At 43.3% G+C, this 57,671-nt stretch carries 54 protein-coding genes and 3 pseudogenes (1 of these 57 cut by a window edge); 6 read left to right on the top strand and 51 right to left on the bottom strand.

From position 1 onward, the window contains the following. Window positions 1-161: 161 nt before the first annotated feature. From CHH58_RS02700 to smc, 15 genes are all read right to left on the bottom strand, one after another. Window positions 162-437 (bottom strand): EscU/YscU/HrcU family type III secretion system export apparatus switch protein, encoded by a 276-nt coding sequence (locus tag CHH58_RS02700; RefSeq protein WP_095230101.1) that lies wholly within the window; start codon window positions 435-437, stop codon window positions 162-164. Then, the gene (locus CHH58_RS02695; protein WP_095261986.1) at window positions 434-2,209 is read right to left on the bottom strand and encodes a hypothetical protein; all 1,776 of its coding nucleotides are present in this window, start codon (window positions 2,207-2,209) and stop codon (window positions 434-436) included. Before CHH58_RS02695 ends, CHH58_RS02700 begins: the two co-directional genes overlap by 4 nt. Before the next feature lie 15 nt (window positions 2,210-2,224). Next, window positions 2,225-3,001: a ribonuclease HII gene (locus CHH58_RS02690; RefSeq protein ID WP_170937502.1), complete on the bottom strand. Its 777-nt coding sequence runs from the start codon at window positions 2,999-3,001 to the stop codon at window positions 2,225-2,227. An 82-nt stretch (window positions 3,002-3,083) separates the two neighbouring features. Further along, window positions 3,084-3,935, bottom strand: a complete 852-nt coding sequence (gene ylqF / locus CHH58_RS02685) for a ribosome biogenesis GTPase YlqF (RefSeq protein WP_095261984.1) — start codon at window positions 3,933-3,935, stop codon at window positions 3,084-3,086. Between the two features lie 15 nt (window positions 3,936-3,950). Further along, window positions 3,951-4,508 (bottom strand): signal peptidase I, encoded by a 558-nt coding sequence (gene lepB, locus CHH58_RS02680; protein ID WP_038560136.1) that lies wholly within the window; start codon window positions 4,506-4,508, stop codon window positions 3,951-3,953. A gap of 85 nt (window positions 4,509-4,593) precedes the next feature. Then, window positions 4,594-4,938, bottom strand: a complete 345-nt coding sequence (gene rplS / locus CHH58_RS02675; protein ID WP_095230093.1) for a 50S ribosomal protein L19 — start codon at window positions 4,936-4,938, stop codon at window positions 4,594-4,596. Between the two features lie 130 nt (window positions 4,939-5,068). Beyond that, window positions 5,069-5,797 (bottom strand): tRNA (guanosine(37)-N1)-methyltransferase TrmD, encoded by a 729-nt coding sequence (gene trmD, locus CHH58_RS02670; RefSeq protein ID WP_095230091.1) that lies wholly within the window; start codon window positions 5,795-5,797, stop codon window positions 5,069-5,071. Further along, window positions 5,794-6,315 (bottom strand): ribosome maturation factor RimM, encoded by a 522-nt coding sequence (rimM, locus tag CHH58_RS02665; RefSeq protein ID WP_095234281.1) that lies wholly within the window; start codon window positions 6,313-6,315, stop codon window positions 5,794-5,796. The genes trmD and rimM overlap by 4 nt, the downstream gene beginning before the upstream one ends. Window positions 6,316-6,330: 15 nt before the next feature. Next, on the bottom strand, window positions 6,331-6,714 hold the full coding sequence (locus CHH58_RS02660; RefSeq protein ID WP_095230384.1) for a YlqD family protein: 384 nt from the start codon (window positions 6,712-6,714) through the stop codon (window positions 6,331-6,333). 71 nt (window positions 6,715-6,785) lie between these two features. Next, a complete protein-coding gene (locus tag CHH58_RS02655) occupies window positions 6,786-7,001 on the bottom strand; it encodes a KH domain-containing protein (protein WP_306452898.1) in 216 nt (71 codons plus the stop codon). 26 nt (window positions 7,002-7,027) lie between these two features. Further along, complete coding sequence (gene rpsP, locus CHH58_RS02650; RefSeq protein WP_095217635.1) at window positions 7,028-7,300, bottom strand: 30S ribosomal protein S16; 273 nt, start codon at window positions 7,298-7,300, stop codon at window positions 7,028-7,030. Between the two features lie 79 nt (window positions 7,301-7,379). Continuing rightward, complete coding sequence (ffh, locus tag CHH58_RS02645; RefSeq protein WP_095261983.1) at window positions 7,380-8,723, bottom strand: signal recognition particle protein; 1,344 nt, start codon at window positions 8,721-8,723, stop codon at window positions 7,380-7,382. Between the two features lie 12 nt (window positions 8,724-8,735). Continuing rightward, window positions 8,736-9,062 (bottom strand): putative DNA-binding protein, encoded by a 327-nt coding sequence (locus tag CHH58_RS02640; RefSeq protein WP_095230085.1) that lies wholly within the window; start codon window positions 9,060-9,062, stop codon window positions 8,736-8,738. Window positions 9,063-9,136: 74 nt separating this feature from the next. After that, the gene (gene ftsY, locus CHH58_RS02635; RefSeq protein ID WP_095230083.1) at window positions 9,137-10,147 is read right to left on the bottom strand and encodes a signal recognition particle-docking protein FtsY; all 1,011 of its coding nucleotides are present in this window, start codon (window positions 10,145-10,147) and stop codon (window positions 9,137-9,139) included. A gap of 15 nt (window positions 10,148-10,162) precedes the next feature. After that, window positions 10,163-13,729, bottom strand: a complete 3,567-nt coding sequence (gene smc, locus CHH58_RS02630; protein ID WP_095232613.1) for a chromosome segregation protein SMC — start codon at window positions 13,727-13,729, stop codon at window positions 10,163-10,165. Between the two features lie 135 nt (window positions 13,730-13,864). Here smc and CHH58_RS02625 point away from each other — a divergent pair, with 135 nt between their 5' ends. Next, window positions 13,865-14,086: a DUF1128 domain-containing protein gene (locus tag CHH58_RS02625; protein WP_038560108.1), complete on the top strand. Its 222-nt coding sequence runs from the start codon at window positions 13,865-13,867 to the stop codon at window positions 14,084-14,086. 37 nt (window positions 14,087-14,123) lie between these two features. Here CHH58_RS02625 and rnc read toward each other — a convergent pair whose 3' ends face one another. From rnc to CHH58_RS02570, 11 genes are all read right to left on the bottom strand, one after another. Beyond that, window positions 14,124-14,807 carry a ribonuclease III gene (gene rnc / locus CHH58_RS02620; protein WP_095230079.1) on the bottom strand — a complete coding sequence of 228 codons (684 nt, stop codon included), beginning with the start codon at window positions 14,805-14,807 and terminating at the stop codon, window positions 14,124-14,126. A gap of 92 nt (window positions 14,808-14,899) precedes the next feature. After that, window positions 14,900-15,133 carry an acyl carrier protein gene (acpP, locus tag CHH58_RS02615; RefSeq protein ID WP_038560102.1) on the bottom strand — a complete coding sequence of 78 codons (234 nt, stop codon included), beginning with the start codon at window positions 15,131-15,133 and terminating at the stop codon, window positions 14,900-14,902. Between the two features lie 67 nt (window positions 15,134-15,200). Then, entirely contained in the window at window positions 15,201-15,941 is a 741-nt protein-coding gene (gene fabG, locus CHH58_RS02610; protein ID WP_095230077.1) for a 3-oxoacyl-[acyl-carrier-protein] reductase, read from the bottom strand. After that, window positions 15,942-16,892, bottom strand: coding sequence for an ACP S-malonyltransferase (gene fabD, locus CHH58_RS02605; RefSeq protein ID WP_095230075.1), 951 nt, complete (start codon window positions 16,890-16,892; stop codon window positions 15,942-15,944). Beyond that, on the bottom strand, window positions 16,889-17,902 hold the full coding sequence (gene plsX, locus CHH58_RS02600; protein ID WP_095230073.1) for a phosphate acyltransferase PlsX: 1,014 nt from the start codon (window positions 17,900-17,902) through the stop codon (window positions 16,889-16,891). Before plsX ends, fabD begins: the two co-directional genes overlap by 4 nt. Before the next feature lie 3 nt (window positions 17,903-17,905). Beyond that, on the bottom strand, window positions 17,906-18,475 hold the full coding sequence (gene fapR, locus CHH58_RS02595; protein WP_095217627.1) for a transcription factor FapR: 570 nt from the start codon (window positions 18,473-18,475) through the stop codon (window positions 17,906-17,908). 75 nt (window positions 18,476-18,550) lie between these two features. Next, a complete protein-coding gene (gene recG / locus CHH58_RS02590) occupies window positions 18,551-20,587 on the bottom strand; it encodes an ATP-dependent DNA helicase RecG (protein WP_249275016.1) in 2,037 nt (678 codons plus the stop codon). 5 nt (window positions 20,588-20,592) lie between these two features. After that, window positions 20,593-21,477 carry an L-serine ammonia-lyase, iron-sulfur-dependent, subunit alpha gene (gene sdaAA / locus CHH58_RS02585; protein ID WP_095230069.1) on the bottom strand — a complete coding sequence of 295 codons (885 nt, stop codon included), beginning with the start codon at window positions 21,475-21,477 and terminating at the stop codon, window positions 20,593-20,595. Between the two features lie 15 nt (window positions 21,478-21,492). After that, window positions 21,493-22,155: an L-serine ammonia-lyase, iron-sulfur-dependent subunit beta gene (sdaAB, locus tag CHH58_RS02580; RefSeq protein WP_095230067.1), complete on the bottom strand. Its 663-nt coding sequence runs from the start codon at window positions 22,153-22,155 to the stop codon at window positions 21,493-21,495. A gap of 96 nt (window positions 22,156-22,251) precedes the next feature. Further along, complete coding sequence (locus CHH58_RS02575; protein WP_095230065.1) at window positions 22,252-23,898, bottom strand: DAK2 domain-containing protein; 1,647 nt, start codon at window positions 23,896-23,898, stop codon at window positions 22,252-22,254. Between the two features lie 30 nt (window positions 23,899-23,928). Further along, complete coding sequence (locus CHH58_RS02570; protein ID WP_095230063.1) at window positions 23,929-24,291, bottom strand: Asp23/Gls24 family envelope stress response protein; 363 nt, start codon at window positions 24,289-24,291, stop codon at window positions 23,929-23,931. A 219-nt stretch (window positions 24,292-24,510) separates the two neighbouring features. Here CHH58_RS02570 and rpmB point away from each other — a divergent pair, with 219 nt between their 5' ends. Next, the gene (rpmB, locus tag CHH58_RS02565; protein WP_038560076.1) at window positions 24,511-24,699 is read left to right on the top strand and encodes a 50S ribosomal protein L28; all 189 of its coding nucleotides are present in this window, start codon (window positions 24,511-24,513) and stop codon (window positions 24,697-24,699) included. An 83-nt stretch (window positions 24,700-24,782) separates the two neighbouring features. On the opposite strand, the gene spoVM is transcribed toward rpmB, so the two are convergent. From spoVM to CHH58_RS02490, 15 genes are all read right to left on the bottom strand, one after another. Continuing rightward, window positions 24,783-24,863, bottom strand: a complete 81-nt coding sequence (gene spoVM, locus CHH58_RS02560; RefSeq protein WP_077309667.1) for a stage V sporulation protein SpoVM — start codon at window positions 24,861-24,863, stop codon at window positions 24,783-24,785. A 46-nt stretch (window positions 24,864-24,909) separates the two neighbouring features. After that, window positions 24,910-25,554: a thiamine diphosphokinase gene (locus CHH58_RS02555; RefSeq protein WP_095230060.1), complete on the bottom strand. Its 645-nt coding sequence runs from the start codon at window positions 25,552-25,554 to the stop codon at window positions 24,910-24,912. Window positions 25,555-25,557: 3 nt separating this feature from the next. After that, a complete protein-coding gene (gene rpe / locus CHH58_RS02550; protein WP_095230382.1) occupies window positions 25,558-26,211 on the bottom strand; it encodes a ribulose-phosphate 3-epimerase in 654 nt (217 codons plus the stop codon). 2 nt (window positions 26,212-26,213) lie between these two features. After that, entirely contained in the window at window positions 26,214-27,098 is an 885-nt protein-coding gene (rsgA, locus tag CHH58_RS02545; RefSeq protein ID WP_095230059.1) for a ribosome small subunit-dependent GTPase A, read from the bottom strand. Next, window positions 27,099-29,102 (bottom strand): Stk1 family PASTA domain-containing Ser/Thr kinase, encoded by a 2,004-nt coding sequence (gene pknB, locus CHH58_RS02540; protein WP_095261982.1) that lies wholly within the window; start codon window positions 29,100-29,102, stop codon window positions 27,099-27,101. Window position 29,103: 1 nt separating this feature from the next. Beyond that, window positions 29,104-29,859, bottom strand: a complete 756-nt coding sequence (locus CHH58_RS02535) for a Stp1/IreP family PP2C-type Ser/Thr phosphatase (RefSeq protein WP_095232611.1) — start codon at window positions 29,857-29,859, stop codon at window positions 29,104-29,106. Window positions 29,860-29,919: 60 nt separating this feature from the next. Next, on the bottom strand, window positions 29,920-31,263 hold the full coding sequence (gene rsmB / locus CHH58_RS02530) for a 16S rRNA (cytosine(967)-C(5))-methyltransferase RsmB (RefSeq protein WP_095261123.1): 1,344 nt from the start codon (window positions 31,261-31,263) through the stop codon (window positions 29,920-29,922). Continuing rightward, window positions 31,250-32,200 (bottom strand): methionyl-tRNA formyltransferase, encoded by a 951-nt coding sequence (gene fmt, locus CHH58_RS02525; RefSeq protein WP_095261981.1) that lies wholly within the window; start codon window positions 32,198-32,200, stop codon window positions 31,250-31,252. The genes rsmB and fmt overlap by 14 nt, the downstream gene beginning before the upstream one ends. A 17-nt stretch (window positions 32,201-32,217) precedes the next feature. Further along, window positions 32,218-34,620, bottom strand: coding sequence for a primosomal protein N' (gene priA, locus CHH58_RS02520; RefSeq protein ID WP_095261980.1), 2,403 nt, complete (start codon window positions 34,618-34,620; stop codon window positions 32,218-32,220). Beyond that, entirely contained in the window at window positions 34,617-35,825 is a 1,209-nt protein-coding gene (gene coaBC / locus CHH58_RS02515; RefSeq protein WP_095232607.1) for a bifunctional phosphopantothenoylcysteine decarboxylase/phosphopantothenate--cysteine ligase CoaBC, read from the bottom strand. Before coaBC ends, priA begins: the two co-directional genes overlap by 4 nt. A gap of 99 nt (window positions 35,826-35,924) precedes the next feature. Next, window positions 35,925-36,122: a DNA-directed RNA polymerase subunit omega gene (gene rpoZ / locus CHH58_RS02510; protein WP_095230046.1), complete on the bottom strand. Its 198-nt coding sequence runs from the start codon at window positions 36,120-36,122 to the stop codon at window positions 35,925-35,927. Between the two features lies 1 nt (window position 36,123). Next, complete coding sequence (gene gmk / locus CHH58_RS02505) at window positions 36,124-36,738, bottom strand: guanylate kinase (RefSeq protein ID WP_095217612.1); 615 nt, start codon at window positions 36,736-36,738, stop codon at window positions 36,124-36,126. 14 nt (window positions 36,739-36,752) lie between these two features. Continuing rightward, window positions 36,753-37,013 (bottom strand): extracellular matrix/biofilm regulator RemA, encoded by a 261-nt coding sequence (gene remA, locus CHH58_RS02500; protein ID WP_038560050.1) that lies wholly within the window; start codon window positions 37,011-37,013, stop codon window positions 36,753-36,755. A gap of 177 nt (window positions 37,014-37,190) precedes the next feature. Next, entirely contained in the window at window positions 37,191-38,069 is an 879-nt protein-coding gene (locus tag CHH58_RS02495; protein WP_095232606.1) for a YicC/YloC family endoribonuclease, read from the bottom strand. A gap of 121 nt (window positions 38,070-38,190) precedes the next feature. Continuing rightward, window positions 38,191-40,833 (bottom strand): cation-translocating P-type ATPase, encoded by a 2,643-nt coding sequence (locus tag CHH58_RS02490; protein WP_095261979.1) that lies wholly within the window; start codon window positions 40,831-40,833, stop codon window positions 38,191-38,193. An 88-nt stretch (window positions 40,834-40,921) separates the two neighbouring features. On the opposite strand from CHH58_RS02490, the gene CHH58_RS02485 reads away from it, so the two are divergent. Beyond that, the gene (locus CHH58_RS02485; RefSeq protein ID WP_095261978.1) at window positions 40,922-42,628 is read left to right on the top strand and encodes an Rqc2 family fibronectin-binding protein; all 1,707 of its coding nucleotides are present in this window, start codon (window positions 40,922-40,924) and stop codon (window positions 42,626-42,628) included. A 32-nt stretch (window positions 42,629-42,660) separates the two neighbouring features. On the opposite strand, the gene CHH58_RS02480 is transcribed toward CHH58_RS02485, so the two are convergent. Beyond that, a complete protein-coding gene (locus CHH58_RS02480) occupies window positions 42,661-43,158 on the bottom strand; it encodes a GNAT family N-acetyltransferase (protein ID WP_095261977.1) in 498 nt (165 codons plus the stop codon). Between the two features lie 255 nt (window positions 43,159-43,413). Here CHH58_RS02480 and CHH58_RS18870 point away from each other — a divergent pair. Both CHH58_RS18870 and CHH58_RS02470 read left to right on the top strand, forming a co-directional pair. After that, window positions 43,414-43,729, top strand: a pseudogene (locus CHH58_RS18870) (DbpA RNA binding domain-containing protein); the annotation flags it as partial. A 556-nt stretch (window positions 43,730-44,285) separates the two neighbouring features. Continuing rightward, window positions 44,286-45,185, top strand: a complete 900-nt coding sequence (locus CHH58_RS02470; protein ID WP_249275015.1) for a CPBP family intramembrane glutamic endopeptidase — start codon at window positions 44,286-44,288, stop codon at window positions 45,183-45,185. A gap of 809 nt (window positions 45,186-45,994) precedes the next feature. Here CHH58_RS02470 and CHH58_RS02465 read toward each other — a convergent pair. The 3 genes from CHH58_RS02465 to CHH58_RS02455 all read right to left on the bottom strand — a co-directional run bounded on the left by CHH58_RS02465 (window position 45,995) and on the right by CHH58_RS02455 (window position 50,541). After that, on the bottom strand, window positions 45,995-46,663 hold the full coding sequence (locus tag CHH58_RS02465) for a DNA alkylation repair protein (protein WP_095261976.1): 669 nt from the start codon (window positions 46,661-46,663) through the stop codon (window positions 45,995-45,997). 276 nt (window positions 46,664-46,939) lie between these two features. Beyond that, entirely contained in the window at window positions 46,940-49,078 is a 2,139-nt protein-coding gene (locus CHH58_RS02460) for a DUF4832 domain-containing protein (protein WP_170937501.1), read from the bottom strand. Between the two features lie 560 nt (window positions 49,079-49,638). Beyond that, window positions 49,639-50,541, bottom strand: coding sequence for a LysR family transcriptional regulator (locus CHH58_RS02455; RefSeq protein WP_095261974.1), 903 nt, complete (start codon window positions 50,539-50,541; stop codon window positions 49,639-49,641). A 142-nt stretch (window positions 50,542-50,683) separates the two neighbouring features. Here CHH58_RS02455 and CHH58_RS02450 point away from each other — a divergent pair, with 142 nt between their 5' ends. Continuing rightward, window positions 50,684-51,706 (top strand): alpha/beta fold hydrolase, encoded by a 1,023-nt coding sequence (locus CHH58_RS02450; RefSeq protein ID WP_095261973.1) that lies wholly within the window; start codon window positions 50,684-50,686, stop codon window positions 51,704-51,706. A gap of 151 nt (window positions 51,707-51,857) precedes the next feature. On the opposite strand, the pseudogene CHH58_RS02445 reads toward CHH58_RS02450, so the two are convergent. The 6 genes and pseudogenes from CHH58_RS02445 to CHH58_RS18865 all read right to left on the bottom strand — a co-directional run. Continuing rightward, window positions 51,858-52,459 (bottom strand): annotated as a pseudogene (locus CHH58_RS02445) (recombinase family protein). Between the two features lie 306 nt (window positions 52,460-52,765). Further along, entirely contained in the window at window positions 52,766-53,584 is an 819-nt protein-coding gene (locus CHH58_RS02440; protein WP_170937500.1) for a metal ABC transporter permease, read from the bottom strand. After that, window positions 53,521-54,237, bottom strand: coding sequence for a metal ABC transporter ATP-binding protein (locus tag CHH58_RS02435; RefSeq protein WP_095261108.1), 717 nt, complete (start codon window positions 54,235-54,237; stop codon window positions 53,521-53,523). The genes CHH58_RS02440 and CHH58_RS02435 overlap by 64 nt, the downstream gene beginning before the upstream one ends. A 215-nt stretch (window positions 54,238-54,452) precedes the next feature. After that, on the bottom strand, window positions 54,453-55,982 hold the full coding sequence (locus CHH58_RS02430) for a metal ABC transporter solute-binding protein, Zn/Mn family (protein WP_249275014.1): 1,530 nt from the start codon (window positions 55,980-55,982) through the stop codon (window positions 54,453-54,455). 81 nt (window positions 55,983-56,063) lie between these two features. Next, a complete protein-coding gene (locus tag CHH58_RS02425) occupies window positions 56,064-57,032 on the bottom strand; it encodes a ZinT family metal-binding protein (RefSeq protein ID WP_095261107.1) in 969 nt (322 codons plus the stop codon). Between the two features lie 347 nt (window positions 57,033-57,379). Then, window positions 57,380-57,671, bottom strand: a pseudogene (locus CHH58_RS18865) (phage infection protein); its annotated part runs 242 nt beyond the window's last position; the annotation flags it as partial.

Here is a 57,671-nt window from a genome sequence, read left to right as displayed (position 1 = left end):
AAACGATTTCTTCTGCAAAAGTCTACCAAAAACTATGGAAAAGACAGAATCTACATAAAACTTATAAGGACGAATAAAGAAGAGGATGCCCTTTCGCTACAAATTTATGAAAATGCTTTCATAAGAGAATTTATGGAAAAAGCATCCCCTCAAAGAGACGCTTATTTTCCTGCTTGCTTGTCTGCCTGGTAAATGAATGCAAAGACCTCGGCAACTGCCTCATAGAGATCTGCAGGAATCATCTCATTTACTTTCAACTCCGTCAATAGACCTACTAAAGCAGGATCTTGCTGGACCGGCACACCATTATCCTGAGCACGTTTTATGATTGCCTCGGCAGTCAGGCCCTTACCGCTTGCCGCAAGGACCGGTGCCTGCTTTTTAGCAGCGTCATATTTCAAAGCCGCCGCTTGCCGAACGTATCTTTTCTCTGTCATATGCGATAGTCGACACCTTTCTGTTCGATATGTAGAGCATTCGAGCCTGTATCAATATGGCTTGCTTCTTTGGCATTTTTGCTGACCGTATATTTTACAGAAGAAAGATGATAGCCGCTTGTATCGAGTGCTGTTTTCAGCTTATGCTGAAGCGGACGCATGACTTGTTCTGCTTTTCCTTCTGCTGTATAAATATGCAGATTGACAGTCTTTTTCTGTACGTACATATCCACTACCATGTCATCAAGAAAAGGTAAATGCAAATAAAACAAAATACGGCAGTGATCAGAAGATAACTTTCCATCAGCTTCTTTTCTGCCTTCCAGCTCCATCATGATATCTTTATCAAATCCAAACGGTGCGCCGGGAAGCTGAAGCTGAATGTAAGCCATTTGTTTATCATCCTGAACCTGAAGCAGCTGGCTTCCGGTAATTTGCTGAAGAAGCTGAGAGGAAAGCTCTGCTCTTTCATTACCTTGTGCTGCGTGTTGCAGCAGCAAACCTTTTAAAGGCATATCTGCAGCATCGGCATCGTTTAAATCATGTTCATATGAAAATCCTGTTTGCCTAAAAATATCTTGCAGCAGATTTTTGAAAAAATCTCCATCTTTGCTTTGCTCATTCGTTTGTGTCACTTGGAGAAGCTGTAGTAATTCTGTACTCTTCGCTAGCAGCTGCTGGTTATCTACATTCCCTTTTGTCAGCTGGCTGTATATGTCTTGAGCCATTGGAGATGACTGAAAGGGCTCCAAAGCTGTACGCAGACCGGTGATTATTTCATGAGGCAATGTTTGATCCGGAAACATACTAAGCAGCTGCCGGACAGTCGACAGCGCTGTCTGGAGGCTCTCTTGTGCAGCGGGAGATTGCTTACCGACTAGTTGCATCTCGGACATGAAACTATCAAGTGCTTGAGTATACGGCATTATACCTGCTGATCTGTTAGACGAACTTCCAGCTTCTTTCATTAACTGCTGCGGAACACTTCTGCTTTCATCCATTTGCTTATCGTATGCCAGCCATTCTCCTTGCCAAGCAGCAAACGATGGCACCGCAGCAGGTAAAGATGGGCGGATAGCTTGATACATATCCTGTTTTCCTGATTTTGCCTCTTGGATAATCTGCTGTATAAGATGCTGTTCATGCACTGCTGGTCCAACAGGTGCCAATTTCCCGAGCATCTGTTGAAGTGGCGTTGCTTTATCACTCCCGACAGGTACAGTATTGGTGAGTTCACGAAGGGAAGCTGTCATATCTTGTGTCTGTCGAGCTGTGATAGCATGGAGAACACTTTCTGTTAAGGGCAGCTGCCGCTGAAGCATAAGCTGCAGCCCTTCTTTCGTAACTTCCACTGGCTGCAATTCTTTCTGCTGCAAAAGATTTAGTGCTTGTTTCAGCTGAGGCATCGTAAATGCAGTCTGCTGTTTCACCAAGCCTTCCACTAAGCTTCTATTCGTTTTATTCGGTTTCATACCAGCAAGCTCAATTAACTGAGAAACATCAGCTTGCTTCCCAGTAGTTTGGGGCAAAACCTGCAATAAAGGCCGCTCTCCGCCTTCTTTTACTTCAAACCAATAGGTGCCTCCTGCAGTCAGTGATGCCTGCAATTCTGCTATAACTTTCTTGGCGCCGATTTGCAGCAATGCTTTGTTATCAGGAAAAAACTTAGTAATCTTCCCGGTTACGACCTCCCCAGGCCTAAAGTTTCTTTCCTGTTGTGGCTGCTGAGCTTGCTTAATACCTTGAGAGCTTTGGATACTAAGGTGATGCATGATGTCACTTCCTTCTTAAACGCGGGAAAGATCCTTGACGGGAGCAAAGCTTAGTCGATGTAATGGGGTTATCCCTTGCTTACGCAATGCTTCCAAATGCTGCTTGGTCCCATAGCCCATATGATCTTTGAAGCCATAACCTGGATAGGCTGTATCCGCCTCTTTCATCATCCGATCTCTTGTCACTTTCGCAATGATACTTGCTGCTGCAATTGAGACACTGCGCTGATCTCCCTTGATCAAGGATTCATATGTACAAGTCAATTCTGAGAGAGGCATAGCATCTACCAGCACATGATCTGGCTGACATTCCAACTCATCGACAGCCTCCAGCATTGCTTGTTTGGCAGCTTGATAGATATTGATTTCATCAATTCTTTGGCTGGTTACGATACCTACTCCATAGGCAATACATGTATTGATAATTTGCTCATATAAAGCTTCCCTTTTCGCCTCGCTCAACTGTTTCGAATCATTTAAGCCTGCTATGTAGGCATCTCTTGGCAGAATCACTGCTGCTGCAACAACCGGACCTGCGAGCGGACCTCTGCCTGCTTCATCTATACCCGCGATATATTGCTTCCCTTTCGCGTAATAGGCGTTTTCAAAGCTGCACATATGATCGTATTGCTCGCGAAGCTCCTGTTCTTTTACTAGTTTCCTTTTATAGGCGTCCATTAGTTTCTGAACACCTGTACGATGATCCTCTTGCCAGGACGAAAGCATCTCCTCCGAATATGTGCCTTCCTGTAAATGAGCTCGTATCTGCTGGATCGTCAATACATCTTTCATAAACAATCTCCCTTTTCTCTGTTTATCGGTTATGTAGACAAAAAATAAAGACATACATAAAAGAAATATGTATGTCTGTTTCTTACACTGTTGGCTTTTCGAATGTCACATTCGTAATCCGCTTACTGCGAAGATCTCTAATAATGATCTCGTACGTTTTTTCATAATTAATTGCACCACCAGCTTCAAGTGCACCTCTGAATCGTCCGATATGGGTAAACATTTCGACTGTGTCCATGGAAATATCTTCTATCGCATATCTTTGTGCAACCTGCTTTGGATAATGCTCTTTCAGATAGTTAAGAATGAACGTCGCTACTTCCTCCATCGGCAAGATCTGATCTTTAATCGTACCAATGGCAGCAAGCACTAAACCAACCTGCGGATCTTCGAATTTCGGCCAAAGGATTCCTGGTGTATCCAGCAACTCGAAATCCTTCTTCACCTTGATCCACTGCTGCTGAGTGGTAACACCTGGACGGTCGCCTGTCTTTGCGATTTTCTTACTTGCAAGCCGATTGATGAGTGTCGACTTTCCGACATTCGGTATACCGATGATCATCGCACGACCAGGCGGCGGATTCTGCACGCCTCTGCGCTTCCATTTTTCACGTTTCGCAGCGTGCATATCATGTGCACGCTGGACAACACGCTGAATGTCGTTTTTCTCATCAGCGTTGACAGAAAGAGCCGGTGTACCTTGTTCCTCATAATACCGGATCCATGCATCTGTAACCGTTTTATCGGCCAAGTCTTTCTTCATAAGTACAACCATTTTCGGTTTGTTGCCAAGCACTTTGCGAAGCATCGGATTCTGAGATGCTTCTGGCGCCCTTGCATCCACCAGCTCGATGACAAAGTCTACGAGCTTTAGTTTTTCTTCTACTTCTCTTCTAGCTTTGGCCATATGGCCGGGAAACCATTGAATCGTCACGAGAATATGTTCCTCCTATTTTGTCAGGCCGATGCGATCCAGCGGCCAGAACGTTAGCTGTACTTTACCGACAATCTGATCTTCCGGTATTAAGCCGATGTATCTGCTATCGGTAGAATTTCTGCGATTATCCCCGAGTACGAGCACATAGCCCTCTGGAATCTCCTCGTAATTGCCCGGCAAATCTTCAAGAGTAAAATCATTCGTCAGGTTACCACCATCTGCAAGCGCCGCTTTCTCACTATCCAGATAAGGCTCATCCACTATTTCACCATTTATATACAATGTATCATCGATCATCTCGACATGATCTCCCGGCACACCAATCACCCGTTTAATGTAATCCTTCGATTCAGTAGCGTGGAAGACTATAATATCTTTCTGTTCAGGCTCACCGAACCGGTAGCTTATCTTATTCACAATCATAAAATCATTATCATGCAAGGTTGGCTGCATGGAAGGTCCGTCAACTACAATCGGAGCAAACAGGAACATCCGAACGACCACCGCAATGATGACAGCGATGATTAAAGCCTTCAGCCAATCTAGCCATTCATTTTTCTGTTTGGCCATCTATAAGCCCCCAATTGTCTACTATATCTATTTGGTCTATATAGCAAAAAAAGAGCTTGACGAAGCAAGCTCTCTTTTCTGGTACTTAGCGGATTTCTTTGATACGAGCAGCTTTTCCGCGAAGTTTACGTAGGTAATAAAGTTTCGCACGACGTACTTTACCACGACGGCTAACTTCGATTTTTTCTAAACGTGGGCTGTGTACTGGGAAAGTACGTTCTACACCAACGCCTGAAGAAATCTTACGTACTGTGAAAGTTTCTGAAATTCCACCGTTTTGGCGTTTAATAACGACACCTTCGAATAACTGGATACGCTCACGTGTTCCCTCTACTACTTTAACGTGAACTTTAACAGTATCTCCGGGACGGAAATCAGGATGATCAGCGCGAAGCTGTTCTTTTGTAATGTCATGAATTAATTCCTGCATTCTGTTCAACTCCTTCTCACCAATGCTCATTCTCGCAAAAATACGACAGCGGAACATTGTAATATGGCGCTTACCGTTGTAAGCACAGCATTTAATATACCATACTTGGCTTATGAATTCAAAGTATTATTCAATCTTTTTGCCACTTTTTCACTTGATCCCGTTCTTTGTCAGAAAGCTCTGCATCTGAGAGAAGATCAGGCCTTCTTGTAGCTGTTCGGTAAAGCGATTGTTCCCGGCGCCAAGCTTCTATTTTACCATGATCACCAGAGGTAAGAACTTCCGGCACCTGCATACCTCGGAAGTCGGCAGGACGCGTATAATGGGGGTGTTCCAGCAGTCCTGTCGAGAAAGAATCCTCAGGCGCAGAAGAAGCATTGCCCAAAACATCAGGCAGAAGACGGACAACACTGTCCATAACCGCCATCGCACCGATTTCTCCTCCGGTCAGCACATAGTCCCCGATAGAGATTTCATCTGTCACAATGTTTTCACGGATACGTTCATCGTATCCTTCATAATGACCGCAGATGAAAATCAGATGCTCCTCTTTCGCCAATTCTTCCGCTTTCTTCTGGTTATACGGTTCACCCTGCGGACACATGAGAATGACACGAGGTTTGGCAGAACCCTCAGTTACATGTTCTATTGCATCAAAGATTGGCTGCGGCGCCAATACCATACCTGCTCCGCCTCCATATGGATAGTCATCTACTTTCTTATGTTTGTTCGTCGTGAATTCCCGGAAATTCACTAGATTGGGCTGAAAGGCTCCGAGCTCTTGGGCTCTTTTCAGTATGGAATGCTGCAGCACACCTTCGAACATTTCCGGAAATAGTGTCAGAATGTCAATTTTCATAGATCCAGCAATCCTTCCATCGGTTCAATGACGATGCGTTTGCTTTCAATATCGATCTGTTTAACGACTTGTTCTATATAAGGCACTAGCAGGTCCTTCTGCTTCGTACGTTGCACAACCCAAACATCGTTTGCGCCAGGGGAAAGGATCTCTTTCACCTTGCCGAGCGCCTCTCCTTCAACTGTCTCAACTGTACAGCCGATAATCTCGTGGTAATAGAACTCATCCTCTTCTAAATCGCTGAGCTGATCTTCGCGAACTTTCAGGATACCACCCTTCAATTCTTCCACTTGATTAATCGTTGTATACCCTTGGAAAGTAAGCAAATCGAAAGTCTTATGCTTGCGGTGTGTGTTTACAATCAGCTTTTGTGGCTTACTATTTTCGTCCTGGAACCAATACAATTCTTCTCCCGGCTCAAAGCGTTCATCGAAATCCGTGATTCGCACGACCCGGACTTCTCCAGCTATCCCATGTGTATTGACGACTTTTCCTACATTATACATTTTTATATCCATAGTTTATCACCTTCATTATTCTATCCGGATGACAATGCCATCTTGGATGACGATTTTTTTCGATGCAAGCTCGTCCCATTTCATGCCTACTTCAACTTCAACAAGAGCTTCAACCTCTTGGATCATGATCTCACTGCCAATCGGCAGCACGTCCAGCTGCGTAAGCTGGAATGCGATCGTAGCCGCTTTTTCCTCTCGTTTCCGGATCTCTGCCTGGAAACGTTTGTGCACATCCTGTTTGGATACACCTTGTTTCTTTTCGAGTTTTCGTTTCTCGAACAACAGCTGTTGACACTCTTGGTCAAGTTGACGCGCTGTCTTTTGAAGACGTTCTCTGAGTGCTGTTTTGCTGGAGTCAGTGATCACTTCATCGACGCGCAAGCTTCGGATAATCTTCATCGGACACCTGGCTTTCTGCTGGAAAAGCATTTTTTTACATTGTAAAAAAGGGAAAGGTTTCCCTCTCCCTTTTACAATATGTCCAGATAAATGCGTTTTTCGTGATCAGCGGATGCAGCACGCAGCACTGCGCGAAAGGCACGAGCATTACGGCCGTGCTTGCCGATCACTTTGCCAATATCAGATTCATGCACCTGAAGCTGATAGATGACCTTATGCTGTTCTTCCCTTTGATGCACGACGATCTGCTCAGGAAAATCAACAAGCGGAGCAACCATCGCTTCAATGAGTGCTTTCAGAATCGATCAGCCCTTTACTTCTGGTTTTTTGAGTCGTGGAACTTTTTCAAGATTCCTTCGTTAGAGAAAAGGTTACGAACTGTGTCGCTCGGCTTAGCGCCTTTAGCCATCCAGTCCATCGCTTTTACTTCATCCAATTTAACCTCAGCTGGGTTAACTGTTGGGTTATATGTTCCGATTTGCTCGATAATACGTCCGTCACGAGGAGAACGAGAATCAGCAACTACGACACGATAGAAAGGGTTTCTTTTAGAACCCATACGTTTTAGACGAATTTTAACTGCCATGTTGTTGCACCTCCAAAATAATGTTTCTCACAAGATATGATTGTATCAGATTAAATAATCACTGTAAAGGGTTTTTACATTACATAAAAGGAAATTTCATTCCGCGTCCTTTTTTACCCTTTTGCATGTTCGTCATTTGCTTCATCATCTTCTTCATATCTTCGAATTGTTTCAGCAAACGATTGACTTCGGATACACTGCGGCCAGAGCCTTTTGCGATCCGTTTCTTGCGGCTGGCATTGATTAAAGACGGCTCCTGCCGTTCCTTGCGTGTCATCGATTGGATGATCGCTTCCACGTACACAAGCTGCTTCTCGTCCAGCTGGACGTTCTTCATGTTCTTCATCTTGCCTGCGCCAGGAAGCATATCAAGAAGGTCGCCAAGCGGCCCCATTTTCTTCACCTGGCTCATCTGCTCGAGGAAATCGTCAAAGGTGAAGCTCATACTGCGCATTTTCTCTTCCAAGTCACGCGCTTGCTTCTCATCGACGTTTTCTTGGGCTTTCTCGATCAAGGAAAGCACATCTCCCATGCCAAGGATACGGGAAGCCATTCGTTCCGGATGGAAGGCTTCCAGCTGGTCTGTGCGCTCTCCCATACCGACGAATTTAATAGGTTTCCCGGTTACAGCACGGATGGATAGTGCAGCCCCGCCTCGTGTATCACCGTCAAGTTTCGTTAATACAACACCAGAAATATCGAGCTGGCTATCAAAGCTCTCCGCTACATTTACGGCGTCTTGACCTGTCATTGCATCTACCACAAGGAAGATTTCTGCAGGTTTGACGTTCGTTTTGATTTGTGTCAGCTCATCCATCAGCTTCTCATCTACATGCAGACGGCCAGCCGTATCAATGATGACATAATCATGATGCTCTTCTTTCGCTTTCTTGATTGCCTCATTAGCAATATCGACTGGGTTTGCTTCTGTCCCCATCGAAAATACTGGCAGGCTAAGCTGCTTGCCAAGTGTCTCTAGCTGATCGATAGCAGCCGGTCGATATACGTCAGCTGCTACGAGCAACGGATTACGGTTATGCTTCTTGCGCAAAAGGTTTGCTAGCTTGCCAGTTGTTGTCGTTTTACCCGCACCTTGCAAACCAACCATCATAATGACAGTCGGCGGTCTGTCTGCGACAGAAATCTTGCTCTGCTCGCCGCCCATAAGCTGTGTCAGTTCTTCCTGAACAACCTTGATAACCTGCTGACCAGGTGTAAGACTCTCCATTACTTCCTGACCGATAGCCCGCTCTTTGATTTTGTTGATTAGCTGCTTCACAACTTTGAAGTTAACGTCTGCTTCCAAAAGCGCCAGTCGTACTTCACGTGTCATTTCTTTTACGTCTTGTTCTGTAACTTTACCGCGCCCGCGAATTTTCTGTATCGTACTCTGCAGTCGGTCGGCTAATCCTTCAAATGCCATGGAATCGACCTCCTAATCTAATTCTTTTATCTTTTGGATCAAGTCTTTTGCACCGGACTGGAGGCTTGCGTCCATTATTTCTTCCAGCTCATCCAGCAAAGTGCTCCTCTCCTTGAAGCGATCATAAAGATGCAGCTTTTTCTCATAGCTTTCTATCATCGCTTCGGTACGCCGGATATTATCATAGACTGCCTGACGAGAAACTTCAAACGTTTCCGCAATTTCACCTAATGACAAATCTTCCAGATAATACATTTCCATATAACTCCGCTGCTTCGGTGTAAGCAGTGCCTGATAAAAATCGAATAAATAGTTCATTCGAGTTGTTTTCTCTAACATGAACCGCACCCCTTGTTAAGTGAAATGCCTTTACAAAATTGTAGCCAACCTAGTGTGCAGCTGTCAAGAAACTGCTATTCCGCTTGTTCCTCATCCTGCATCAAATCAGCAAATAGACCATATACAAAGGCATTTGGATCAAATTCCTGCAAATCCTCCATTTGTTCGCCGAGACCAACAAACTTAACCGGAATTTTCATCTCGTTCCTGATCGCCAGGACAATACCACCTTTAGCTGTTCCATCCAGCTTGGATAAAATGATACCAGAAACATTAGCTGTTTCTTGGAATGTCTTCGCTTGCGCAAGAGCATTCTGCCCTGTTGTTGCATCCAATACGAGCAGCACTTCATGTGGCGCTCCTGGTACTTCACGTTCAATAACACGATGTACTTTGTTCAGTTCATTCATTAGATTTACTTTATTTTGCAAACGGCCGGCGGTATCACAAAGAAGTACATCTGCACCGCGGGCCTGTGCCGCTTTAATACCATCATAGATAACAGCTGCAGGATCACTGCCAGCGTTATGGCGAATCACTTCTACGCCAGTCCGCTCTCCCCATACTTGCAGCTGTTCGATCGCTCCAGCACGGAAAGTATCACCCGCAGCCATGACGACTTTCTTGCCTTCTTGCTTCAGCTTATACGCAAGCTTACCGATACTAGTTGTCTTTCCGACACCGTTAACGCCGACAAACAAGTAAATCGTAAGTCCATCGTCATTCATTTTTAGCTTCTGCGGCTGTTCATCTTCATCACCTTGGTATATTTCAACCAATTTTTCTGAGATGACATCCTTCAGCTGAATACTATCCTTGATGTTCTGACGTTTTGCTTCCATACGGAGCTCATCCACCAGATCCATCACTGTGTTCACACCTACATCGGAAGCTATAAGTACTTCTTCCAATTCCTCAAAGAAGTCCTCATCCACTTTTCGATAACGTGCCATCAGATTATTCATCCGATCAGAGAAGGAAGTACGGGTCTTTTTCAGACCTTCTTTGTACTTTTCAGGTGTTTGCTGATCTGTTTCGTTGCTTGTATTAGAGAATTTGTTTTTCAGTTTCTGAAAAAAGCTCATTTTGTTCTTCCTTTCTTATACCTTCACTAGTGTAGGCGCGTCTTCCAGACGGACAGAAACCAATCTAGAAACGCCGGATTCCTGCATCGTCACGCCATAAAGAACGTCTGCTTCCTCCATTGTACCTTTTCTGTGTGTTATGGCAATGAACTGGGTCTTTTCGCTGAATTGCTTCATGTATTGAGCAAAGCGGCTGACGTTTGCATCATCCAGGGCTGCTTCCACTTCGTCCAAGATACAGAATGGTACAGGCCTTACACGCAAAATGGCAAACAGCAAGGCAATTGCTGTCAAAGCACGCTCTCCGCCCGAAAGTAAACCTAGATTCTGCAGTTTCTTACCTGGCGGCTGTGCGATAATATCGACTCCGGTTTCCAGCAGATTATCAGAATCGGTAAGCTTCAGCTCCGCGTGTCCTCCGCCAAAGAGCGAACGGAACACTTCTGTGAATTCTGTTTTTATTTTATTGAATACATCTTCGAATAGACGCTTCATTTCTTCATCCATTTCGTCAATTACGGCAAGCAAAGTTGATTTTGCCTGATAAAGGTCGTCCTTTTGTTCAGTAAGGAAGCTATATCTTTCATTAATCCGGTCAAATTCCTCTATTGCACCTACATTGACGCTGCCGAGTTCCGAAATAGCACGCTTAATCAGCTTGACTTCTGTTTGGGCAGTTTCTATATCTTCTGCTCTTCCAAACGTTGCCAATGCTTTTTCAAAGGTCAAGGAGTAGCTTTGCTGCAAATTCATCAGACGGTTTTCCAGCTCTACATCCAAACGGTTCGAGCGGACTTCCTGATCTTGTACTTGCTGCACCAGATTCTGATGAAGACGATTTGCTTCTTTAACAGACAGCTCCTCTTGCTGCACCCAGTCATAGCGCTCCTGCCGTTCTGCTTTACGTTCCTCGATCAATGTTGTTGTCTGCTGCTTGTGCTGTTGCTTCACTGTGATCAGCTCTGCAATCTCTTCCTCTGTCTGACCTTTCTCACCAACTTCAGCCATTTGCTGCAGTACCCGCTGCTGTTCTTCATACTTCTGCTTCGTCAGTTCTAGCTGCTCTGTAAACTCACTGAGCCTCTGCTGCTGATTTTCAAGCTTAGCAAGGCTTTCTGCAGACCGTATCTGAAGGGCCTGCTGTTCTTCCCGTTTAATTTCCTTAGTCTGCTGCCATGCCTGGTGAGCTTCTGTCAGTTCACTAATCTCCCGCTGTATATCCTGGAGCTGCTGGTCCAAACCGGCAAGTTCAGCTTGCAGCTGCTCGATGCGTTTTTCCACTTCTTCTCGTTCTGTGTCATACTGCGCATTATCCTGGTCATACATGGTGAGATTATCATTGGCATGCATAAAGCGGATGCTCGTTTCAGTAAATGCTGCCTGGAGCTCCTGTTCCGCTTCCTGCAGCTGCTTCAAGCTATGTCGGGTTTCCTCTGCTGAAGTTTCCAATTGCTGAAGTTCTTCTTTCAGCTGCGCGACTTTACGTTCGAATACTTCAGTCCGTGCCTGGAAATCAGACAGTTTCTCCGTGACTTCCTGCATTTCCTTTTCTCTTGTAAACAAAGATTGACTGTTGCGCTTTTGCGCTCCGCCAGTCATAGATCCTCCTGGGTTTACAACATCACCTGTCAGCGTAACAACGCGGTACCGTCTGCCAAGAGCAGCAGCAATGTCATTGGCATGCTGAAGGTCTTCTGCGATGACCACATTACCTAACAGGAAATCAACTGCCCGCTTGTACTGGGGATCAACTTGAATGAGATCTGCCGCAATACCGATGAATCCATCCCGATTGGAAGCATTCCCCAATACATTCGCAGGAATCTGTTTTGGCTGAATCGATGATAGCGGCAAGAATGTCGCACGGCCATTATGTGTCTGTTTCAGCCAATTGATTGCCTGACGGGCACTTGCTTCCGTATCAACCACGATATGCTGAGCTTGACCTCCAAGAGCAGTCTCCATCGCAGTGACATACGCAGACGGTACATCAATTAATTCGATGACAGCACCCTCAATTCCCTCGAGCTTTTGATCTTGACGAGCTTTGAGGACTGCTTTTACCCCTTGGAAAAATCCTTGGAACTCTTCTTTCATCTCTTGCAGCATTTCCTGCTTGGAACGAAGCTTCTCAATATGCTGGTACCCGGTGTACAGCTTGCTCTGTGCTTCTTGATACTGCTCACGTTTTTGCGCTGCTTCCATCCGAAGTGAATCTGCTTTCTCCTCAGCCCGCTCGCGGCTTTCGGTAGCATCTTTGAGACTTTCAGACAATTGCTCTCTTTTCTCACTGATCTCATCACGATTCAAAACAACATCTTTGTATTTTGTACGCTGCCGTTCTTTTTTCGCATCAATACCAGTGAGCTGCTGTTTGAGTGAGTTCGTCTCATTGCGCTTAGCAGCTTGTTCATTCAGCAAATCGATATAATCACTTTTCTTTTCTTCGATTTGTTCGCTCAAATCTTCCTGTGTACGGGATAGCTGTTTGTCCAAAGATCGCAAATCAGATTTGATTGCTTTATTTTCTGTATCCAACGTATCCAGAGCTGCTTGCTCCTGGTCCAGCTGTTTCAGCTGCTGCTCTAGAGTAATTCCCAGCTGTTCTGTATCTTTTTCCAGCTTTTCTTTGTTTTCTGCAAGATGCTTGGAGCGCTCATTCAAAAGCTGTTTCTTGCCTTCCAAATTCTCAAGCTCTTGTGTCACGATTAACAAGGAGGCTTGCAGTTCGTCAATAGAGGCATCCAGCGCATGTAATTCTGTCTTCTCCGACTCAAGCAGCTGTTCTTTTTCTCCAATAGTCTGCTTCTGGACTTCAAGCTCACGTTTATTCACTTCAAGCTCCTGGAGAATCGCTTGCCACTCCTTATGTAATTGCTCGATCTCCGCAACTAGCAATCCGATTTCAACATCTTTCAGCTGTGCTTTTTTCTCCAGAAAATCCTTTGCGATAGCAGCTTGTTCACGTAATGGTTCAAGCTGTCCTTCAATTTCATACGTAATATCTTCTACTCTGTTTAAATTCTCTTGAGTTTCTGCTAACTTATATTCTGCCTTCTTCTTTCGCTGCTTGTATTTCAAAACACCTGCAGCTTCTTCGAAGATAGACCGTCTTTCTTCTGGTTTGGAGCTTAGGATTTCCTCTACCTTTCCTTGACTAATAATGGAGAAGGCTTCTCTTCCTAATCCAGAATCCATGAACAAGTCAATGATATCTTTTAGACGGCAGCTTTGGTTATTGATCAAAAATTGGCTTTCTCCAGAACGGAATACCCGTCTGGTCACACTCACTTCCTGATACTCCAGCGGTAACGTCTGATCGGCATTGTCCAATACAAGTGTCACTTCCGCTACATTAAGCGCTTTTCTCGTATCGCTGCCCTGGAAGATAATATCTTCCATTTTGGATCCTCGCAGACTTTTTGCCGACTGCTCGCCTAATACCCAGCGGATGGCATCGGTTATATTACTTTTCCCGCTTCCATTCGGACCTACCACTGCCGTTACACCTGGTACAAAGTCAAGTGTCACTTTTTCGGCAAATGATTTGAATCCGACGGTTTCTAATCGTTTCAGGAACATACTCATTCTCCTATATTGAAAGCTTATCGCTTATTTCTGCATTGTTATTGGTTTCTCTTTTGTTTTTAACTTATTTATTTTATCATAAACTAAAGGTACATAATAGGTATCAATTACGCCAAAGGAGGCTCGCCCATGAAGCTCGAACAGGCATCAGAGGAGAATTTGTCCATCCTCATCAATGGCATCGCCGATCGGCTTGTTGTCGTTAACCGTTCCATCATGCAGCCAGAAGACTACCAAATTGAGAAGTACGATGATATTAAGTTTTTATATGATCATATTGAATCAAAAGGACAGCTCAGTGTATCTGAGACAGAAGCATTTATCCAGGAACTGGCGAACTACCGAAAATAAAAAACGGCGGAGACTAACTTGCTCTCCGCCGTTTTTTCTATTCAGTTAAAGCTTCCAAAGCAATGCGGGCAGCCTGCTGTTCCGCTTCCTTTTTCGTCCGGCCTACTCCTGTACCGACAAGTTCTCCCTGAACCTTCAACTCCGCAACGAATTCACGGCTATGAGCAGGACCTCTTTCATCAACGATCGTATACGTTATCACTTTATCTTTGTCCTGCTGAATAACCTCCTGCAGTCTGCTCTTGTAATCCATCGCATGTGAAAAAGCACCTTGGCTGATTTTTGGAAAGACGATTTTTTCGAAAAATCCTAGTACCACATCGAAATCCTGGTCGAGATACAAAGCACCGACAAATGCCTCGAACACATCAGCTAACAATGCAGGACGTGTTCTGCCCCCAGTGCGCTCTTCTCCTTTTCCGAGCAGCACATATGTACCAAGATCCATTTCTTTGGCGAAGAGCACGAGAGATTCCTCTCTGACTATAGCAGCACGAAGCTTCGTCATATTCCCTTCTGGCATATCAGGATAATGCTTGTACAGAAATTGTGATACACCAAGCTCCAATACAGCATCGCCGAGGAATTCCAATCGTTCGTTATCCGTCTTCTTCAGGTGACGATGTTCATTCACATAAGATGAATGGGTCAAGGCATTCTGCAACAAAGCTTCATCATGGAAATGGATTCCAAGCTTCTCCTGCAGTTTATATAAGCTCATTCTGCTGTCCCCACTTTCCGATAGTTGTGATGATGCGGAGAAAGCCCCGCCTACTAGTGACGGGACTTTCTCCTATGCATCTTATTTAAATCTTACTGTTTGCTGTTTATGTAGTTTACAGCGTCGCCAACAGTAGCGATTTTTTCAGCATCTTCATCAGAAATTTCCATGTCGAATTGATCTTCCAATTCCATAACCAATTCCACAACATCAAGGGAATCTGCATCTAGATCTTCTTTGAAAGAAGCCTCTAGTGTTACTTTGGATTCGTCTACATCAAGACGATCAATAACGATTTGCTTTACTTGCTCGAATACATCTGCCATAGGAAATTCACCTCCCTTCGTTATTATAGGACATTTCGTCCCGGAAAACTACAGTTTTTTCATTGTATTACATTACCATGCCGCCATCGATATGAATCGTTTGACCAGTAATGTAATTGCTATCTTCTGACGCAAGAAAACGAACGACACGCGCAACGTCTTCCGGCTTGCCTGGTTTACCTAGCGGAATCATGCTTTGCATCGCTTGTTTCTGCTCATCTGTCATTTCATCAGTCATATCAGTCGTGATGAATCCTGGAGCAACAGCATTCACAAGAACGTTTCGCGCAGCCAACTCTTTGGCTGCTGTTTTCGTTAAACCAATGACTCCTGCTTTTGCAGCGACATAGTTAGCTTGGCCAGGATTACCGCTGACACCAACAATGCTCGCCACGTTGATAATGCGGCCAGCTTTTTGTTTCATCATTTGACGAGTTACTGCTTTCGTGCAAAGAAATACACCTTTCAAATTCGTCTGGATGACTGCATCGAAATCCTCTTCCTTCATACGCATAAGCAGGTTATCTCGCGTAATACCAGCATTATTCACTAGTATGTCTAAACTGCCGAATGCTTCAATAGTCTGCTTGACCATATCTTTTACGCTTTCTTCTTCTGCTACATTCGCCTGGATTACAATTGATTCCTGCCCAAGAGCACGGATTTCCTCTGCAACAGCCTCTGCCTTCTCTTTGCTTCCGGAGTAGTTTACCGCTACGTTCACTCCGTTACTCGCAAGTTCCAGCGCAATCTCTCTGCCAATACCGCGTGATGCACCTGTAACTAGTGCTGCTTTACCTGATAGCATTTATTCTTCCTCCTTGTACCACGTCAAGAATGCTTGCAATGATTCGGGATCTTGTACATTGAACGTTGTCGTACGGCGGTTGATTTTCTTCACTAATCCGCTTAGCACTTTACCAGGTCCCACTTCGACAATAGCATCCAGTTCGTCATTTTGAAGCATATTAACAACAGTCTCTTCAAAACGGACTGGTGAGTACAACTGCTGCACGAGTAACTGCTCGATCTCTTTCTGATCTAGCACTTTTTCTGCTGTTACGTTTGCATAAACTGGAATCGATGCATCAGCTTTTTCCACGTCTGCAAGTGCAGATGCGAATTCTTCTGCAGCTTGTTTCATCAGCCTGGAGTGGAACGGACCGCTGACATTCAGCGGAAGCACACGTTTAGCTCCAGCTTCCTTCAAAAGCGGCTCTGCAAGTTCGATGCCTTTTTTTGTACCGGAAATGACGATCTGTCCAGGGCAGTTGATATTGGCAGCATCGACAATTTCGCCATGCTCCGTATCAACTGTTTGAAGAGCAGTCTTGATGTCTTCCAAACTTAGGCCTAATACCGCAGCCATGGAACCTTGCCCTGACGGATAAGCCTTTTCCATTAGCTGACCGCGCTTGTTAACGAGTACAGCAGCTTCTTCTGCACGGAAAACGCCAGCTGCAACCAGTGCACTGTATTCTCCTAAGCTGTGTCCGGCCGTAACGACTGGTCTTACACCTTCATTCTGCAATACCTGGTAGATAGCAGCACTTGTCAGAAGCAATGCCGGCTGTGCATTTTCTGTCTTTGTCAGCTCTTCTGCCGGTCCCTCGAACATTAAAGGTGTTATTGGCTGCGGCAATAATTCGTCTGCCGCTTGGAAAAGACTTTTCACTTCATCATATTCGTTGTACATTTCCTGACCCATGCCCACTGCTTGTGAGCCTTGTCCAGGAAACACAAAAGCTACTCGTTTCACTTAACGTCCTCCTCGTCTTTCTTCATGCTCTGGATTGTATCTTTGATAATACCTGTTACATTATTTTCTGCCATTTGCTTTGTTTGTAGGATAGCAACTTGTATAGCACGCGCATTGGAGGAACCGTGCGCCTTTACAAAAGGTGCAGCAAGCCCAAACAAAGCAGCACCGCCATATTCTGCATATTCTGTGCTTGCTTTAATTTCCTTTAGCTGCGGTTTCATCATAGCAGCCGCAAGCTTTGTCTTTGTGTTCTTTAAGAAGGCCTTCTTGATGGTCGAGAAGAACATCGATGCTGCTCCTTCTATTGTTTTCAGGGCGATATTGCCACTAAAACCGTCCGTCACAACAACATCAAAATCTCCGGAAAGGAAATCTCTGCCTTCTACATTACCAATAAAGTTTATTGGTGCATCACTGAGAAGCTCAAAAGCTTTCTTCGTGAGATCATTGCCCTTACCATCTTCCGTGCCTACATTGAGCAATCCTACACGAGGATTTTTTATCCCGCGAACTTTCTCTGCATAGATAGAGCCCATTACGCCGTATTGTAATAGATGGTTCGCTTTGGCGTCAATATTGGCGCCAACATCAAGCAGGACAAATCCTTTTCCATCCACCGTCGGAAGAGTTGGCGACAATGCCGGCCGTTCGATGCCTTTAATACGTCCGACTATCATCAGGCCTGCTGTCATAATGGCACCTGTATTTCCCGCTGAAACACAAGCATCAGCACGGCCTTCTTTAACTTCCTGAGCAGTCAGTACAAGTGATGACTGCTTCTTGCGCCGGATTGCCCGGACAGGTTCGTCGTCTGCTGTAATGTACTCCTCTGTATGTATAATCCGGATGTTAGCCGGACGGACCTCACCAAGATGCGGTTCAATCTTGCTTTGATCTCCAACCAGTGTCAGCTCCAAGGATGCATCCTCTTTAGCTGCGAGCACGGCACCTTTGACTATCTCTTCCGGTGCGTTGTCGCCACCCATTGCGTCGATTGCTATTCGCATAACTTATTTCCCTTCTTTCACGCTCGAGCGGAACATCTCGAACGTACCTTTAAATACTTCTTCTTGATCAACAGCACTATCCACTTGGATGACCGTCCGCTTCCTGTCCTGACGAATGACTTTCGCTTTGGCTACTACCCGCTCATGGAGTTTCACCTGTCTAGTAAAGGTGATTTCCGAGTGGAAAGTGAGTGCGAACGGATCATCGATCAGCGCAACCGCTAAGGAATTAGCCTGCGCAAACAGATGATGCCCTCTGGCAATCTGGTTCCGTGTGAAAACATGCTCTGGTTTAATATCTAATATACTGATCGCCCGTTCATCGAGCTCTAAGTCAATGATTTCTCCAATCACTTCATCAATGTTAATAGATTTCACGGTTTCATCCCACTGGGAATGAGCAACGTGCTTAATCCGTTCCCGCAGCTCGGGAATTGTCAGTTCCATTCGGTCCAATCGGATTGTCTGAATACTGACAGCAAATTTCTTTGCCAATTCCTCGTCTGTTATGAACGGTGTTTTTTCAATCGTTTCCCGCAGTAAGTCCTGTCTGTCTTTTTTGCTTCTTCTCATTTCTCCACCGCCAAAATTAAGACTAGGTACTAAAAGTAATATATAATAGCAGGCCAGAATTTGCAACAGCCGTTTTTAGTCGAGCACATTCCCGTTCAGTGCAAACTCGGTATCCAGCGCTTGCAATAAATTGCGATAAGCGGGGTCATTTTCCAATCTTTCTTCTGAAATGATTTGCTCTGCATCCTTACGCGCTGTTTCAAGTGCCCGGTAATCGTGCACCATATCACCAACCTTGAATTCCGGTATCCCGCTCTGCTTTTTCCCGAAGAAATCACCAGGACCCCGTAGCTGCAAATCCTGCTCGGACAGCTCGAATCCATTCGTTGTTTCTGTCATGATGCGCATGCGTTCTTTCCCAATTTCCCCTTTTGGTTCGGCAATTAATATACAGTAACTTTGTGCATCTCCACGACCTACACGACCCCGTAGCTGATGCAGCTGGGATAGGCCGAAGCGCTCTGCATCATAGATGATCATCAGCGTAGCATTCGGAACGTTCACCCCAACTTCTACTACTGTGGTAGACACAAGAACTTGGGTTTCATTGTCGGCGAATTCCTTCATTACCGCGTCTTTTTCATCAGATGGCAAACGTCCATGCATGAGTCCGACATGAATATCCGGCTCAAAAACAGCAGCAAGCATCTGATGCAAATCGACCGCATTCTGGATGTCCAGCTTGTCCGATTCCTCAATTAACGGACTTATGACATACGCCTGATGACCGGCTGCGACTTCCTTTCGGATGAAATCCAGCACCCGATCAATCGTATTTTCCTTTACCCAATACGTTTCTATTTCTTTACGCCCAGCTGGCATTTCATCAATAGCTGACACATCCATATCACCGAATGCAGTGATAGCCAGCGTCCGCGGAATTGGCGTAGCAGTCATGAACAGAACATCCGGATGAAGGCCTTTATCTCGTAGTGTCCGGCGCTGCGCAACACCAAATCGATGCTGTTCGTCAACAATAGCTAATGCAAGATTTTTAAAATGTACTTCATCTTGTATCAGTGCATGTGTCCCGACAACAATGTCTACTTCTCCATTTACAATCTGTTCGAGCACTGCTTTCCGGCGCTTGCCTTTGACACTTCCAGTGAGCAGTGCTACTGTGGCAAAACCATCCAGCATACTAGATAAAGACTGGGCGTGCTGTTCTGCTAAGATCTCTGTCGGAACCATAATCGCACCCTGTTTACCTGCTGTAACTGCCGCATAAAGCGCAACAGCTGCGACAGCCGTTTTACCAGACCCAACATCCCCTTGTAAGAGACGGTTCATTCGGTAAGAAGAATGTAAATCACGCATAATATCCTTCAGCACACGCTGCTGGGCATTCGTTAACGTAAAAGGAAGAGTGGCTACAAAAGCTTGTACCTTCTCTTGATCATAAGCTAAGCTGCCTCCAGCTGATGCTTCCCGTTTTTGTTTTCGGATAAATTGCATTTTCAACTGGAACAATAGAAATTCTTCATATGTGAATCGTCTACGCCCATGAGCCAGTGCCTGTCTGTCAGGTGGAAAGTGCATATAATGCAATGCTGTTTTTCGATCTGGCATTTTATATGATGCTAAAAATGATGCTGGCAGAATTTCTTCAATGTCTTCATCATACTGTTCCAGCGCCTGCTTCACACTTTTTTGCAGTTGTCGCACTGTCACTGTACCTTTCACACCGTAGACAGGCTGCACCGGTGTTAGCTCATCTGCTCCGCCAACCTTGAAGTTACTGACAGTAAGCTGAAGACGATGCTGATCCCATTTTCCTGTCATCGTCACTTTTTTGCCCGGTATCAGCTGTTTCTGAGCAAATGCACGATTGAACATAATCGCCTTGACTGCAACATTCTCAACCAAGAGTGTCACAGTTAGTTTGTTCTTTTTCCGTCCGTAATATTGCACTTGAGCCGGTGAGGCGATTTCACCTTCAATCGTCACTTTATCATCATGAATCAGTTCAGCTAACGGCTGGACATCGAAGACATCATACCGATACGGCAGATGAAAAAGGAGATCTTCGACTGTGAAGATCCCCATATTCGCCAATCCTTCCGCAAGCTTTGCACCGATTCCCTTGACTTGATCAACCGGTTGCTTTAACACATTCCTCACTCTTTCCCTTTTGTTATCCCATAAATCATATCGGCCAGTCGGCGCCCCGTCGGTGTGGCAGCTAAACCACCCTCCGCTGTTTCCCGAAGGGCTGATGGCATACTCTTACCGATCCGGTACATAGCCCCAATCACTTCATCGCAAGGTATTCTGCTCGTGATACCCGCCAGCGCCATATCAGCAGATACGATTGCATTAGATGCTCCAGCGGCGTTTCGTTTGATACACGGCACTTCTACCAGGCCAGCAACTGGATCACATACAAGTCCAAGCATGTTTTTTAACGTAATAGCAAATGCTTCGGCGCTTTGTTCTGGTGTTCCGCCAGCCATTTCCACCACAGCTGCACTGGCCATCGCAGCAGCAGAGCCTACTTCAGCCTGACAACCACCTTCTGCACCGCTGATGGATGCATTGTTGGCCACAACAAATCCGAAAGCTCCGGCTGTGAATAGAAAGTGCACCATTTGTTCCCGGGTAGGGTTCAATCTTTCTTTAACCGCGAACAGAGCTCCTGGCACACATCCGGCACTGCCCGCAGTCGGAGTGGCACAAATCATCCCCATTGCAGCATTAACTTCGTTCGTCGCCACCGCTTTACTGACAGCATCTAAAAGCAGATGACCAGAAAGTGTGTTGCCCTTCGCCATATATTGCTGCAGTAAAACAGCATCATTTCCTGTCAAACCAGAGTGGGATGTAACCCCCTTTAATCCGCGTTCTACTGCTTCTTCCATGATTTGCAGGTTCCGTTCCATCTGGCCCATGACTTCCTCACGGGAACGCTGATGTACATCCATTTCCTGGCGGATCATCACTTCCGAAATCGATATACTGTCTGCATTCGCTTGTTCAAGCAATTCCGCTACATTGCGAAACATATTCATTCCTCCTGTTTAATTCATCAAGCGGGATACACGGTTGATGTGCGAAGCTTTTTCTAAAACCTGCATCACATCATCCTCCACGTTCTGATCCGTCTCGATCACCATGAGCGCATCCTTCCCGACATCCTTACGGGAAACCTCCATATGCGCTATATTTATCTCGTGCTGTGCCAAAATTTGCGTTACAGAAGCTATCGCGCCAAACCGATCATTATGCATGATCAAAATAGCGGGCTTATTACCTGACATACGCAGTTCAAAGCCGTTTAGCTCTGTGATTTCTACTTTTCCGCCGCCGATAGAAACACCGACCAGCTCCATGCTGCTTTTCTCTGTCCCAAGCTTTATTCTTGCTGTGTTTGGATGTTCCGTTGCAGCTGTATCTTCAATGAATTCGATTTTCATATTATGTTTTTCGGCTGTTTCCAATGCGAACCTGATTCGATCATCATCTGTATCATAGCCAAGCAGACCTCCAGCAATAGCTAAGTCCGTACCATGACCGCGATACGTTTTCGCGAATGATCCATAAAGATGGACCGTCGCCCAAGTCGGCTTTATTCCGAAAATGAGTCTTGCGGCGCGGCCAATGCGGGCCGCCCCGGCAGTATGTGAACTGGATGGACCGACCATAACCGGTCCGATAATATCGAATACGGATTGATATTTCATAGGCTCACTCCTTCTTCTTCTATTTTAGCATGTATCACACATATGTTCCTACTGCAACCAATGAAAAAAGCTCCCGTTAAGGAGCTTTCCCCATCATTATTCAACTGCGACCAAGTACGTGTAGACAGGCTGATTTCCTTCATGAATTTCCAGTTCCGCTTCAGGGAATTTCCCTTCAACAAAATCCTCCAAGCGATCATCAGTGTCTTCCGCGTCTTCACCGCGAATAACTGTTATCAATTCATCTTCTTCACTGACCATTTGCTCAAGCAGCAGCTCCAGCGCTTCTTCTGCCTCAGAAGCAGCTGCTATGATTTTGCTTTCCTGAATAGCTATGAATTGCCCTTCTTTTATTGATACGCCTTCGATTGTGGTATCACGAACAGCATGTGTCACTTGTCCGGACTTCACTTGCGAGATTGCTTCTTTCATAGCTTCAGCATTGCTATCTGGTGACTGGGTAGCATCGAAAGCAAGCAATGATCGCATACCCTGCGGTATCGTCTTTGTCGGAACTACAAACGCCTGCACCTCTGCCATTTTAGCTGCCTGCTCAGCAGCCATGATGATATTCTTATTATTAGGCAAAATATAGACAGAGTCCGCGTTAGCTGTTTTAATGGCGTCTGCAATGTCCTGGGTGCTTGGATTCATAGTCTGTCCGCCTGAAATGACGACATTTGCTCCTAGGTTCTCAAACAATGCTTTCACACCTTCACCCATTGCAACTGTCACAATGGCATGCTGATTGCGTTCCTTCTTTTCTTTATTACCAACAATAGCCGCATGCTGTTCACGCATGTTTTCTATTTTCATATTGATCAGACTGCCGAATGCTTGACTATATGTCATCACTTCACCAGGATACTCGGTATGAATATGCACCTTTACGACATCTTCATCAGCTACTACAAGCAAAGAATCCCCGCGTCCGTCCAATTCCTCACGATAAGCCTGCTCATCAAAAGGATTCTCCTGAAGCTTGTCTGCTTCGAATTTAACCATAAATTCCGTACAATAGCCATATGTGATATCAGCTGTATCCAAGAAATCCTGTGCTTGCTTGTGATGCTCCGCACTCACAAGATTCTCCATTTTGCCATGCTGCACCTCTACAGGCAGCTCTTCACCTGTCAAAGCTGCAAGAAAACCTTCATAAACAGTAACCAAGCCTTGACCACCGCTATCTACAACACCGACTTCCTTCAAAACAGGAAGGAGGTCAGGCGTACGACTGAGGCTTTCCTTGGCAGCTTTCACTACATATCTGAATAACTCTATTGGATCAGCTTCAGTTTTTGATTTTTCTACCGCAGCGGCTGCAGCATCCTTCGCTACAGTAAGAATCGTCCCTTCCACTGGCTTCATGACGGCTTTATATGCTGATTTGACACCAGCATCCAACGCATTAGCAAGCTTGCCCGCTGTCAGATCCTTTTGCCCTTCCAATGCTTTGGCAAAGCCACGGAAAAGCTGAGAGAGAATGACACCAGAGTTTCCCCTAGCTCCCATCAGCAGACCTTTGGCAAAGGCCGCAGCAAGCACACCGACTTCTTCACTGTCGGTATCTTGTACAGCTTTTGCCCCAGACGTTATTGTCAAATTCATGTTTGTACCTGTATCGCCATCCGGCACGGGAAATACATTCAGCGCATCAATCGTCTTAGCATTATTCGCCAGATGATGTGCACCTGTCAGAAGCATCCCCGCAAATGTCTTTCCATCCACATTTCCAACACTCAAACTGTTTCCTCCTTAAATCTGCCGGCTATCTTAGTCTGCAGAAACACTGACGCCTTGTATATAAATGTTCACAGAGCTCGTCAGTACGCCCAATGCCCGATCCAATGTATATTTCACTTGGGACTGCACATTGTGTGCAACCTCGGATATCTTCGTTCCATAACTTACAATAATATGTAAGTCGATCTGGACTTTGTTGTCCGTCTGGGTTACAACTATCCCTTTCGAGTAGTTCTCCCTGCGGAGAATTTCTGCTATGCCGTCACGTAATTGATGTCTGGAAGCCATACCGACAATGCCATAACATTTTTCCGCGGCACTTCCAGCCAATGTTGCGATCACATCCGTTGCGATCGTGATTTTTCCATCTTCTGAAGTCAGATGAAGGCTCATACGGCTCCTCCTAACGCTTATCAAATATATTCCTACTATACTATATGGCAGCGCTATTTGAAAGCGGATTAAAAATAGCCCTTTTTACAATGCCAGCTAAACAGTTTACTGTCAAGTAATTTTTCTTGATATATTTTTGTTAGATTATTGCATTACGTGCCGAGTTGTGATAAATTTGTTTAGTGTTACAAACTAACTCGTAATATTAGGAGGGATAACATGGGACGCAAATGTGTAATCACAGGACGTACTACTCGTTCTGGTAATGCTCGTTCTCATGCCATGAACGCTAATAAACGTACTTGGAAAGCAAACGTTCAAAAAGTTCGCATTCTTGTTGACGGTAAACCGAAAAAAGTTTACGTTTCAGCTCGTGCACTTAAAAAAGGTAACATCGAACGCGTATAAATAGCATTTCTAAAATACTTTTATGGTAGCATTCGCATGCGACAAAAAAAGCACCCTTTCTCGAAAGGAGTGCTTTTTTTGTGCTAATCTTTTTTAAACGTTCCGATAATGACGCGGACGAAGCCACCGATGAACCTCGGGAGTTTAAAGGTATAAAATTTCATAAGATCCCCTTCCTCCTTTTTCCTAAGCAGCCTAACGCTGTAGCTTTTAAACATCCTTGCTCTTTATCATTATTACTATGCCTGAAGCAAATGAATAAGTACCATATTGTGCAACAAGCTCATTAGAGATGGACAATGTTTCTCCCCAATGGATTGAAGCATCTGTTAAAGGATATTTAAAGCCAGTCAAGGTTAGACCAGTAACTTGCTCAGAGAAGGAAAGAAATGATATATAACGGTATGTATCATCTCGTTCTATCCGGTATGTACCAGGTCGATGCAATCGGATATTATTCTGCCAGTCGATGATGACTGCCTGCTCGAAACTGTCAAGCAGCCGATAAAGCATCTGAATGTTGATTAGTTCATGATCAAGTCTTCCGCCGGTTACCCCATACACCGCCACATCAGCGGCGCCCATTTCTTCTGCTTGCCGAATGGCAAGTTCGAAATCCGTTTCATCTTTTTCAGGCGGATACACCAGCACCTGATCTGCGTACCGACGAATCGTAATCAATTCTTCTTCCGACACAGAATCAAAATCACCAACCGCTACTTTCATTCGGATACCAGCAGATGCCAGCGCTAGTGCTCCCGCATCTGCTCCAATCCATATATGATGATGTTCAGAATGTAAATCCGGCAGTCTTCCCGCACCGCCGACAAGCCCGATACTAAGCTTGGTATTCATACGTCATTCAGCTGCTTCCCGGATTGCCGCAATTGCCGCAGCACGATCTTCCTGATTATAGACAGCACTTCCGGCAACTAGTACATCCGCACCTGCATCTGTACATAGTCCCGCTGTTTCGATATTTACACCGCCATCAATCTCAATTTCAAAGTCGAGCTCGAGTGCTTCTCGAAGCCTGGACAGCTCTTCTACTTTTTTCAACACAGAAGGAATAAATCGCTGACCGCCAAAGCCTGGGTTTACCGTCATCAATAACACCATATCCAACTCTGGCAAAATCTCTTCAATCAAGCTTACTGGAGTGGCTGGATTCAATACAACACCAGCTTTTACTCCTTGCTCCTTAATCATCATGATTGTGCGGTGCAAATGAACGCAAGCCTCTTGATGGACTGTAATGATATCCGCACCAGCCTTGATGAATGCTTCAATGTATTGATCCGGGTTTTCGATCATCAAATGTACATCCAGGGGCAGCTTCGTCACAGGACGAATCGCCTCCACGATAAGGGGGCCGATTGTAATATTTGGGACAAAATGACCGTCCATGACATCGACATGGATGTAGTCAGCTCCGCCTTTTTCTACATCTCGAATTTCATTTGCCAAATTAGCGAAGTCAGCTGAAAGAATAGATGGTGCTATTTTCGTCATCATTAATACCTCGGCTTTCTCGATTTAATTTCCTCTAGGAACTGCAGATAATGTGTATAACGGTATTCAGGAATATCTCCTGCTTCGACTGCTAGTTTAACCGCACATTTAGGTTCCTTGTGATGCATACAGCCTCTGAATTTACAGTCGTCTTGACGCTCCCTGAATTCAGGGAAACAAGATGGCAGCTCTTCGGCTTCCAATTCGGTGAACTCCAATGAGCTGAATCCAGGCGTGTCTGCAACAAGACCGCCCCCGATTGGTATAAGCTCCACATGTCTCGTCGTATGGCGTCCGCGTCCAAGACTTTCAGATATCTCATTTGTTTCCAGATCCAGGCGCGGATCAATAGCATTCAGCATCGAAGACTTGCCCACACCTGACTGCCCTGCGATAACTGAGATCTTATCTTTCATGTGCAGCTGCACTTGCTCTAGATTCGTTTCTTCTTTTGAGGATAACATCTCAACTGAATAGCCAATCTGTTGATAATCCTTTTTGAAAGCTTCGATTCTGGACAATTGATCCGCTGACAGCATGTCCATTTTCGTAATGAAAATAACTGGCTCGATAGCTTTTGACTCTACTAGTACAAGGAAGCGGTCAAGCAATGCTGTACTGAAATCTGGCTGTGCTGCTGACGTTACGATGATCGCCTGATCGATATTGGCAATCGGGGGCCTGACTAGCTCATTCTTCCGCGGACCAACATCCAGCACATAACCTTCTTGCTTTGTCTCCGCTTCGAATTCTACTTGATCACCGACCAGCGGTGTTATTTTCTGTTTGCGAAATACACCTCTGCCACGGCATTGATAGGTTTCTCCGTCTTCTGTAAGCACATAGTAGAATCCACTCAGTGCTTTCATAATCTTACCTGATGGCATTTATTCACCTTCCCTGTCTTCATACGGAACCGTTTTTTCCAAAACTACTTCATCATCACGCAATACACGATATTCCGCTTCTCCGCCAGCAGGTATGCTGAGTGTAAGCGTAATTTCCTCATCTTCTGTGATAGCACGTTCATCATAGAGCTCTGTCACATCATGGTCTGCGTCACCTACATAAATCTGAACTATCTGAGGAACAGGATCTTCCTGTGTTTCTTCGGTCTGTTCGTCTTCGCCTGTCTGTGCATCATCAGGCTCGTAAGGAACAGTGAATGTTACCGTGTGCGTCGCAGGAGGCAAATTCTCCGGACCAGTTGACACGTACAGATCAACACTGCCATTTTCTTCAATCGATTGTCCTGAACCCGGATCATGCCGAATTACAACACCCTCTTCGACTTCATCTGACGGCTGTTCAATGAAATTGCCATCCAAATCATTTTTATCTAAATAAGATTGTGCTTCCTCTTCTGTCATACCTGACAAATCTGTCAATGTCACCGCTTCTGGCCCTTTGCTCACTTCAAAGATGACCGTTGTATCCTCTGGAACCACTTTTGTTCCTGCTTGAGGCTGGATTTGGGAAATGATTGTACCAACAGGTTCATCAGAGAACTCCTCGTAAGATCGTACATTCTTATATCCCTTATCATCCAATAGTTTTTCCACTTGGGAGAATGACTTGCCCTCGTAATCAACAAATTCTTCTTTTTCTTTGCCAATACTTGTATAAACCGTCACACTGGAGCCTTCCTTAATCTTACTGCCCGCTGAAGGATCTGTCTTGACGACACTTCCCTCTTCTACAGTGTCAGATGCGGTTGCTTCCCGTTTTACGTGTAGATCCAGATCGGATAACTTATCGACCGCATCTGCATAGGAATCATTTCTCACGTCAATCATCGTGACCTCTTTCGGCGTTGTAGCAAGTACGATGCCTATTCCTGCACCTGCAAGCAATAAGAGGATGACAATTACCCATATAAAGACTTTCCAACGTCTCTTTTTCTTTTTTGGCTTTTTCTGCTCTTCTTGTTTCGGTGGATTCGTATGACCGTTATGTACGATCGTATCAGCTAACGATGCTTTATTGAGATCCTTCTCGGAAATAATCGGAATCGCTTTTGTTGTATCTCCAGCTTCCTTAGGTGGAGCATAACGCTCTTCGTTTGCCCTGGAGGGATCCAGACATGTTTCCAAATCTGTCTCCATATCATATGTGCTCATGTAACGGTAAAAAGGGTCCTTCGTCGTAGACTTCAAAACAATATTCTCGACACTTTGGGGAATATCGCCAGCCCAGCGTCTGACAGATGGTGTGTCAGTCTGTAAATGCTTTAAAGCAATACTGACAGCAGACTCACCAGAGAATGGAAGACGACCAGTAAGCAATTCGAACATGACAATACCGAGTGAATAGACATCGGATTTCTTGGTAGCTATGCCCCCCCTTGCCTGTTCTGGTGACAGATAGTGCACAGAGCCCAGCATGGCATTCGTCTGGGTTAATGACGTTGCACTCAACGCAGTAGCTATACCGAAGTCGGTCACTTTCACTTTTCCGTAATCATCAATCAGGATATTCTGAGGTTTGATGTCACGATGAACGATTCCGTTTGCGTGTGCATGTGAGATCGCGGAGGTGACTTGTTTCATAATATCGACTGTATCAGGTACCACGATGGAACCATGAGTCTGTATGTATTGCTTCAATGTCATTCCGCTGACATATTCCATGATCATATAGTAGATGCCATCCTCATCTCCCACATCATAGATCGTGACGATATTCGGATGTGATAGACTGGTTGCCGCATGGGCTTCCCGATGGAACCTTGCAATGAATTCATCATCGTTTGCATATTCCAGCTTCAGGACTTTAATGGCGACTTCGCGATCGAGGATGATATCCTGGCCAAGATAAACATTTGCCATACCGCCTCCGCCGATCAGACGGTGAATTTCATACCGTTCATTCAGCGTACGTCCTTCGAGCATGCTATGCACCCTCCCGGACAGGTGTATCAGCCAAATCGGCGATGATCAAGGAGATATTATCTTCCCCGCCTCGCTCATTGGCAACCGTCACGAGCTGCGAAGCGATATGTTCAATCTCTTCTCCAGATGTGAGGTACTGCAAAAGCTCCTGCTTATCGAATTTGTTTGATAGCCCATCTGAGCACAATAGCAGACGATCTCCGGCTTCCCAAGTGATTGACACTAAGTCCATTTCCACATCTTGATCCGTTCCGAGTGCGCGCAGCAGGACATTTTTCCGAGGATGGTGCTCGGCATCTTGTTCTGTGATTTCACCAGATCGGACCAGTTCATTTACAAGAGAATGGTCCTCTGTCACTTGCTTGAATCCTTCTTCATTAAGCAAGTAGCAACGGCTATCCCCAATATGGGCGATTGTAACAAAATCATCTGTACATACTGCGGCGACAATCGTCGTACCCATTCCTGCCAATTCTTCACTCTGTCGTGATTCTTCATATACACGTAAATTAACATCTTTGATTGCTTGCTTGATAGCTTCTTCTGTCGTTTGCGGAGAATCGAAGGAATCAGCAGTTTCCCACCAGTTGCGTAAATGGGAAATAGCTAGCTGACTGGCGACATCACCTGCTTTATGTCCACCCATACCATCGGCAATTACAGCAAGATGTTGGGCATGGGAATTGGAGAATACCCCACCCGCATCTTCGTTATGACTTCTGATCTGACCACGATCGGTAATGAAAAAACCTCTCACGCTTCTCACCTCATCTATATGCAGTCTGTTTGCTGCTCCAAATTTATCCTACCACATTTCTTACCCTTTTCTAACAAGTCGGACAAGGAAAAAGCCATCGGTATTAAAATCCTGCGGGAATACTTGCAAACCAGCATCGGTAAGACCAGGGGCTTTCTTAACTGCTTGCGGCAAATCGTTCTGGAATTCTGGATCCACTTCAAAATCCGGATGCTGCTCAAGAAAAGCTCGGACTACTTGTTCATTTTCTGCTTGATCCACTGTACAAGTACTGTAGACTAGCTTTCCGTCTTTTTTCAATAGCGGCGCTACCTGTTCAAGCAGATCAGCCTGAATGGAAGCAAGTGATAAGACGTCTTGTTCCGATTTATGGTACTTGATATCCGGTTTCCCTCTGAGTACGCCCAATCCAGAGCAAGGTGCATCAAGTAAAATACGATCGAAGCTCTCTGGTTGGTGCCGCTCATGTAAGTTGCGTGCATCTGCCTGATCGGCTTCAATGATTGTCAGCTTCAGCTTCTCGGCTTTCTGCTGTACCTGCTTCGCTTTCTTGGCATGCAGATCGTACGCATAAAGCTTGCCCTCATTCTCCATCGTTTCTGCAATATGTGTCGTCTTTCCGCCCGGTGCACTGCATGCATCCAGCACAGTCATACCGGCTGTTGCATCAACCATCTGACCAGCAAGCATACTCGTCTGATCTTGGACAGTCACTTGATTGGAAAGGAACAAATCACTTTTCAGGATGTTCCCATCTTCTACGATGATCCCTTGCGGATTGATGCTGGAAGGACGGACAGTAAATCCTTGGGACTCCAGTTCTTCCATCGCTTCATCGCGTGTAATCAGCATTGGCTGTACGCGCACACTTATTGGTTTCTCCACTTGGTTTACGGCACACATTTCGCGGGCTGTCTTCTCTCCGTATTGCGCAATCCATCGCTCGACAAGCCATTTCGGGTGACTCGTTTCCAGCGAAATACGCTCGGCTGGGTCTTGGATGTCATCCAATTTAGGGAATCCTTTTCGCTGTGCATTACGCAGAACAGCATTTACAAGCGATGCGATACCTTTATGGCCTCGCTGCTTTGCAATTTCAACAGATTCGTGGATAACAGCATGGTCAGGCACCCTGTCCAATACGTACATTTGATAGAAAGCGGATAATAAAAGCCATTTCGCCCATGATTCCAATTTCTTTGATACAAAGTGACGAAGAAAATACTCTAATGTCAGTTTATAAGATAATGTTCCATAAACGATTTCGGTTAGCAGGCCTGTATCTCTGCTGTCAAAACCTTTATTCCGGATCGTTTGATCCAGCAGCAAATGACTGTAGCCGCCCTGATCTCCAATACGAGATAACAATGTGACTGCTGTATCACGGAGTTCATACTTCTTCATGCTGGCCCAACCTTTCTCCAGCTTGCATTTCTTTACCGACACCACGCAAATAATCTGCTGCAGTCATTTGCTTTTTACCCGCTGGCTGTACCTGTGTTAATTTGACTGCTGTATTGTTCCCGCAAACTACGATAATGCCATCGGCTTCAATGCTAGCAATCTCACCTGGTGCTCCATCATATTCACGATCCAGAAGTTCACTCCACCATATCTTGAAAGGCTTGTCCATGTAGGTTGTGAAAGCCACCGGCCATGGATGCATGCCTCGGATATGATTGAAAACTTCCCAGTTTGAACGGTTCCAATCAATTACTTCTTGCTCGCGTTTGATTGTTGGAGCAAATGTAACTTTCTCTTCGTCCTGTTTGATTGCATTCACGGAACGAGAAAAGATATCTGGAAGAATATCATGAACCATTTCCGCTCCAAGCGTTGCTAATTTATCATGCATCGTTCCTACATGATCCTGCATTGTAATAGGTACCGAACGCTGAAGCAGCATATCGCCGGCATCCAGTTTCTCAACCATATACATGATAGTAACGCCAGTCTCAGCTTTTCCTTGCTGAATGGCATAATGGATCGGAGCACCGCCGCGAAGTTCTGGCAGCAAACTAGCATGAACATTAATAGATCCAAATTGCGGATAATCAAGCAGCTCCTTCGGCAATATTTGCCCAAACGCAGCCGTTACGATCAAATCCGGCTCATAGGAAAAGATTTCTTCATAACTCTGCTTGATTTTTTCCGGCTGATAAACCGGTATTCCGTGCTTTAGAGCTTCCTCCTTCACAGGTGAGCTGGTGAGGATACGCTTGCGGCCTTTCGGGCGGTCAGGCTGGGTGACAACGAGCACCACCTCGCAATCTTCCTCTGTCAGCTGTTTAAGTACGGGTACTGCAAAATCTGGTGTACCCATGAATACGATTCGTTTCATTCAAAAAAGCTCCTTTCCTACATGAGCGAATACGGCTGTAAATCAACATGTATTTGCAAATCTTCTTTTTTCCGCGCATCTTCGTAGTGATGAAGGATTCTCCTGATCACATCCCGAAGGTTCGGTTCGTTTTTGTATTTTACCATGCACTGGAAGCGATATCTATCTTTGATCCGCGCCAGAGGCGATGGAGTAGGTCCGAGTATTCGGACTTGATCGGACAAGTGCTTCTGGAGCAGCTGTACAATCGTCTGTGTCGTCTGCATTGCTTTCACCTGGTTCTGGTGACTGACCGTCAATAAAGCCAGATAATAATAAGGCGGATATTGAAAAGCTCTGCGTGTTTGCATTTCCGTCTGGAAAAATGGACGATAATCCCCTGCTGCTGCAAGTTCAACGCTGTAATGTTCCGGAGAATATGTTTGTATGATTACTTCCCCAGGCAGACTGTGCCGACCAGCTCGTCCGCTCACCTGTGTCAGCAATTGGAACGTCTTTTCTGCAGCACGAAAATCAGGCAAATGCAGCATAGAGTCTGCAGCCAGGACCCCTACAAGCGTCACTCTTTCGAAATCCAATCCTTTTGCAATCATCTGGGTACCAAGCAGTATATCCGCTTCGCCTCTGCCAAATGCTCCAAGCAGCTTTTCATGCGCACCTTTCCGCCTTGTCGTATCAACATCCATTCGAATGACACGAGCTTCCGGCAGCAGTTGTGTGAGCGATTCTTCTACTTTTTGTGTACCTGTACCAAAATAACGTATCGTATCACTTTCACAAGCTGGGCAGATGGAAGGCATTTGCTCTTCGTAGCCGCAATAATGGCATTTTAGCTGCTCACTGCTTCTGTGGTATGTGAGTGTTATATCGCAATGCGGGCATTCCACTGTATGCCCGCAGTCGCGGCACATGACAAATGTGCTGTAGCCGCGCCGGTTTAAGAAGAGAACTATCTGTTCTTTTTTACGAATGCGTTCTTTCATCTGTTCCAGCAATTCTCGCGCGAAGATCGACCGGTTGCCCGCATGCAGCTCATCCCGCATATCGATGATTTGATAGTCAGGCATCGAAGCATGATTCACGCGCTCCGGAAGCTCCAGCATATGGTAGACGCCTTTTTCAGCTCTAGCATATGATTCGAGCGAAGGTGTTGCACTGCCAAGAACAACTGGGGCATGATGATATTCCCCTCGGAAAACAGCGATATCGCGGGCATGATATTTCGGGTGATCTTCCTGCTTGTAACTCGTTTCATGTTCTTCATCTATGATGATGATTCCCAAATTTTCAAAGGGCGCAAAAATGGCGGATCTGGCGCCGACGGCTACTTTAACTTGCTTGCGCTGGATCTTTCGCCATTCATCGTACTTCTCACCAGCTGATAAAGCACTGTGCAGCACAGCAACTTCAGAGCCAAATCTTCCTTTGAATCGGTTGACTGTCTGGGGAGTAAGTGCGATTTCAGGAACAAGAACAATCGCTTCCTGCCCTTTTTCCAGCACCTGCTGAATTGCCTGCAAATATACTTCTGTCTTTCCGCTTCCGGTAACGCCATGCAGAAGAAAGACTTCATGCGCTTCCGACTTGATGCTTTCAAGTATCGGTTCAAGAGACTTCGCCTGTGAATCCGAAAGCTGCAAGGGTTTCGTACGTTCAATTTCCTTATCCTTGTATGGATCACGGAGTACTTCTTTATCATATGACCGAAGTAATCCAGCATCCAGCAAGGGCTTAAGTGTAGAGCCTGTCGTCTCATTCATTTCAAGCAGATGTTTCTGCGCAATCTGCCCTGGCTCTTCAATGAAATGCTCAAGGAGCGCTCTTTGTTTCATGGCGCGAGCGTTCACATTGCCTAATGCCTCTTGCAGTTCTTCAACAGACTTGTCTGCATCAATCATACGGATTGTTTTCTTTGTTTCCTTCGAGTTGACTTGATAACGCAGTTCTATTTGACCTGCTTTGATTGTCTGCTGCAGAACCGATAAAGGAACACCGCTATGCTCGAATTGCTCGTACATGCTCGTATCTTCTTCCTGAAATAACGGCAGCAATGCTTCTGGTATATTCCCAGTCCGAACAAGTACTTTCTGATATGTCGCCTTCATCGCTTGCGGCAGCATTGCCTGGAGGGCGGTGATATGGAAGCTTAATGTCTGCTCCCCCATCCATACTCCTAAATCAAGCAATTCAGGGGTTAGTGCCGGAAGCAAATCCATCGTTTCCTGAATTTCCTTTAGCTTGTCCACTTCAGCAGAACTGCTGATCTCCAGGACGAAACCCATGATGCGACGATTTCCGAATGGTACGATGACACGCATCCCCGGCTGGAGTACGTTAATCAGTTTTTCAGGAATCAAATAATCATACACGCGGTCGGTCTGACTGGCCGGGACGTCAACAACAACCTTCGCGATGTTCATTTTCTGTCAGCCTCCATATCTTCTACAATCTCATCCAGAATCCGGTGGGCAATCTGTTTTTTAGTATCAGAGGGCAGATGCTGTTCCTTGCCTTCTCTATTTAAGTAAATCACTTCATTGGTGTCGGATTGAAATCCTGCGCCTGTCTTCCCGACTGTGTTCACACAAATGGCATCTAAATGCTTCCGCTCGAGCTTTCCTTTGCCATACGCTACAGCATCATTTGTCTCTGCAGCAAAACCGACAAGGAACTGATGCTGCTTCCGCTGTCCAAGTGTCAGAAGTATATCGGTAGTCCGTTCCATTTCAATGGACAAGTTTCCATCCTGTTTTTTCACCTTAGAGTCAAATGTTTGTACTGGCCGATAATCAGCTACAGCTGCAGCTTTGATGACGATATCCTGCTCACCGTATACTATCAGTACCTGATCCAGCATCTCCTGGGCACTTGTAACATCTATTCGTTTTACCCCAAGAGGCGTAGTTAACTGTGATGGTCCGCTCACAAGCGTCACATCTGCTCCGCGTTTAGCAGCGGCTTCTGCCACAGCATAGCCCATTTTACCTGAGGAGTGGTTCGTAAAGAAACGGACAGGATCAATTGTTTCCTGAGTCGGTCCAGCCGTTACTAACACGCGTTTACCTTCCAGATCACGCTCGGGCTCTGTTCTTTCTTCCAGGATTCGGATAATGGATTCCGGCTCCTCCAGCCTGCCCTTACCAACATATCCACAAGCTAGATAACCAGCTTCTGGCTCGATAAAGTGGTAACCCCAGTCAACCAGCTGCTGCATATTACGGATTACTGCGGGATGCGCGTACATATGAACGTTCATGGCAGGCGCGATGTAGACAGGTGCCTCTGTTGCAAGCAATGTAGTCGTCAGCATATCGTCTGCTATACCTGCAGCAAGCTTTCCTATCAGGTTAGCGGTCGCTGGCGCAAGCAGGAATAGGTCTGCCTTATCTGCTAAATCTATATGAGCAATTTTTTCAGGATGTTTTTCATCAAAGGTATCGGTATATACCGGGTTACGGGATAACGCCTGGAACGTGAGCGGTGTCACAAATTCTGCTGCATGTTTTGTCATGATGACATGAACATCTGCACCCTTCTGTGTCAGTTTGCTCGTCAATGCGCATGCCTTATATGCAGCGATGCCTCCGGAAACTCCCAGACAAATTGTCTTTCCAGCTAAATTCATTTCACTTCCCCCTCCTGATGCACAATAAGAAAGAAACCCCCGCTTGGTGTTCACCATCGCGAGGGCATCTCCATCGGATGCACCTGGCATCCTCACCTTTTATTCTTCTGTATATTCCAATTTATCTGCTTGGATTTCTTCCAGAGCAATACCAACGTATTTAAATGATTTCGGGTTTGCAATTTTAGATGTCTTCGTTTCCTGCAGCTGACGCGCACGTTGCGACGACAAAGTAACCAGTGTGTATTTCGAATAAATTTTTTCCTGTAGTTTATCAATAGACGGTTCTAACATCATATCAATTAACCTCCAATGCTTTCTTATATTCTTTTGCGACGCGTTCGCGTTTGCAATGCTCACTTTGTACAATGGACTGAATCTTCGACACGGCGTGATTCAACTGATCGTTAACGACCACATAGTCATAAGCATCCATCATCTCGATTTCGTCCCTGGCAGCATTCAGACGGTTCTTCACAAGTTCGGGCGTCTCTGTACCGCGTCCGACAATACGATTCTTCAATTCCTCCAGGCTAGGCGGAATGAGGAAGATGAAGACACCTTGCGGGAAGTTCTCCTTCACCTGAAGTGCACCTTGTACCTCGATTTCTAGAAAGACATCGTGACCTGCTTCCAAAGTCTCTTCTACGTAATCCCGGGGAGTACCATAATAATTGTCCACATAGCTCGCATATTCCAGGAGCTTATTCTGACCAATCAAACGCTCGAATTCTTCCTTCGATTTATAGAAATAGTCCACACCATCTTGTTCTCCCGGCCGCATGTTTCTAGTTGTCATGCTGATTGAGTAACGCAAATGTGTGTCCTGTTCGAATAATGCCTTCCTTACCGTCCCTTTTCCGACACCGGATGGTCCGGACAGGATGAAAAGGATCCCTTTCTGTTCAATCATGTGCTTCCTCCTAGCTATTCCTCAGATAGTTCATCGTCACGCAGGACACGCTGTCCCACCGTCTCGGGCTGTACAGCCGAAAGGATGACGTGATCACTATCTGTGATGATGACAGCTCTTGTTCGCCGACCATATGTAGCATCCACCAGCTTATTCGCATCACGGGCAACCGTGATGATTCGCTTGATGGGAGCCGATTCAGGAGAAACTATCGAGATTATTCTGGTTGCGGAAACGACATTTCCGAACCCGATATTAATCAATCTTAAACTCATCTTGCTTCTCCCTTCTTGCTGTACTGCTCTTTTGACTGGCGTTTCAAACTACTTATAATGTCATGAGAATCCGCTCTACAGCTCTAATTAATAGAAGCATCTTCTTATCATTATACCTTTATCATCAATTAAACCATATCTTATTCATTATAGTTATATCTTAAACCAAACTCAATACTATTCTATATTTTGCACTTGCTCTTTTATTTTCTCCAGCTCTGATTTCATGCTTACTACGATTATACTGATAGAGGAAGCTGTCGATTTGGAGCCAATCGTATTTACTTCCCTCTGCATCTCCTGCAGGATAAAATCACATGTCCTGCCCACAGGCCCTGTCTTCTCCAGGTTTATAGCAAGCTGATTTAAATGACTCTCTAATCGGATGAGCTCTTCCGTTATATCACCCTTTTCAGCCAGCAGCGCTATTTCCTGATACAGACGGCTGTTTTCCGGCAATCCAACATCAACGTAGCTGGTTATCCTATCCTCGATGCGCCGCTTGTATGCTTCCATCACCTGCGGCCGTAGCTCTGCCAGTTGCTTCAGCATCGTTTGGATGTCGTTCATCCTATTTTGGATATCCTTTGCTAAAGCACTGCCTTCTGCTGTACGCATTTGAATGAAGGCTTCTAATGCGCCTTGAAGAGCCTTTTCCACCAAGTCCGGCAGTTCTGTCAGCTCTGGCTGTGCTTCTTCCATAAGGATATCTGCAGATTGAGACAGCAGTGTATCAATCGTAATTTCTCCACGAAGATCAAAAGCGGATCGTATAGCTCTCAGCTTAACCATATATTCCTCAGCTAATTCCCAATCAATGGATAATTCGCGTTTTCGCAAACCTCCGCCGTCAATATCCACTATTAGTTCCAGCTTGCCTCTGCCGACAGACTGCTGCAGCTGATCCTTTAAAGACGTTTCAAGAAAAGCAGCCGCTTTCGACAGCTTGCATTTGATATCCAAGTATCTGGAGTTGACACCTTTCAATTCCGCTGTGACCGTGAGGCTGTTTCCGGATGCCACACTCCTGCCATACCCTGTCATGCTTTTTGTCAAGCTAATCCCTCCGGTTTTTTAGTAGTCACAGTGTATCAGAATCAAGGCAGTTTGTCCTGTATCAAGAATGCGGGAAACAGAAAAGCATGCTGCCTATGTTGCTTAGCAGCATGCTTCTAATTTATTTCTTTATAAAACCGAAGAGCACGGTAGGAACAGCACTTAGTCCCATAATCAACAACCAATCCCGCATAATTAAGTCTGTCGTATGGAAAATCGGCTGCAGCGGACTGACATATATAACAGCAAGCAATAAAACGATAGATGAGACGACAGCACCGATAAGCCAGCCATTCCCGAAAGGATTGCGAGCAAATACCGATTTTTCACTGCGGCAGTCAAATACGTGAATCAGCTGTGCCATAACTAATGTAGCAAATGCTGTTGTCTGCGCATAAACAAGTCTTTCCGGATCTCCTTGATACATCAGCATGAAAGCAATGATTGTCACAGACCCAATCAGAATACCTCGGGTGACGATTTTCGTACCAAGACCCCTGGCAAAGATCCCTTCATTCGGATGACGCGGTTTCTGCTTCATCACCTCATCCTCTGCCTTGTCCATACCGAGAGCAATAGCTGGCAGACCGTCTGTCACTAAATTCACCCATAAGATTTGAATAGGAACTAACGGCATTGGCAATGCCAGAATCATGGCAAATAGCATCACCAGGATTTCACCAACATTGGAGGCTAGCAAGTAGCGCACAAACTTTCTTATATTAGAGTAGATTGTCCGCCCTTCCTTGATGGCTGCTTTGATAGTGGCAAAATTGTCGTCCATCAAGACAAGTGCACTGGCTTCTTTGGCAACATCGGTTCCTGTAACACCCATACTGATACCTATATCGCTTGCTTTGATCGCAGGTGCATCATTGACGCCATCACCCGTCATCGCAACAATATGACCGACATTCTGCAGAGCTTGGACAATTCTGAGCTTATGTTCTGGGGTCACACGTGCAAACACGTACATACTATCCACTTCTGCCTGCAGTTCTTCATCTGACATGCGATCCAGATCCTTGCCTTCTACGACTCTGCCGGCTGGAGGCAGAATATGCAGCATATTGGCAATCGCGGCTGCTGTCTTCACATGATCACCTGTTATCATGATTGTCTTAATGCCAGCTTTACGGCAATCGATAATTGCATCTTTTGCTTCCTTACGCGGCGGGTCGATCAATCCGTTTAGACCGATAAATATCATTTCTTTTTCCAGCTCTTCTTCTTTCGGCTGATATCCTGCCGGGAAGTGACGGACACAAACAGCAATTGTCCGCAGCGCTTTAGCAGCCATTTGATCTACAGCTTCATACAATGCTTTCTTATCCTTGCCAGCAAGCGGCTTTTTTTCCTGACCATGATATGCGGCTTTTTCTATTAAAACATCAGGCGCGCCTTTCGTAATCGCAATCAGTTTCCCTTCAGGTGTCTTGACCAATACAGTCATCCGTTTCCGTTTACTGTCAAAGGGTATTTCATGCTCAATGCTATAGCTGGACAAGTCGTCTGCTTCGATTCCCGCTTTCTTCCCAGCGACAACGAGCGCTCCCTCAGTCGGATCACCATCGATCATCCAGCGCTTCTTTTTTCGGAATGCCTTTGCATGGCTCGACAGGACCCCATAACGAAGGAGATGGATAAGCGCTTCTTCCTTCGTCTCTTTTCCATTTCGGTAAAATCCACCTGATGGATCGTAGCCATCCCCTGTTACCGTATAGGTGTTTCCGTCAAGGAAAATCTCTTTGACTGTCATTTGATTTTCTGTAAGTGTTCCCGTTTTATCTGAACAGATGACAGTAGCTGAGCCAAGAGTCTCCACAGCAGACAATCGTCTGACGATAGCTTTTTGTTTGATCATACGCTGCACACCAAGTGAAAGAGCGACCGTCACAATTGCCGGTAGGCCTTCCGGGATTACAGCTACAGCAAGTGAAACACCAGCAATGAGCATCTCGTATAACGGATTCCCCCGGTAAACTCCCGCAAGAACTGTTAATGCAGTGAGAAGCAAGGCAATGACAATAAGTACCTTTCCGAGCTTCTCCAGTCTTCGTTCAAGCGGAGTCTGCTTTCGCTTTGTATCAACAAGCAGTTCAGCAATTTGCCCTACTGCCGTATTCATACCGGTTCCAATGACGATTCCGGTACCACCGCCCCGCGTCACAAGAGAGCTCATGAATGCAATATTATGCTGATCCTGAGGCCCCAGCTGATCTGCTTGCAATTTCTCCGTCACCTTAGCAACTGGCAGTGATTCTCCTGTGAGTGCAGATTCCTCTGTTTCCAGACTTGTCACACTAACCAAACGCAGATCAGCTGGCACCCGGTCACCTGCAGTCAACGATACGACATCTCCAACGACAAGTTCTGCCGACGATATCTTCGCCCATTGTCCATCTCGCAGCACACGCGCCATCGGGGCATTTAATTCCTTCAGTTTGCTGAGAGATTTTTCGGCATTCCTTTCCTGAAAGAAGCCGATTAGCGCATTTAACAAGACGATCAGCAGGATGGCAATGCTATCGATATACTCGCCCAATAGTCCAGAGACAACCGTCGCTGCGAGAAGCACCAGAACCATAAAGTCTTTGAACTGTCCGAAAAATAGCGCAAGCTGGGAAACTCCTTTTTCTTCTTTCCATTCATTTTTTCCATCCCGCTTCAGCCGCTGGTCTACTTCCTTTGTGCTAAGTCCTTTATGTGTGTCGGAATTTGTCTGTTTAGCTGTTTCCTCTGCTGAAATTTGATACCATCGCACATTGCATACCTCCACCCTTATTTCTAAAGTAAATGTATGCGTGCTTGTCCGATAAAATGCTATACTAGCAGAGAATGAGGTGAAACATATGGCATTTGACGGAATAGTAACAAGAGCGATGGCCAAAGAGCTTGATGACACATTAGCAACTGGCCGTCTGTCAAAAATATACCAGCCGACTGATACGGAGATCGTGCTTACCTTCCGCAGCAAAGGGAAGAATCACGCACTATTATTGTCGGCGCATCCAAGCTATGCACGAGTGCATATTACAAACGATACCTATCAGAATCCCCAGAATCCTCCTATGTTTTGTATGCTTCTTCGCAAGCATCTAGCAGGCGGGTTCTTGGAAAAAGTAGAGCAATTCGAAAATGAACGGATCATCCAGCTTAGTTTCGTAAGCAAAGATGAGCTTGGTGACCAGACATCAAAACGAATCATCATGGAAGTGATGGGAAAACACAGCAACATCATGCTGGTCGATAATGAAACTGATATGATCATCGACAGCATCAAACATATTTCATCCAGTGTGAACCGGCACAGGACAATCCTTCCCGGTCAGACGTACAAGCTTCCACCGAGTCAGGAGAAGCTGAACCCATTTACTTTGGAACCAACAGAGTTTGCCCGGAAGCTCGACTTCAATACCGGCCAGATGAACAAACAGATTTTGAATATGCTGCAAGGTGTATCTCCTGTTTTGGCCAACGAAATGGCTGATCAGGCATATATGGGTGATAAAGAGAAATACTCCCAAGTTTACACACATTTTATTGATAAGCTGAAGCAAGACGACTATGAGCCGACATATTTTAAAGGAAAGAAAGAAGATTTCTACGTTATGGATCTTGCTGGCATCGAGGGTGTGCGAGAGCAGTACAGTTCAATGAGTGAACTGATCGATGCTTTTTACTCTGGAAAAGCCGAACGTGATCGTGTCAAACAACAGGCTGGCGACTTGATTCGTTTCCTGAAAAATGAGCGAGATAAGAATATCCGGAAGCTCTCTATCCATGAGAACACCTTAAAAAAAGCAGAAAAAGCCGACAGCTACCAGCGTCGCGGAGAGCTGCTAACTGCTCATATGCATCAAATCAAACAAGGTGATACAGAAGCTGTCGTCACAGATTACTATGATCCAGATCAGCAGCAGCTCACCGTTACACTCAACCCGCATAAAACACCAAGTGAAAATGCGCAAAGCTATTTCAAGCAATACAACAAGTTAAAGAAATCGCGCACGATGGTGGAATTGGAGCTTGAGAAAACGAATGCAGAAATTAACTATCTTGATCAGCTTATACAGCAAGTAGAAGGTGCTCGGGAGCAGGATGTCGAGGAAATTCGCGAGGAATTACGGGAGCAAGGTTATCTAAAGGCAAAAGCACAACAGAAAAAGAACAAAAAACCGAATCTGCCTGAGCCGGAAACATACACAGCGACAGATGGCACAACGATCCTCGTCGGACATAATAATAAGCAGAACGAATACTTGACGATGAAGCTTGCTCACAAGCAGGATACTTGGCTTCATACGAAGGATATCCCGGGATCCCACGTCGTTATCCGCGCAACCGAACCGTCCGAGGAAACATTGGAAGAAGCAGCAAAACTAGCTGCTTGGTTCAGTAAATCCAAACTTTCGTCTTCGGTACCCGTCGATTATACAAAGATTCGTCATGTTAAGAAACCAAACGGCGCGAAACCTGGATTTGTGACGTACGACCAGCAAAAGACTTTGTATGTTACTCCGGATGAGCAGTTTGTGAAACGTATGAAAAATAAATAAGGAAGTGCGCTGTTGCAGCGCACTTCCTTATTTTATTTGAGTAACTTGTAATAAAAATTACCAGCTAGAAACGTGCCAAATGCGTCCTGCGCAAAATCTGGCACTTCTCCAAACAGCACGTACCCTTCAGACTGATAAAGCAAATTGGCTGGTCCTTCTTTTTCTGTATCAAGCAATAGCAATGTTTTGCCATCTGCCTTTGCGGCTTGTTCCGCATGCTGAAGCAGCTTTCTGGCCACACCTTGCCTTCTGGCTTTAGTGCTGGTCATCAACTTGGCTATCTCCGCACGATGACGGCCATTTTCTTTGTCACTGTAATGCAACTGGACAGTCCCTGCAATTTGGCCATCGATTAGCCCAACGAAAAGCCGAACATGTTCAGAAAGTACAGAATTCCAGTAGCTCATTGCAGATTCATCGCTCATCGGATGCAAATAGTTCATCGATGCGCCATCAGCTACTACCGTTTGAAATAAACTTGCTAGTTCTTCTTTATACGATTCAATATCTGTAACTTCCTTAATTTCCATAGTTACTCCCCCATACCATGCAAGTTGTTTAGATTTTATGAGTGTTCCTATAATTGAGCTTCTATCCTTTTAAAGATAACCTATGTGCCTTATGAAAATGAATAAAATATTAGATATTCTAACACACTATATTTCTCCGCTACTCAGCCTAAAGACGCTGAAAATCTTTGCCATAGATATTTGAAGAATCCTACTCATATAAAATTGCGCGAACTGGCGTAACCGTCGATACTATCGAACATTTCTTAACAAGTAGTAGCGGCTGGAAAAGATGCTTTTGAAGAAAAACTGAACCGCAAACACGTTGTAAGAAATTATAAAAAAAACCGATCAATCAAGAATTATGAGGCTTCATTTCAAGGGTGGTAAAAAGATGAAAATTCGTGCTGATAACGTAGGAACCTTTGCATAAATACCTGGGGTTACTGAAGAAGATATCGATATTATAACTATTCAGGATAACATGTCATATGTTAATATTTTGAATGGAATAATCTCCATTGTATTGCAGGCTATGGAGAAGACAACTGTTAAGGGTAAGAAACTGAAAGTTAACAAGGCGATTAAGTAATATTTCTATAGAAAATCCCCTCCTTCATTTTGTAGGAGGGGATTTTCTCTTTACTTTCTTTGTGTCTATACACATAGAACTTTCCAAATAACGAGTATTATCCGCTATTCAGTTATCTGTAATGGGATTAAATCGACTGAAGCATCAACTTCAATTGTATCCATACTTTCCAATTTCAGAACAAAGCTAGATACGTCACCTTCGGCCTCTATAACTATATCAACTTTCACTTTGCCAGAGTAAGCCTTCACTATAACTCTACTTTAGCACCTTCTTTTGGAACAACTTGATAACTATTCGCCGGCAAATTGACCAACTCTATAATCAACTCCAGCACCTAATTCAATTGGTTCATCTTCTGCCTTTTTCATCTCGCCTCTAAGAGTTAATAAGTCTTCTTCTGCATCATTTTGTTCGCGCCTTTCGATTTTTTAATTGAATCTAGCAGTCTATTTAATTAGAATAATAGAGGTAATATTACTTATACTTACCAAATATAAGTAATATTAGAAAATGATAAACAGAAAGCTTGTTATACATAAGAAGGAGTTACATTGTGAAAAAATCATTTATTAACATGCAACAAGGAAAAAACAGCAACTGGCGATATATATTATCTTTGTTGTCGATTTTCTTCTTTATGATTTTAAGCGGCATCGCTTATGTCATCATACTACTTGTAATCGACCCAGCTGCACTGGATACCCTTGATCTAACGTTAGGAAACCCGATATTAGACTTGGCCTTGTCACATATAGAGTATCTTTTTTGGTTGATGGGTCTCTGGTTCAGCATGAAAGTCATTCATAAGCGTCCATTCAGAACACTTATTACCCCTTACCGAAAAATCAATTGGAAAAGGATCGTATTCGGCTTTCTCATTTTCTTTGGTCTTATGGCGATTTCATCCATCATAGACTTTTTAGTATTTCCAGATGATTACACTTTGCATGACTTTAATATCTCAAATTATATTTGGCTGGTGCTGATTGCATTATTACTTGTACCAATCCAGACAACATGTGAAGAATTAGTATTTAGAGGATTTATCCTACAATGGTTAGGTAAAGGATTTAAAAATCCTATTTTACTATCTATTATCGTTGGAGGCATATTTGGCTCTCTGCATTTTGCCAATCCAGAGATGAGTGACGGAGCATTATTCGTAGGTTTTGATTATGTATTTACCGGCTTTATGCTCACCTATATAGCGGTAAAGAGCAATTCAGCTGAATTATCCATAGGTGCTCATACAGCCAACAACGTCTTTCTGGCGTTATTCTTCACTTCGGATAACGATGTTTTTGGAGAAATCCCATCCCTATTTGTAGTTTTAGATGAGTCTCCATTTTACAGTGCCCTTATGTCTTCGATCATTATTATTACTTTTTATGTCATCACGTTAAAAACTAGATTTGGAAAACGTATGAACAATGAGGACAAACAGATACAATAACACACAAAAAGAGGTTCCGCCTGCAAGCGAAACCTGTTCCATTATCTTTTTTAAGATTTTGTATCAAATACAAGAATTTTCTACATAATGAGATATATTGTATATTAAAACAACAACCTCCTATAATACACCTTTTGTAAACTAATAAATTTTAGAGGTGGACAATTAAATATGTTAACCTCTCCTATTGTTTAAAGTCAATTCATTATGATAAGGTAATCTGTCTAATGCGTAATTTCAATACATGGAAATGACAACCTGGCCCTAATTACTATTCCGCTATAATCTTCCTATAAGATTATACGGTTCCACTTCCCAGGTTTCATAAGGTATATAATTCTTTGACCTTAGAAAATATTGTGCGAGATATCATATGGGGTCGGGTTATGTATTGAAGTAACCAGTCGCTTCATAGAGTTGCTAGATATAGATATTCCAGGCAGTACGGTTTTAACAAGACCTTAATTATTAAAAGCTTAATAAATAAAGCGTGCTATTGTGGGAAATCATTATCGAACTAACGCTCTACTTCAAGTACATTCACAAATTTTATATTAATAAGTGATAATGGAATGTGCAGTATTCTTGTACTGCGCAGCTGGAAAGTTGTTTTTCTTAAAGATAAGCGCACTACAGATCAAAAAGAGATAGTGGGGTTAATCCTTTACATCTTCCTTGCATATTTCACTAACTAGCTGTCCTAACGTATTGTTTTCTTTATTTTTCGATTCAATCCTATCAATTTTCATATTGAGACTTTGAATTCCTTATTTTTTTGCATTAAACCCTAATAAATTTTTCAGAGGTAACTAATTATTATGTCGTTTGTTAACTTCAATCGTAATGAACTCCGGCAAATAGCTGGGAGTACATCCTTTTGATACTATTTCATCTTTGTAAAGACCCGTTTTCTCACCAAGTTTAATGCAACGTGCACGATTCTTTTCATCATAAACGCCTATCCAGCCTGCGGTGAAATTCATAGCCCATTGAACTTCCGGTTCTTCCTGCGTAATATTAGCTTCTAATGCAGATAGCAATTCTGCGGTGTTATCAGGCGGTGTTTGTCCAGTCCATCTCAATCGCGCTTGATAATACCAGAAAGCTCGCCTTTGAAGAGCAGAAGGACTATTTCCCCATGACTCCATCAATGCAATTTTCTTCTTGTCTTTGGTGAGCTGATTAGCCATTAACCAATCCATTAAGTTATTTCGCTCATCAAAAGTGTGAGTCTGCATATCTCTATCAAGCTTATTTAGCACATCTTGTGAAAGAAGTTTTTTGTCCATAATTAAGATTGCTAATAGTCTGGGCAAAAACTCTTCGGTTGACCAAAGTTCCATAGCTAGTTCGTGATCTCTTTTAATGTCCTTCGCGATTTTTCGTAAGTCGCCTAGCTTAGTTTTACTATTGATCTGAGGTAGAATGTTTTCTGCTATTGAAGAGCGTTTTATTTCTGTATCTTTTTTTTCATCCATTTTATACAACTCCTTCATTAAAGCATTGTTTCATAATATGTCCTTAACGGGATATATCAAACATCCACCGAGGGTAAGTAATAGTGATGGTGGTTAATACAAACCGATAAATGTTAAAAATTGTTATTCTCCATAAAAAGGAATGCAAATCCCCAGGAGACACCACAATAACCATAATACCGAATAAAATCCCAAGTAGTAACGATAAATGGCCCTCTCGGTCTCGAACTCTTGAAACTTCAGCTTTACGTGTGGGTTCGTAATCTAAACACGCGTCTATATCTCTATGTGACCAACTCTCAGCCATCCATTCTCCTCTTGCTCCTCGTTAGCGAAATGGAATTCTTTAGCGTTAGAGTAAATTTCCGATAAAGGATTAACAACCCTAATTAAAATATCATAACTACCTTCACCTAGAGTCGAAGTGTTACTAGACCACTCTAACAGAGCCTTATTATTAACTCCAGTTTCTTCGTTATTTGGTAGGACGTATGATATATCCCAATCGGTTGTCCATTCTTTAATGTTGCCGTTCCTATCTCTTGCTGCGATTTCGACTTCCCAATCATAATAGAATGGCGCCACACCTGTATTTTGAATTTCGATAGCTGCTTGTAATTGACCATTAGCTGCGTTCAGATAGGCATTTGGTACAAAATACTCATAACCTAACCTGCGTGAGCCTTCTTGTGCTCTCTCAAGAGCATCTCCTTCAAGTGGAGTCTGGAAAACTTCTTGAATTTTTAACCACGATGCATGAGTTAATGCCAGGCTCTTGTAATAGTCTTCTCCTTGTGCTCCCTCTATTGGTTCCCCTATATACTGCGGTGGGTCGTTATTCCACATATCAATTTGAATTTCGGGGCGCATTTCCCCGCCGATTGGTTCGTCTTTCCATTTCTCCATGACTTGATTGTCTTGCAGACGGCCGATGAAGTGCCAGTCTTCTCCGCCCAAACTAGCAGGTAAAGTCTGAAAAGCAAAAGAGTCGTCGTGATAGCCAATGTTCAAATCACGGTTATATTCGGCCGGATAACGCGCAAGTATTTTTGTTTCATCAAATGAATCATCGAATTCTTGAATAATGGCTGCCTGGTTGGCCGAGTTTGGCATCCAATCGGTTGCACGTCCATCTTCGTGTTCAGCCAGTTCACCATCCCAATCTCCAGCTGAGGTCCACCCATCCTGCGGAAAAGTATGCCATTCACCCCAAAATCCTATCAATCCAGCTTGAATGAAACCAATTCTTGGGTCTCCATCGTACTTATCTCCAAGGGCTTCAATAAATTGCAGCAATGCGGTGTTTAGTCTCTCATCATTATAGTCGGGTGCGACACTCGTTCCAATAGGGCCCCCATTGCTATTGTAGGAGTAGTCTTTCGTTTCCAATCCGAGATCCAGTAAAAAATGCGGGATTCCGGATTGCTTCTGTGGATAATCGAGATACACCCTAAAGATCACCTGATTTCCTCTCGAAGCTATATCATTTATTCTAGATTCTAGCTTGCTCCAGTCGTATTCATTAAAATTCGTCATAATATCATTTAGAGGTATATAGAAAAACTCCATACTGTAGGGCATCTGATTATAATCTGTCTGCCATTCTAGCGAGTCACTAAAAGGTAAAAACCCTTTTAGTGGGTTATCGATAGGTGCTGATGTATACGTAAGATCAAAACTGTTAGAAGGCGTTGCCCACTCAGGAGCCAAAGATTCTCCCACAGTTCCTTCCGAAGTCCTCCACAGACTAATGGAATCTACATAAATTTCGTTCGTTGAATTTGCTTGGGGATTATAGCCAATTTCGAACCCTTCTACTAAGGCTAGATTAAGATCATTGTCACAACCTTGTGTACATTGCCAAGCCTTCTCTGTAAATTGATCCCAAGCAATACGGATAAGACCGGTAAAACCTTCTGGAACAGTCAGCATGCTTTCAAAAGTATTTTCTTCCCATGAAGAGCTGCCATCCTCTTTCAAGAATGCCGTAAAAGTTCCTTCTTGGCCAAACGCTTTTGATTCAGATTTAATATCAAAATTAAATTCTAACGGTTCATCTGCATCATTATGTATCCAAAATGAAATGCCCGCAGAGTCTGCCCAGTCACTCACAGGAAAATTGTGAGATATCGCCGCCCAAGAATCTAAGGGCTCATTTGGAACAATCTGCATAGAATTTGTACCATCATTGGCATGCTCTTGATTTAAAGACCGATCGACTGCATTCCCTCCAGATGACCAAAGTCCATATGCACTTTTTAATTCATCATCTGAGGTATAGTTTTCAAAGTCATCAATAATGGTATTTGTAACTGAAGACGCTGCATGAACTGTTTGATTTATAGGTGTCACTGCTAAAGTTATAAGTAAAGCAAAAACTAACAAATATTTTACTAATTTAGTATTTCGTCTCATATTAACCTCCATATACTATTGATCTAAAAATTCTCATGTGGAAACTTGACAATCGACTACTAGAATACTGCTGATCTTGTTTATTGCTTTATGAATAAATTAGACCCTTCTCTTCCCAATCCTCCTTTCGGTTTTGAAAGTTATCTTCTGCCTTAATTAATTCTTCACCCGGACCAACCCTTAATTTGTTTATCGGATATATTACAACTTTCATAAGTACCACTGTAATCTTTATAAATAAAATAGCCGATCAGAGGTTACTCTGATCGGCTATTAATGAGAGAAAAAACTCATTAATTTATAATACGATTCATCTTTCCGCATAAGAATGATGCACTCGATATCCTTTTATAATGTATTACGCCAAACCAACAGTTCTTGTCTTTCCTGAGAAGTTATTGTCTCTTTTTTACAAGAATATCAGCAAGCGAATCAAAATTAGTCAGTGTTTCAAACCACCAACAGCGATTTCCTCAGAAAATGCTACTGTACCTTCTACTGTTCTGACGATTTGACTATAATCAAGTATAGCGTATATTGCTTTGTCCTGGGTAATTAATTCAACAAAACTCCTCTATTCTCATAACTTCCCTTGCTGTTTCTATAAAAGCTAATATGATCGGTGAAAGCCACTTATCTTTATGCCATGAGATCTGTGTATATACTTCCAAGTCTGGAATTGGCCATAAAAGAGGCACAAGTTCACCACGGTTAACTTCGACCTCAGTTACTATTTCAGGAAGAAAGGCAATACCTATTCCTGAAATAGCACATTGTTTAATAGCTTCAGCACTTTGAAACTCTAAAGATGAAATACTGTCAATGTCACCTTTCTTAAATGTTCGATCAAACATGGTTCTATAGGGACAACCCTTTTCATTAATTAGAAACACTTCTTCGTGAAAATCTTCAAGCTGTAATTCCTTTTGTCTCGCAAGTGGATGATCTGGAGCGGCGAAAAGGCGAAAAGTTTCTTTCGTCAATGGTTCTACTGCAAGTCCTGTTGATTGAATGTGTTCGTCAAGTACAAAAACGACATCCGAGGTTCCCTCAAAAAGTGTTTGTTTGAGTTGTTGATTTGGAACAGACCGAAAGATAAGACGAACTCTTGGATATCGCGAACGAAAAAGTTTGAAGACATCTGGAAGTCGATAGGCGCAAACAACCTCATTGGCACTGATAGTTAGGGTACCGCTTAGAACTTCATTGTCATGAAGGACGCTACTGCGAGCTTCGTCCAATTTGTTTAAAACGTCCTGGACATGAGTTAAAAAACGTTTACCCGCAGTTGTAAGAACCAGTTGCTTTCCTAAGCGATCAAAGAGACGAACATCTAGCTCTTCCTCTAATGCTTTTATTTGCATCGTGACGTTGGAGGGTACGTAATTTAGTGCTTCAGCAACTCTACTGAAATTTAAAGTTGTTGCAACTGTGTGAAACGTATTCAGTTGGCGCAATTCCATTATAATTTCCCCTTTAACTTTCAATATTATTGAACACTACTTTGAATTTTGTTCACTTTTACTGAAAGTAACACAGCTTTATACTTAATAACAAGAAATACATTCTAATGTTTGTGTTTCATTAGATAGGAGTGAAAACTTAATGGATGATTATGAGATTTTTAATTTAGGTAAAGTAACCTTGCAATCCGGAGTGACATTACCAGACGCTTTTCTTGCTTATAAAACTTATGGAAAATTGAATGAAAAGAAAGATAACGTTATCGTTTATCCAACCGCTTTTGGCGACCAACATGTTAATAATGAATGGTTAATTGGAAACGGAATGGCGCTAGATCCACAGAAGTATTTCATTATCGTTCCAAATTTGCTAGGGAATGGATTATCTTCATCTCCAAGTAATACGCCTGCACCATTCGACAAAGCTAATTTTCCGCAGGTAACCATCTATGACAACGTTCAATTACAGTATAGACTGGTGACTGAAAAATTCGGCATTCAGAAGATTGATCTTGTTGTTGGGTGGTCAATGGGAGGTCTTCAATCATTCCAATGGGCAGCAAGTTATCCTAACATAGTGAATCGAATTGCCTCTTTCTGCGGAAATGCAAAGACTTGGCCGCAAACTTACGTGGTCCTCGATGGACTTAAGGCTGCGCTCATGGCCTCAGTTGGCTCGGATTCTAATAATTTAAATCAATTGACTTCTCAAGACATGCGAGCAGTTGGCCGTGTCTATGCAGGATGGGGATTATCACAGACCTTCTATAAAGAAGAACTCTTTCGTGAGATGGGCTTTAACTTATTAGAAGATTTTACGGTTGGAGTTTGGGGAAACAGTTTTATGAGTATGGATCCTCACAATGTTCTAGCCATGTTATGGACAGGACAACATGCAGATATTAGTGCAAACTCCGATTATAATGGAGAGTTTGATGAGGCACTTAAAAGTATTGAAGCGATTACCTACATCATGCCAGGTAGTACTGATCTCTTCTGCACCGCGGAAACTAACGAATATGAGGCTAAGTTTATACCTAATGTTGAATATCATCCTATTAAATCGGTATGGGGACATTTCGCCGGTCGAGGAATTAACAGTACCGATAATACATTTATTGATAATAAACTAAAGCGTTTGTTGACGCTTCGCACAAACAATTAAATAAATATTGTATAAGTTGTAGGGAATTTTGAGTGATAACTATCTTAATTCAATACTAGCTATTTAATCGTGTAAAGACGATTAGCTCAGAAGTAATCGTCTTTACTTTTACTCAAGGAATCTCATTAAGTATTGGTGAGACGAGTTTCTTCTATTGTATATGTTCCATAGATTCATAATCTTTAACGAGTTTATAAAAGGTGTTTTTTTTAATCCTACCTCTCTCATTGCTTTAACTGCCGTTATATCTCCTCTGACTTCCATAGTTTATATACTTGTATAAATTCTTCAGTAGTTTCTATTCTTGGTCTACCAAATTTCACACCATTTTGTAACGCAATATCTATACCTTCACGCTGCCTTTTTCGGATTCGATCACGTTCCTCTTGCACCATCCAGGAGAGAATCTGCAGTACAAGATCAGCAATGGAAGTCCCCATGCTGTCTTTATATTGTGTGGTATCCAGTAAAGGCATATCAAGCACATTAATATCAGCTTGAATGTTTTTCGTAATGTCATTCCACTCTTGAAGGATTTCTTCCTTATTCCTTTCGAATCGGTCCAAGGAATGGATATACAAAATATCTCCTTTTCTAGTAGCTGATAATTAGCTCGGTTAAAATCTTTCCACTTTGCTTATCAATGAAGATGTCTCTGTCATTTAATCCTTGATTCTTCATAGACTCGATCTGCCGACCTTCATTTTGATCTTTGCTGCTTACTCGTATGTATACAAATTTTCTCTCTTCCATATTGTTACACCTCGACGTGTTATTCTATCTTAATTGCACCAAAAACGTTCGTAAAAGTGGGTGTAAAAAGAGAACGTTCAAAACTATTTTCATAAAACGCCTGTTTGATTGCTTTTCATTTAGGATAGGAGCGTTCGTAAAAGGTGTACTTTTACAGACACTTATTTTTGATAAATATAGGTTCTTTCAAATAAATAAGCTATTAAAAGGATATAAAAAAAGACTCTACATTTTCATATAACGAAATGTAGAGTTCCTTCATCACTCTAAACCAACTAATGGATTTCGATTTTTTAGGTCTGTTTATTACACCAACTTGAATACCTGTGTTAGTTTTTTAAAGATAGCTATAATTGCTAAGATAGTAACAAGGATTAAGGTAATTGTTGCACCTGGCGGAGTTCCATACTCATAGGAAGTTACCAATCCGCTTAACATCCCAGTTAACGTAATAGGTATTCCTATTAAAATTGTGCTTGAAAAGCTTCTGCTCAAGCGCATAGAAATGGCTGCGGGTATAATTAAAATTGCTGACACGAGTAGTGCACCTACAATTGGCATAATAATAGCAATGGTTACCCCTGTTAACACATTGAATAAGATTGACATAGTCTTTATGGGTAATCCAGCAGTAAATGCCGTTTCTTCATCAAAAATCATCACATACATCGCCTTACGAAATATTAGATATAAGCAAAGAATGAAACCTGCCAATAGATAGAGTATCCAAACCTGCTCTTTACTAATTGTTACGATTGATCCAAATAAAAATTGGTTGATATTTAGTGACGTACCTCCTTGATTTAAACTCATTAGAAACAAAGCTAAAGCCATTCCGGATGACATCAAAATAGCAACAGAAACCTCAGAATATGTTCGATATAGCATACGCATATATTCAAGTAAAACTGCAATTACTATCACCATCAAGATATTTGTCCAGGTTGGGTTAATGCTGACTAATAGTCCTAATGCCACTCCGGCTAAAGAGACGTGGGCAAGGGTGTCTGCCATAAGTGACTGCCTACGTAATATGAGAAATAATCCTAAAAATGGAGCAATTAAAGAGATGAGAAGTGAGGCTTGGAAAGCTCTTTGCATGAATCCATAGAGAAACATCTCCAAGGTAATCCCTCCTGTCGTATAAGTTCAATATGTTTATTACAGTAATTTCGAAGTTCTTCATGATCATGTGAGACCATTAAAATTCCCTTCCCGTGCACCTCGCTATTATGCTTTAACAACTTGTAAAATTCCTCGCGTGATTTAGTATCCATTCCTGTGGTAGGCTCATCCAACACAAACAAATCCGGGTCTGTAGCAAAAACACGTGCTATAGAGATTCTCTGTTTCTGTCCCCCCGACAACTCGCCAATCTTTTTATATCGCATATCCCACATTCCTACTGATTCGAGAGCAAGCCTAACTTGTTCTTTATCATCTTTATTTAATTTTCTAAACCATTTGCCTCTTTGATAACGACCAGAATTAACTAATTCCAATACTGTACTGGGGAATCCAACATTAAACGAAGCCACTTGTTGTGGTACATATCCAAGTGTTAACTTTTCTCCGAAACGATTTTTAGGCGATAAGCTAACTTGTCCGGTTGTGGGCTTAAGTAAGCCTAAGACGTTACGTAGTAAAGTGGTTTTAGCAGCTCCATTTTCGCCTGTTAGCATCACAAAGTCCCCTGGGTTTAATTCAAATGAAATGTTTGTTAGAACAGGTTGCTTTTCGTAATGAAAAGCAAGTTCAGCTACTTTAATATAGTGCATGATTATTTATATCTACCTTTCTACTTTTTTACTGAAAAAAGGAAATAAACTCTATAGAGTTATATCACCTGCTAAATGTCCTTACGAACTCCTCTTCACTATATATTAGACAAACGGATACTCCGGACACTAACACTGAGATGAGTTTGGTTAACCACCAATAAGGCATTGATGGTCAACCTCATTTTATAGGGCCTGTTTCTCTTTTTACTTATTTAATTGATGCTAGCTTGTAATGCTTCTAGATTATGACGCATTGCTTCTAAATATCCTAAATCGTTTGCTAGTAATTCTTCAGAGAGCACTTCTAAATCATATAAGACACCCGTTTTTGTCCCTGTTTCATTAGCAACAGTTTGAGCGATAGAGGAGCTAGCCCCTTGTTGATAATAAATAACTGGAACGTTGTGTTCTTGAACTAACTTACCTATTTCAGCAATTCGTGATGGGCTTGGTTCTACTTCAGTAGATAGTCCCCCAATCGCAATTTGTTCTAAGTCATAACGTTCTGCAAGGTAGCCGAATGCTTGGTGCTGTACGACGAAGGCTCGGTTTTCTGCATCTTCCAATGTAATTCGATATTCTTCATCTAATGCTTTAAGCTCTTTAACAAAAGCTTCAGCATTTTCTTCATAAATTTCTTTACCTTCTGGATCTGCCTCGATTAAGGCATTGCGAATAGCAAGGACCTGATTTTGCGCCAATACCGGATCAAGCCATATATGAGGATCTTGATTCTCATGGTCATCAATCAACACAGAAACTGGACTTGATTCCGTCTGGACATTCTGGTCGTCATCATATAGTACAGCCTTCGCTTCAAAGCTTTCTCCTGTTGTTTTATATTCAAAACGTTTCTTCTCTTGATCTGGTACAATTTCCCAATCTTGATTTGCATCTTCTCTTATGAACCATTTCCAGTTTTCATAATCCGTCTCTTCACTCTCGGCAACAAGTGTAACAACATCGCCTGTATGATAATGATCTGCCAAGCCCGCAATCGTTATTTTTTCTCCTGCTTGTGCATTACTGTGATTTTCATGTTCATGTCCTTCGTTCTCTTTCTCTTCCTGTACAGAGGAATCATGATTATCAATATTAAGTTCTATTGGTTCAGATTCTGCATGAACATTATGATTATTATCATAAATAACTGCTTTAACTTCAAAACTTTCTTCCTGAGCCTCATAGGTAAATGTTTCTGTTCCTTGTCCAGAAATAGCTGCCCATTCTTCATCAGCATTTGCTCGTTGATACCAATGCCAGTGATCATAATCTGCATCTCCTGTTAAATTGGCCGTTAGCGCAATCTCATCTCCAGTGTGATAGTGGTCAGTCGCACCATCAATTTGTACACTACCTGTGTCTGATTTATCCGGTCCGTCTGCAGATCGTGCAATGATAAGGTTGTCATTTTCTACGGTATTAAATAAGCTTTTTACCCAAAATTCCATTTCTTCACTGCTGTAGACAAATACGTCCGCTTCGTTTACAGCTGCTACATCTTGTGCACTGGGTTCATAGTGATGGGCATCCTGTCCTTCGGAGACCATTAGCTGCACATCCGCTCGGTCTCCAGCAATGTTTTTAGTGAATTCATACATAGGTAAAAAGGAAGCTATTACGGAAATTTTGGTTTCTTCGTTGTTAGGGGATTCTTGGGTGTTTTGTGACTGACAACCGAAAAGAACTGCTGTTACAGTAAAAAGAACTAGTATGGTTCGGAGCATTTTTGGATTCAACATAAACTCTCCTTTGTTATTATAAAAAAAGAGCGAAGACGAAAGCAGAGAGAAGAGAAGCATTTTGCTCCTCTTCTCCTTGTCTTAATGAGCTAATTGGTCACGAACTATATCATCAGCATCTAAATTAGAAGGATAATAAGTTGGCCAATGTGTGACCTCTTCTAATAATTTTTCACGATTATCTCCCCAATATAAATGGTAGTGATGTGATTCTGTTGGAGATATGAGGTGGTCACTGAATTGAATATATTGTGGCATATCATCATTTTCATCCACTAGCTTATAAATAAAACGTACACCTCGATTACCCGCTTCGTAAGTTAAAATCTCGTATCCATCGTATTCGTAGTCACCTTGGAATTGTTGTCCATCACGGAAAAAGGTTACGTTACCATTGTCAATAATGATGCGTTCTACATCTGTTTTATAACCAGTTGTATAGTATTCTTTGTATTCTGCTGCTGTCATATCACCTTCTACTGCTTTGTGTTCAAAGACTTCGTCTAAGTCACCATCTAGAAGATAGGGATATACAGACTGCCAATCTCCTTCCCAGTCAGATAACTCACGATCCTCTACTTGTTCATCTTCAAAGAAACCTTCACTTATTTTTTTACTTTCTTCATCATGACCATGATGGTCATCGATCATAATCGTAACTGGTTCTGACTCTGCGTATACTTCATGATTATCGTCGTACAGTGTTGCTTTAATTTCTAAGCCATCAGCAGTTGCCTCCCCTGTAAAGGTTTCACTCTGTTGACCGGAAGCCTCTTTCCAATCAGTTTGATCACTTTCTTTTGTGAACCAATGCCAGTGATCATAATCAACATCTTCACTGGGAACAGCAGTTAATTCAATTGTATCTCCGGTATGATAATGTTCACCTAAGCCTTCTATAGTAATTTCTCCAGACTCATTTACTTCTTTCTTTTCTGTTTCTGACGCCTTATTATTAGTAGCTGTCTCTTCTTCTGTACTTTGGCAAGCTACTAATATTACGCTTAAAACCAATAAACTAATAAATATTGATAATTTTTTCAAGTTCATTCTCCCTTTCTCCATGATTGATAATCGTAATGTTTACGATTAAAGAATATATGGACTTCTTCTAATTGTCAAGATTTAACTTAATTTTCGTGCTTTCTTATAATACCTATACAACTTCAACATAAAAGATAGTCATTTACCATAAATTAAATAAAACCCTACAATCTAGCTCGTAGGGTTTATTTTTGTCACTACTAAGAACAGAGTACTTTAGATTAAACTGTACTTTTTTGAAGGTAGTTTAAATTTTGTGTGAATTATCTTTAACTATGACAAAAAGTAGCTTCCTTGAAGAAGCTACTTTTGTATTAAGCGGCTATTTCTTCATTCTTAGTTTTCTTTTAGTCTTACTTAATTCTTAATGCAGAAGCAAGAATGACTACTATGCTAGCTGCCGCAATCCAAACAAGTGTGATTAGTGATGAATTCCATGGCAATCCTTCTCCAAAGAAGAACAGCTCTCGTTACCATAAATCGCATTGGCAACCAAGAGTATATTCAATCACGATAAAATGATGACATCATTTCAGGTGCTATAGAAAGCAAAGGTCCCCCAAAGAATAACATTAAGACAAAGATTGGTGTACTTCGAATTCCCAATAAGGAAAATACAGCTAGTATCATTAAGAAGAAACTATA

It is taken from the genome of Terribacillus saccharophilus (genome assembly GCF_002272745.1).
GTDB classification, from domain to species: domain Bacteria; phylum Bacillota; class Bacilli; order Bacillales; family Amphibacillaceae; genus Terribacillus; species Terribacillus saccharophilus_B.
Note: the sequence above shows the minus strand (reverse complement) of the source record. Positions and strands in the feature narration are given on the sequence as shown.

Coding starts and splice junctions, on each gene's coding strand:
- CHH58_RS02700 (WP_095230101.1), bottom strand. CDS start 437: ATGACAGAGAAAAGATACGTTCGGCAAGCGGCGGCTTTGAAATATGAC.
- CHH58_RS02695 (WP_095261986.1), bottom strand. CDS start 2,209: ATGCATCACCTTAGTATCCAAAGCTCTCAAGGTATTAAGCAAGCTCAG.
- CHH58_RS02690 (WP_170937502.1), bottom strand. CDS start 3,001: ATGAAAGATGTATTGACGATCCAGCAGATACGAGCTCATTTACAGGAA.
- lepB (WP_038560136.1), bottom strand. CDS start 4,508: ATGGCCAAACAGAAAAATGAATGGCTAGATTGGCTGAAGGCTTTAATC.
- rplS (WP_095230093.1), bottom strand. CDS start 4,938: ATGCAGGAATTAATTCATGACATTACAAAAGAACAGCTTCGCGCTGAT.
- trmD (WP_095230091.1), bottom strand. CDS start 5,797: ATGAAAATTGACATTCTGACACTATTTCCGGAAATGTTCGAAGGTGTG.
- rimM (WP_095234281.1), bottom strand. CDS start 6,315: ATGGATATAAAAATGTATAATGTAGGAAAAGTCGTCAATACACATGGG.
- CHH58_RS02660 (WP_095230384.1), bottom strand. CDS start 6,714: ATGAAGATTATCCGAAGCTTGCGCGTCGATGAAGTGATCACTGACTCC.
- rpsP (WP_095217635.1), bottom strand. CDS start 7,300: ATGGCAGTTAAAATTCGTCTAAAACGTATGGGTTCTAAAAGAAACCCT.
- ffh (WP_095261983.1), bottom strand. CDS start 8,723: ATGGCATTTGAAGGATTAGCCGACCGACTGCAGAGTACGATACAGAAA.
- CHH58_RS02640 (WP_095230085.1), bottom strand. CDS start 9,062: ATGTTAGAGAAAACAACTCGAATGAACTATTTATTCGATTTTTATCAG.
- ftsY (WP_095230083.1), bottom strand. CDS start 10,147: ATGAGCTTTTTTCAGAAACTGAAAAACAAATTCTCTAATACAAGCAAC.
- smc (WP_095232613.1), bottom strand. CDS start 13,729: ATGTTCCTGAAACGATTAGAAACCGTCGGATTCAAATCATTTGCCGAA.
- CHH58_RS02625 (WP_038560108.1), top strand. CDS start 13,865: ATGAAGCTCGAACAGGCATCAGAGGAGAATTTGTCCATCCTCATCAAT.
- rnc (WP_095230079.1), bottom strand. CDS start 14,807: ATGAGCTTATATAAACTGCAGGAGAAGCTTGGAATCCATTTCCATGAT.
- acpP (WP_038560102.1), bottom strand. CDS start 15,133: ATGGCAGATGTATTCGAGCAAGTAAAGCAAATCGTTATTGATCGTCTT.
- fabG (WP_095230077.1), bottom strand. CDS start 15,941: ATGCTATCAGGTAAAGCAGCACTAGTTACAGGTGCATCACGCGGTATT.
- plsX (WP_095230073.1), bottom strand. CDS start 17,902: ATGCGAATAGCAATCGACGCAATGGGTGGCGACAACGCACCGGAAGAG.
- fapR (WP_095217627.1), bottom strand. CDS start 18,475: ATGAGAAGAAGCAAAAAAGACAGACAGGACTTACTGCGGGAAACGATT.
- sdaAA (WP_095230069.1), bottom strand. CDS start 21,477: ATGTTTCGCAATGTAGCGGAATTGCTTGAACAAGCGAATGCAGACAGT.
- sdaAB (WP_095230067.1), bottom strand. CDS start 22,155: ATGAAATATCAATCCGTATTCGATATTATCGGACCGGTTATGGTCGGT.
- CHH58_RS02570 (WP_095230063.1), bottom strand. CDS start 24,291: ATGAGCCTTCATCTGACTTCAGAAGATGGAAAAATCACGATCGCAACG.
- rpmB (WP_038560076.1), top strand. CDS start 24,511: ATGGGACGCAAATGTGTAATCACAGGACGTACTACTCGTTCTGGTAAT.
- spoVM (WP_077309667.1), bottom strand. CDS start 24,863: ATGAAATTTTATACCTTTAAACTCCCGAGGTTCATCGGTGGCTTCGTC.
- CHH58_RS02555 (WP_095230060.1), bottom strand. CDS start 25,554: ATGAATACCAAGCTTAGTATCGGGCTTGTCGGCGGTGCGGGAAGACTG.
- rpe (WP_095230382.1), bottom strand. CDS start 26,211: ATGACGAAAATAGCACCATCTATTCTTTCAGCTGACTTCGCTAATTTG.
- rsgA (WP_095230059.1), bottom strand. CDS start 27,098: ATGCCATCAGGTAAGATTATGAAAGCACTGAGTGGATTCTACTATGTG.
- pknB (WP_095261982.1), bottom strand. CDS start 29,102: ATGCTCGAAGGACGTACGCTGAATGAACGGTATGAAATTCACCGTCTG.
- rsmB (WP_095261123.1), bottom strand. CDS start 31,263: ATGAAGAAGTATGAACTCCGTGATACAGCAGTCACATTGTTATCTCGT.
- fmt (WP_095261981.1), bottom strand. CDS start 32,200: ATGAAACGAATCGTATTCATGGGTACACCAGATTTTGCAGTACCCGTA.
- priA (WP_095261980.1), bottom strand. CDS start 34,620: ATGAACATCGCGAAGGTTGTTGTTGACGTCCCGGCCAGTCAGACCGAC.
- coaBC (WP_095232607.1), bottom strand. CDS start 35,825: ATGAATTTAGCTGGAAAGACAATTTGTCTGGGAGTTTCCGGAGGCATC.
- rpoZ (WP_095230046.1), bottom strand. CDS start 36,122: ATGATGTTAGAACCGTCTATTGATAAACTACAGGAAAAAATTTATTCG.
- gmk (WP_095217612.1), bottom strand. CDS start 36,738: ATGATTGAACAGAAAGGGATCCTTTTCATCCTGTCCGGACCATCCGGT.
- remA (WP_038560050.1), bottom strand. CDS start 37,013: ATGAGTTTAAGATTGATTAATATCGGGTTCGGAAATGTCGTTTCCGCA.
- CHH58_RS02485 (WP_095261978.1), top strand. CDS start 40,922: ATGGCATTTGACGGAATAGTAACAAGAGCGATGGCCAAAGAGCTTGAT.
- CHH58_RS02480 (WP_095261977.1), bottom strand. CDS start 43,158: ATGGAAATTAAGGAAGTTACAGATATTGAATCGTATAAAGAAGAACTA.
- CHH58_RS02465 (WP_095261976.1), bottom strand. CDS start 46,663: ATGGATGAAAAAAAAGATACAGAAATAAAACGCTCTTCAATAGCAGAA.
- CHH58_RS02460 (WP_170937501.1), bottom strand. CDS start 49,078: ATGAGACGAAATACTAAATTAGTAAAATATTTGTTAGTTTTTGCTTTA.
- CHH58_RS02455 (WP_095261974.1), bottom strand. CDS start 50,541: ATGGAATTGCGCCAACTGAATACGTTTCACACAGTTGCAACAACTTTA.
- CHH58_RS02450 (WP_095261973.1), top strand. CDS start 50,684: ATGGATGATTATGAGATTTTTAATTTAGGTAAAGTAACCTTGCAATCC.
- CHH58_RS02435 (WP_095261108.1), bottom strand. CDS start 54,237: ATGCACTATATTAAAGTAGCTGAACTTGCTTTTCATTACGAAAAGCAA.
- CHH58_RS02430 (WP_249275014.1), bottom strand. CDS start 55,982: ATGTTGAATCCAAAAATGCTCCGAACCATACTAGTTCTTTTTACTGTA.
- CHH58_RS02425 (WP_095261107.1), bottom strand. CDS start 57,032: ATGAACTTGAAAAAATTATCAATATTTATTAGTTTATTGGTTTTAAGC.